Origin of the sequence: Terribacillus saccharophilus, from assembly GCF_002272075.1 — a bacterium.
GTDB lineage: Bacteria > Bacillota > Bacilli > Bacillales > Amphibacillaceae > Terribacillus > Terribacillus saccharophilus_A.
Genome location: NZ_NPBJ01000012.1, coordinates 1 through 57,270, shown reverse-complemented (window position 1 = coordinate 57,270; position 57,270 = coordinate 1). Strand labels below are relative to the sequence as shown.

General features: G+C 43.5%; 64 protein-coding genes and 1 other annotated feature (1 of these 65 only partly in view). Of the genes, 47 read left to right on the top strand and 17 right to left on the bottom strand.

The window, feature by feature from the left end:
* The 16 genes from citZ to thrS all read left to right on the top strand — a co-directional run.
* Positions 1–794 carry the 3' portion of a citrate synthase gene (gene citZ, locus CHH48_RS06065; RefSeq protein WP_095220158.1) on the top strand. 325 nt of this gene lie to the left of the window's left edge, so 794 of the gene's 1,119 nt are visible here — the last part of the coding sequence; its start codon lies off the left edge, out of view; its stop codon occupies positions 792–794.
* Between the two features lie 73 nt (positions 795–867).
* Positions 868–2,139 carry an NADP-dependent isocitrate dehydrogenase gene (gene icd, locus CHH48_RS06060; RefSeq protein ID WP_095220159.1) on the top strand — a complete coding sequence of 424 codons (1,272 nt, stop codon included), beginning with the start codon at positions 868–870 and terminating at the stop codon, positions 2,137–2,139.
* A gap of 21 nt (positions 2,140–2,160) precedes the next feature.
* Entirely contained in the window at positions 2,161–3,099 is a 939-nt protein-coding gene (gene mdh, locus CHH48_RS06055; RefSeq protein WP_095220160.1) for a malate dehydrogenase, read from the top strand.
* A 503-nt stretch (positions 3,100–3,602) separates the two neighbouring features.
* Positions 3,603–4,298 (top strand): response regulator transcription factor, encoded by a 696-nt coding sequence (locus CHH48_RS06050; protein WP_038562167.1) that lies wholly within the window; start codon positions 3,603–3,605, stop codon positions 4,296–4,298.
* Complete coding sequence (pnpS, locus tag CHH48_RS06045) at positions 4,298–5,671, top strand: two-component system histidine kinase PnpS (protein WP_095220161.1); 1,374 nt, start codon at positions 4,298–4,300, stop codon at positions 5,669–5,671. Before CHH48_RS06050 ends, pnpS begins: the two co-directional genes overlap by 1 nt.
* Before the next feature lie 92 nt (positions 5,672–5,763).
* Positions 5,764–8,400 (top strand): DNA polymerase I, encoded by a 2,637-nt coding sequence (gene polA, locus CHH48_RS06040; protein ID WP_095220162.1) that lies wholly within the window; start codon positions 5,764–5,766, stop codon positions 8,398–8,400.
* A 21-nt stretch (positions 8,401–8,421) separates the two neighbouring features.
* Positions 8,422–9,246, top strand: coding sequence for a DNA-formamidopyrimidine glycosylase (mutM, locus tag CHH48_RS06035; RefSeq protein WP_095220163.1), 825 nt, complete (start codon positions 8,422–8,424; stop codon positions 9,244–9,246).
* Positions 9,247–9,257: 11 nt separating this feature from the next.
* Positions 9,258–9,866, top strand: a complete 609-nt coding sequence (coaE, locus tag CHH48_RS06030) for a dephospho-CoA kinase (RefSeq protein WP_428848896.1) — start codon at positions 9,258–9,260, stop codon at positions 9,864–9,866.
* Positions 9,867–9,964: 98 nt separating this feature from the next.
* Positions 9,965–10,996, top strand: coding sequence for a glyceraldehyde-3-phosphate dehydrogenase (locus CHH48_RS06025; RefSeq protein ID WP_095220164.1), 1,032 nt, complete (start codon positions 9,965–9,967; stop codon positions 10,994–10,996).
* Positions 10,997–11,234: 238 nt separating this feature from the next.
* Positions 11,235–11,609 carry an adenosylmethionine decarboxylase gene (speD, locus tag CHH48_RS06020; protein ID WP_038562156.1) on the top strand — a complete coding sequence of 125 codons (375 nt, stop codon included), beginning with the start codon at positions 11,235–11,237 and terminating at the stop codon, positions 11,607–11,609.
* A gap of 172 nt (positions 11,610–11,781) precedes the next feature.
* A complete protein-coding gene (gene fabF, locus CHH48_RS06015; protein WP_095220165.1) occupies positions 11,782–13,017 on the top strand; it encodes a beta-ketoacyl-ACP synthase II in 1,236 nt (411 codons plus the stop codon).
* A 142-nt stretch (positions 13,018–13,159) separates the two neighbouring features.
* Positions 13,160–13,624 carry a transcriptional regulator NrdR gene (gene nrdR, locus CHH48_RS06010; RefSeq protein WP_095220166.1) on the top strand — a complete coding sequence of 155 codons (465 nt, stop codon included), beginning with the start codon at positions 13,160–13,162 and terminating at the stop codon, positions 13,622–13,624.
* Positions 13,625–13,653: 29 nt separating this feature from the next.
* Positions 13,654–15,018 (top strand): replication initiation and membrane attachment family protein, encoded by a 1,365-nt coding sequence (locus CHH48_RS06005; protein ID WP_095220167.1) that lies wholly within the window; start codon positions 13,654–13,656, stop codon positions 15,016–15,018.
* A gap of 25 nt (positions 15,019–15,043) precedes the next feature.
* A complete protein-coding gene (gene dnaI / locus CHH48_RS06000; RefSeq protein WP_095220168.1) occupies positions 15,044–15,979 on the top strand; it encodes a primosomal protein DnaI in 936 nt (311 codons plus the stop codon).
* A 109-nt stretch (positions 15,980–16,088) separates the two neighbouring features.
* Positions 16,089–16,898, top strand: a complete 810-nt coding sequence (ytxC, locus tag CHH48_RS05995) for a sporulation protein YtxC (protein WP_245840442.1) — start codon at positions 16,089–16,091, stop codon at positions 16,896–16,898.
* 319 nt (positions 16,899–17,217) lie between these two features.
* Entirely contained in the window at positions 17,218–19,164 is a 1,947-nt protein-coding gene (gene thrS / locus CHH48_RS05990) for a threonine--tRNA ligase (RefSeq protein ID WP_095220170.1), read from the top strand.
* Between the two features lie 160 nt (positions 19,165–19,324).
* Here thrS and CHH48_RS05985 read toward each other — a convergent pair whose 3' ends face one another.
* On the bottom strand, positions 19,325–19,816 hold the full coding sequence (locus CHH48_RS05985; protein ID WP_095220171.1) for a DUF1648 domain-containing protein: 492 nt from the start codon (positions 19,814–19,816) through the stop codon (positions 19,325–19,327).
* A gap of 363 nt (positions 19,817–20,179) precedes the next feature.
* Here CHH48_RS05985 and CHH48_RS05980 point away from each other — a divergent pair, with 363 nt between their 5' ends.
* The 7 genes from CHH48_RS05980 (at position 20,180) to CHH48_RS05950 (ending at position 23,455) form a co-directional block, all read left to right on the top strand.
* A complete protein-coding gene (locus tag CHH48_RS05980) occupies positions 20,180–20,521 on the top strand; it encodes a PadR family transcriptional regulator (protein ID WP_095220172.1) in 342 nt (113 codons plus the stop codon).
* On the top strand, positions 20,518–20,856 hold the full coding sequence (locus CHH48_RS05975) for a DUF1048 domain-containing protein (RefSeq protein ID WP_095220173.1): 339 nt from the start codon (positions 20,518–20,520) through the stop codon (positions 20,854–20,856). The genes CHH48_RS05980 and CHH48_RS05975 overlap by 4 nt, the downstream gene beginning before the upstream one ends.
* Before the next feature lie 290 nt (positions 20,857–21,146).
* Positions 21,147–21,267: a sequence feature (ribosomal protein L20 leader region), on the top strand.
* A 79-nt stretch (positions 21,268–21,346) separates the two neighbouring features.
* Complete coding sequence (infC, locus tag CHH48_RS05970; protein ID WP_038562130.1) at positions 21,347–21,871, top strand: translation initiation factor IF-3; 525 nt, start codon at positions 21,347–21,349, stop codon at positions 21,869–21,871.
* A gap of 26 nt (positions 21,872–21,897) precedes the next feature.
* A complete protein-coding gene (gene rpmI, locus CHH48_RS05965) occupies positions 21,898–22,092 on the top strand; it encodes a 50S ribosomal protein L35 (protein ID WP_095220174.1) in 195 nt (64 codons plus the stop codon).
* Positions 22,093–22,131: 39 nt separating this feature from the next.
* Positions 22,132–22,488 (top strand): 50S ribosomal protein L20, encoded by a 357-nt coding sequence (rplT, locus tag CHH48_RS05960; protein ID WP_038562125.1) that lies wholly within the window; start codon positions 22,132–22,134, stop codon positions 22,486–22,488.
* A 55-nt stretch (positions 22,489–22,543) separates the two neighbouring features.
* A complete protein-coding gene (locus tag CHH48_RS05955; protein WP_095220175.1) occupies positions 22,544–22,804 on the top strand; it encodes a DUF1294 domain-containing protein in 261 nt (86 codons plus the stop codon).
* A 78-nt stretch (positions 22,805–22,882) separates the two neighbouring features.
* Positions 22,883–23,455 (top strand): TVP38/TMEM64 family protein, encoded by a 573-nt coding sequence (locus CHH48_RS05950; protein ID WP_095220176.1) that lies wholly within the window; start codon positions 22,883–22,885, stop codon positions 23,453–23,455.
* Between the two features lie 33 nt (positions 23,456–23,488).
* Here CHH48_RS05950 and CHH48_RS05945 read toward each other — a convergent pair whose 3' ends face one another.
* On the bottom strand, positions 23,489–23,863 hold the full coding sequence (locus CHH48_RS05945; protein ID WP_095220177.1) for a hypothetical protein: 375 nt from the start codon (positions 23,861–23,863) through the stop codon (positions 23,489–23,491).
* 113 nt (positions 23,864–23,976) lie between these two features.
* On the opposite strand from CHH48_RS05945, the gene CHH48_RS05940 reads away from it, so the two are divergent.
* Positions 23,977–24,468 carry a dUTP diphosphatase gene (locus CHH48_RS05940; RefSeq protein ID WP_095220178.1) on the top strand — a complete coding sequence of 164 codons (492 nt, stop codon included), beginning with the start codon at positions 23,977–23,979 and terminating at the stop codon, positions 24,466–24,468.
* A gap of 19 nt (positions 24,469–24,487) precedes the next feature.
* Positions 24,488–25,567, top strand: a complete 1,080-nt coding sequence (locus CHH48_RS05935; protein ID WP_095220179.1) for a M42 family metallopeptidase — start codon at positions 24,488–24,490, stop codon at positions 25,565–25,567.
* 34 nt (positions 25,568–25,601) lie between these two features.
* Here CHH48_RS05935 and CHH48_RS05930 read toward each other — a convergent pair whose 3' ends face one another.
* Both CHH48_RS05930 and sspI read right to left on the bottom strand, forming a co-directional pair.
* Positions 25,602–26,219, bottom strand: coding sequence for a lytic transglycosylase domain-containing protein (locus tag CHH48_RS05930; protein ID WP_245840441.1), 618 nt, complete (start codon positions 26,217–26,219; stop codon positions 25,602–25,604).
* Positions 26,220–26,300: 81 nt separating this feature from the next.
* Positions 26,301–26,513, bottom strand: a complete 213-nt coding sequence (sspI, locus tag CHH48_RS05925; RefSeq protein WP_095220180.1) for a small acid-soluble spore protein SspI — start codon at positions 26,511–26,513, stop codon at positions 26,301–26,303.
* Positions 26,514–26,607: 94 nt separating this feature from the next.
* Here sspI and CHH48_RS05920 point away from each other — a divergent pair, with 94 nt between their 5' ends.
* The 5 genes from CHH48_RS05920 to CHH48_RS05900 all read left to right on the top strand — a co-directional run bounded on the left by CHH48_RS05920 (position 26,608) and on the right by CHH48_RS05900 (position 32,408).
* The gene (locus tag CHH48_RS05920) at positions 26,608–27,348 is read left to right on the top strand and encodes a TrmH family RNA methyltransferase (RefSeq protein ID WP_095220181.1); all 741 of its coding nucleotides are present in this window, start codon (positions 26,608–26,610) and stop codon (positions 27,346–27,348) included.
* 338 nt (positions 27,349–27,686) lie between these two features.
* The gene (gene pheS / locus CHH48_RS05915; RefSeq protein WP_095220182.1) at positions 27,687–28,721 is read left to right on the top strand and encodes a phenylalanine--tRNA ligase subunit alpha; all 1,035 of its coding nucleotides are present in this window, start codon (positions 27,687–27,689) and stop codon (positions 28,719–28,721) included.
* A gap of 15 nt (positions 28,722–28,736) precedes the next feature.
* Entirely contained in the window at positions 28,737–31,163 is a 2,427-nt protein-coding gene (gene pheT / locus CHH48_RS05910; protein ID WP_095220183.1) for a phenylalanine--tRNA ligase subunit beta, read from the top strand.
* A 264-nt stretch (positions 31,164–31,427) separates the two neighbouring features.
* Positions 31,428–31,769, top strand: coding sequence for a hypothetical protein (locus tag CHH48_RS05905; RefSeq protein WP_095220184.1), 342 nt, complete (start codon positions 31,428–31,430; stop codon positions 31,767–31,769).
* 333 nt (positions 31,770–32,102) lie between these two features.
* Positions 32,103–32,408, top strand: coding sequence for a hypothetical protein (locus CHH48_RS05900; RefSeq protein ID WP_095220185.1), 306 nt, complete (start codon positions 32,103–32,105; stop codon positions 32,406–32,408).
* On the opposite strand, the gene rnhC is transcribed toward CHH48_RS05900, so the two are convergent.
* Positions 32,405–33,376: a ribonuclease HIII gene (rnhC, locus tag CHH48_RS05895; RefSeq protein ID WP_095220186.1), complete on the bottom strand. Its 972-nt coding sequence runs from the start codon at positions 33,374–33,376 to the stop codon at positions 32,405–32,407. The two genes, CHH48_RS05900 and rnhC, sit on opposite strands and share 4 nt — an antisense overlap.
* A 123-nt stretch (positions 33,377–33,499) precedes the next feature.
* On the opposite strand from rnhC, the gene zapA reads away from it, so the two are divergent.
* From zapA to CHH48_RS05850, 8 genes are all read left to right on the top strand, one after another.
* Positions 33,500–33,775, top strand: coding sequence for a cell division protein ZapA (zapA, locus tag CHH48_RS05890; RefSeq protein ID WP_038562093.1), 276 nt, complete (start codon positions 33,500–33,502; stop codon positions 33,773–33,775).
* Complete coding sequence (locus tag CHH48_RS05885; protein ID WP_095220187.1) at positions 33,768–34,334, top strand: CvpA family protein; 567 nt, start codon at positions 33,768–33,770, stop codon at positions 34,332–34,334. The genes zapA and CHH48_RS05885 overlap by 8 nt, the downstream gene beginning before the upstream one ends.
* A gap of 64 nt (positions 34,335–34,398) precedes the next feature.
* On the top strand, positions 34,399–36,114 hold the full coding sequence (gene polX, locus CHH48_RS05880; protein ID WP_095220188.1) for a DNA polymerase/3'-5' exonuclease PolX: 1,716 nt from the start codon (positions 34,399–34,401) through the stop codon (positions 36,112–36,114).
* Between the two features lie 24 nt (positions 36,115–36,138).
* Positions 36,139–38,481 (top strand): endonuclease MutS2, encoded by a 2,343-nt coding sequence (locus tag CHH48_RS05875; protein ID WP_095220189.1) that lies wholly within the window; start codon positions 36,139–36,141, stop codon positions 38,479–38,481.
* A gap of 20 nt (positions 38,482–38,501) precedes the next feature.
* On the top strand, positions 38,502–38,906 hold the full coding sequence (locus tag CHH48_RS05870; RefSeq protein ID WP_095220190.1) for a DUF350 domain-containing protein: 405 nt from the start codon (positions 38,502–38,504) through the stop codon (positions 38,904–38,906).
* A 99-nt stretch (positions 38,907–39,005) separates the two neighbouring features.
* Positions 39,006–39,320, top strand: a complete 315-nt coding sequence (gene trxA / locus CHH48_RS05865; protein WP_095220191.1) for a thioredoxin — start codon at positions 39,006–39,008, stop codon at positions 39,318–39,320.
* A gap of 79 nt (positions 39,321–39,399) precedes the next feature.
* The gene (gene uvrC, locus CHH48_RS05860) at positions 39,400–41,214 is read left to right on the top strand and encodes an excinuclease ABC subunit UvrC (protein ID WP_095220192.1); all 1,815 of its coding nucleotides are present in this window, start codon (positions 39,400–39,402) and stop codon (positions 41,212–41,214) included.
* A 467-nt stretch (positions 41,215–41,681) separates the two neighbouring features.
* Positions 41,682–41,990 (top strand): hypothetical protein, encoded by a 309-nt coding sequence (locus CHH48_RS05850; protein WP_095220194.1) that lies wholly within the window; start codon positions 41,682–41,684, stop codon positions 41,988–41,990.
* Positions 41,991–42,059: 69 nt separating this feature from the next.
* Here CHH48_RS05850 and CHH48_RS05845 read toward each other — a convergent pair whose 3' ends face one another.
* Positions 42,060–42,503, bottom strand: a complete 444-nt coding sequence (locus CHH48_RS05845) for a YslB family protein (RefSeq protein ID WP_095220195.1) — start codon at positions 42,501–42,503, stop codon at positions 42,060–42,062.
* Between the two features lie 318 nt (positions 42,504–42,821).
* Here CHH48_RS05845 and CHH48_RS05840 point away from each other — a divergent pair, with 318 nt between their 5' ends.
* From CHH48_RS05840 to CHH48_RS05825, 4 genes are all read left to right on the top strand, one after another.
* Positions 42,822–43,442 (top strand): succinate dehydrogenase cytochrome b558 subunit, encoded by a 621-nt coding sequence (locus CHH48_RS05840; RefSeq protein ID WP_095220196.1) that lies wholly within the window; start codon positions 42,822–42,824, stop codon positions 43,440–43,442.
* Between the two features lie 32 nt (positions 43,443–43,474).
* The gene (gene sdhA, locus CHH48_RS05835; RefSeq protein ID WP_095220197.1) at positions 43,475–45,244 is read left to right on the top strand and encodes a succinate dehydrogenase flavoprotein subunit; all 1,770 of its coding nucleotides are present in this window, start codon (positions 43,475–43,477) and stop codon (positions 45,242–45,244) included.
* Complete coding sequence (sdhB, locus tag CHH48_RS05830) at positions 45,244–46,020, top strand: succinate dehydrogenase iron-sulfur subunit (protein WP_095220198.1); 777 nt, start codon at positions 45,244–45,246, stop codon at positions 46,018–46,020. The genes sdhA and sdhB overlap by 1 nt, the downstream gene beginning before the upstream one ends.
* 132 nt (positions 46,021–46,152) lie before the next feature.
* Complete coding sequence (locus CHH48_RS05825) at positions 46,153–46,401, top strand: hypothetical protein (RefSeq protein WP_095220199.1); 249 nt, start codon at positions 46,153–46,155, stop codon at positions 46,399–46,401.
* Between the two features lie 111 nt (positions 46,402–46,512).
* On the opposite strand, the gene CHH48_RS05820 is transcribed toward CHH48_RS05825, so the two are convergent.
* Together CHH48_RS05820 and CHH48_RS05815 are read right to left on the bottom strand one after the other, a co-directional pair.
* Positions 46,513–47,043, bottom strand: coding sequence for a TetR/AcrR family transcriptional regulator (locus tag CHH48_RS05820; protein WP_095220200.1), 531 nt, complete (start codon positions 47,041–47,043; stop codon positions 46,513–46,515).
* A 1-nt stretch (position 47,044) separates the two neighbouring features.
* Positions 47,045–47,743, bottom strand: a complete 699-nt coding sequence (locus CHH48_RS05815) for an MBL fold metallo-hydrolase (RefSeq protein WP_095220201.1) — start codon at positions 47,741–47,743, stop codon at positions 47,045–47,047.
* Positions 47,744–48,142: 399 nt separating this feature from the next.
* Here CHH48_RS05815 and CHH48_RS05810 point away from each other — a divergent pair, with 399 nt between their 5' ends.
* On the top strand, positions 48,143–48,610 hold the full coding sequence (locus tag CHH48_RS05810; RefSeq protein WP_095220202.1) for a hypothetical protein: 468 nt from the start codon (positions 48,143–48,145) through the stop codon (positions 48,608–48,610).
* A complete protein-coding gene (locus CHH48_RS05805; RefSeq protein WP_245840440.1) occupies positions 48,610–49,308 on the top strand; it encodes a peptidase E in 699 nt (232 codons plus the stop codon). The genes CHH48_RS05810 and CHH48_RS05805 overlap by 1 nt, the downstream gene beginning before the upstream one ends.
* Before the next feature lie 8 nt (positions 49,309–49,316).
* Here the strand turns inward: CHH48_RS05805 and CHH48_RS19450 are convergent, their stop codons facing one another.
* The 3 genes from CHH48_RS19450 to CHH48_RS05795 form a co-directional block, all read right to left on the bottom strand.
* On the bottom strand, positions 49,317–49,484 hold the full coding sequence (locus tag CHH48_RS19450) for a hypothetical protein (protein WP_175072816.1): 168 nt from the start codon (positions 49,482–49,484) through the stop codon (positions 49,317–49,319).
* 164 nt (positions 49,485–49,648) lie between these two features.
* Positions 49,649–50,101, bottom strand: coding sequence for a DinB family protein (locus tag CHH48_RS05800; RefSeq protein ID WP_095220204.1), 453 nt, complete (start codon positions 50,099–50,101; stop codon positions 49,649–49,651).
* Between the two features lie 111 nt (positions 50,102–50,212).
* On the bottom strand, positions 50,213–50,956 hold the full coding sequence (locus CHH48_RS05795) for a thermonuclease family protein (RefSeq protein ID WP_095220205.1): 744 nt from the start codon (positions 50,954–50,956) through the stop codon (positions 50,213–50,215).
* Positions 50,957–51,156: 200 nt separating this feature from the next.
* On the opposite strand from CHH48_RS05795, the gene CHH48_RS05790 reads away from it, so the two are divergent.
* On the top strand, positions 51,157–51,909 hold the full coding sequence (locus CHH48_RS05790; RefSeq protein WP_095220206.1) for an SDR family oxidoreductase: 753 nt from the start codon (positions 51,157–51,159) through the stop codon (positions 51,907–51,909).
* A 25-nt stretch (positions 51,910–51,934) separates the two neighbouring features.
* Here the strand turns inward: CHH48_RS05790 and CHH48_RS05785 are convergent, their stop codons facing one another.
* From CHH48_RS05785 to CHH48_RS19770, 5 genes are all read right to left on the bottom strand, one after another.
* The gene (locus CHH48_RS05785; protein ID WP_095220207.1) at positions 51,935–52,795 is read right to left on the bottom strand and encodes an STAS domain-containing protein; all 861 of its coding nucleotides are present in this window, start codon (positions 52,793–52,795) and stop codon (positions 51,935–51,937) included.
* Positions 52,796–53,041: 246 nt separating this feature from the next.
* The gene (locus tag CHH48_RS05780; RefSeq protein WP_095220208.1) at positions 53,042–53,650 is read right to left on the bottom strand and encodes an ABC-2 transporter permease; all 609 of its coding nucleotides are present in this window, start codon (positions 53,648–53,650) and stop codon (positions 53,042–53,044) included.
* Positions 53,643–54,509: an ABC transporter ATP-binding protein gene (locus tag CHH48_RS05775; RefSeq protein WP_095220209.1), complete on the bottom strand. Its 867-nt coding sequence runs from the start codon at positions 54,507–54,509 to the stop codon at positions 53,643–53,645. Before CHH48_RS05775 ends, CHH48_RS05780 begins: the two co-directional genes overlap by 8 nt.
* A gap of 5 nt (positions 54,510–54,514) precedes the next feature.
* Complete coding sequence (locus CHH48_RS05770; protein WP_095220210.1) at positions 54,515–54,886, bottom strand: GntR family transcriptional regulator; 372 nt, start codon at positions 54,884–54,886, stop codon at positions 54,515–54,517.
* Positions 54,887–54,901: 15 nt separating this feature from the next.
* On the bottom strand, positions 54,902–55,159 hold the full coding sequence (locus CHH48_RS19770; RefSeq protein WP_255212164.1) for a YfzA family protein: 258 nt from the start codon (positions 55,157–55,159) through the stop codon (positions 54,902–54,904).
* A gap of 535 nt (positions 55,160–55,694) precedes the next feature.
* On the opposite strand from CHH48_RS19770, the gene CHH48_RS19920 reads away from it, so the two are divergent.
* Positions 55,695–55,961, top strand: coding sequence for a phosphotransferase (locus tag CHH48_RS19920; protein WP_369679275.1), 267 nt, complete (start codon positions 55,695–55,697; stop codon positions 55,959–55,961).
* Between the two features lie 106 nt (positions 55,962–56,067).
* On the opposite strand, the gene CHH48_RS05755 is transcribed toward CHH48_RS19920, so the two are convergent.
* Positions 56,068–56,481 carry a DUF5412 family protein gene (locus CHH48_RS05755; RefSeq protein ID WP_095220212.1) on the bottom strand — a complete coding sequence of 138 codons (414 nt, stop codon included), beginning with the start codon at positions 56,479–56,481 and terminating at the stop codon, positions 56,068–56,070.
* A 642-nt stretch (positions 56,482–57,123) separates the two neighbouring features.
* On the opposite strand from CHH48_RS05755, the gene CHH48_RS05750 reads away from it, so the two are divergent.
* Positions 57,124–57,270 (top strand): helix-turn-helix domain-containing protein (locus CHH48_RS05750; protein WP_095267099.1); only part of this gene is annotated, 147 nt, incomplete at its 3' end.

Below are 57,270 nucleotides of genomic sequence, written 5' to 3'. Positions count from 1 at the left end.
AAGTGAATACACCAGAAGCGAATGCTAAGAAGGCAATCCGTCTTCAAGCACAGATTGCAACGCTAGTTGCAACTTTTTCTCGTATCCGTTCCGGTCAGGAACCAGTGACACCACGGGAAGATTACAGCTATGCTGCGAATTTCCTGTATATGTTCAACGAGAAAGAACCAAGTGACATTGAGATTGAAGCGATGAATAAGGCACTTGTGCTTCACGCTGACCATGAATTGAATGCATCTACATTTACTGCACGTGTCTGTGTCGGTACATTGTCTGATATGTATTCAGGTCTTACAGCAGCAATTGGTGCATTAAAAGGCCCGCTTCATGGAGGCGCAAACGAAGCAGTTATGGAGATGTTGTTCGACATTGGTGAGATTGACAATGTAGAACCGTATCTTGAAAAGAAATTTGCAAACAAAGAGAAGATCATGGGTATGGGACACCGTGTCTATAAATCTGGTGATCCGCGTGCAAAATTCTTAAAAGAAATGTCTCGTGAACTGACAGAGATATCCGGTCAGACAAAATGGTATGAAATGAGCGTAAAAGTAGAAGACATCGTCAAGCGCGAGAAAAACCTTCCGGCAAACGTCGATTTCTATTCCGCTACATGCTATTACAGCTTAGGGATCGATCATGATCTTTATACACCGATCTTTACAGTGAGCCGTTTCTCAGGATGGATTGCACATATCCTGGAACAATACTCAGACAACCGTCTGATTCGTCCACGAGCAGAATATGTCGGGGAAACACATCGTACGTTTACAGCATTAGAAGAAAGAGTCTAATATTTTTACAACCACAAAGGAAAATATTTGCTAAACTGATAGAGTATCAGATTTTATTTAGGAGGAATCGAACATGGCTGAAGCAAACAAAATCACAGTAACAAACGGAGCGCTGCAAGTACCAGACCGTCCGGTCATCCCTTTCATCGAAGGAGATGGAACAGGTCCTGATATTTGGGCTGCCGCAAGCCGTGTACTCGAGGCTGCTGTAGATAAGGCTTACAAAGGCGAGAAGTCAATTGAATGGAAAGAAGTTTATGCAGGTCAGAAAGCATTCGATAAGACAGGCGAATGGCTCCCGGAAGAAACACTTGATGTTATCCGCGAATACAAGATTGCAATCAAAGGTCCATTGACAACGCCGGTTGGCGGCGGTATTCGTTCATTGAACGTAGCGCTAAGACAAGAGCTTGATTTGTTTACTTGCTTACGTCCGGTCCGCTACTTCAGAGGTGTTCCTTCACCAGTGAAGAAACCAGAGGATACGGATATGGTGATTTTCCGTGAGAATACGGAAGATATCTATGCTGGTATCGAATGGCAAAAGGGCTCACCGGAAGTGAAAAAAGTCATCGATTTCCTTGAGAATGAAATGGGAGTACATAACATTCGCTTCCCGGAAACATCTGGTATCGGCATCAAGCCTGTATCGGAAGAAGGAACACAGCGATTGGTGCGCGCAGCAATTGACTACGCAATCCAAGAAAATAGAAAAAGCGTAACACTGGTTCATAAAGGCAACATCATGAAATTCACCGAAGGAGCCTTCAAAAACTGGGGTTACGAACTTGCTGAAGCTGAATATGGCGACAAAGTATTCACATGGCAGCAGTATGATAAGATTGCTGAAGATCAAGGCCGTGAAGCTGCTGACAAAGCACAGCAGGAAGCGGAAGCAGCTGGCAAGATTGTCATTAAAGATGCCATTGCAGATATCTTCCTTCAGCAGATCCTGACTCGTCCTGCAGAGTTTGACGTAGTGGCGACGATGAACTTGAATGGAGATTACATTTCCGATGCACTTGCTGCACAAGTCGGTGGTATCGGTATCGCACCAGGAGCGAATATCAACTATGAAACAGGTCATGCCATCTTTGAAGCTACTCATGGTACAGCGCCAAAGTATGCTGGCTTGGATAAAGTGAATCCATCTTCTGTAATCCTTTCCGGAGTGCTTCTTCTTGAGCACCTTGGCTGGAGAGAAGCAGCAGATTTAATCACAAAAGCTATGGACAAGACGATTGCTTCCAAAGTTGTCACATATGATTTTGCCCGCTTGATGGACGGTGCTACAGAAGTGAAGGCGTCCGAATTCGGTGATGAACTGATCAAAAATATGGACTAATGTGTCGAAGGAGGAAACATCATGGCAATCAAACGCAGAAAAGTATCCGTAATCGGTAGTGGTTTTACAGGGGCTACAACAGCATTCCTGATCGCGCAAAAAGAGCTTGCGGATGTCGTGCTAGTCGACATTCCAGACATGGAGAACCCAACCAAGGGTAAAGCCTTGGATATGCTGGAGGCATCTCCGGTTCAGGGGTTCGATGCACATGTGAAAGGTACGTCAGACTATGCTGACACGAAGGATTCCGATGTGGTTGTCATCACTGCAGGTATCGCTCGTAAGCCTGGAATGAGCCGCGATGATCTTGTGAATACAAACAGCAAGATCATGAAATCTGTTACTGAACAGGTGGTGAAGTATTCTCCGGATAGCATCATTGTTGTATTGACCAACCCGGTTGATGCAATGACATATACAGTGCATAAAACATCCGGATTCCCGCGTAACCGTGTAATCGGTCAGTCCGGTGTTCTTGATACAGCTCGTTTCCGTACATTCGTAGCGGAAGAGCTTAACCTATCCATCAAGGATATCACTGGCTTCGTTCTTGGTGGACATGGAGACGACATGGTACCGCTTATCCGTTACTCCTATGCAGGCGGAATTCCGCTCGAGACATTGATTCCGGAAGATCGCCTCAATACGATTGTGGAACGTACACGTAAAGGCGGCGGTGAAATCGTCAACCTTCTAGGAAACGGAAGTGCGTATTACGCACCGGCAGCATCCTTGCTCGTGATGGTAGAAGCTATCCTGAAGGATCAGCGCCGTGTTCTTCCAGCTATTGCTTATCTGGAAGGTGAATATGGCTACAACGATCTATTCTTAGGTGTACCGACAATAATCGGTGGCAGCGGCCTGGAGGATATCATCCAGCTTGAGCTTACAGATGACGAAAAATCGCAGCTTGATAAATCCGTCGATTCTGTACGTAAAGTCATGACTGTGCTTCAATAATATAACGAATAGACTGGGCAAATATTGCCTGACAAAGAAAATCCGAACTATGTTGCAAATTCTTTTATAAAGAATTTGGACAAGTTCGGATTTTTCTATCTATTTATTTTTGGTGTAAGGTTAAGTCATACAATTATAAAAAAAGTAAAAAAAGAACAAGAGAACGTTCCAGAGAAATACCAGAAATGGAGGCGAACCGAACACCAGTACTACATCATATTATGGAAATATTATATTAAATGTCTCCGAGTTACTTAGTATTTTATAAGTGCTAAAGTGGTTTTCGTGTTTTAACGAAGTGTTACGACTAACTAGCGAAGGAAATACATGGAGACTCCTACGCCCATGGAAAGCGGAGTGTATTTCCGTAGCGGTGATGCAAATTGATAGCTATTGGTCACTGTTTTCTTATATTTACAAACTCTTAACAGAGAAAGCGAATTAGTATGGTTCACTTTACAGTTGGAAAACGGTATGATGTTGCATAGAGGGGGCTAGTATCCATGGCACAAAAAGTACTTATTGTTGATGATGAAGAATCCATCGTAACATTGCTGCAATACAATATAGAAAGAGCTGGGTTCGAAACGGAAACAGCCTTCGATGGCTTGTCTGGACTGCAGAAGGCTTTGCAGAATACATATGATATGATCGTTCTTGATCTAATGCTTCCGGAACTGGATGGAACAGAAGTGTGCAAGCAGCTGCGACAGAAGCAGATTGATACGCCAATTCTCATGCTGACTGCTCGGGATGAGGAACTGGACAAGGTACTCGGTCTCGAGCTTGGTGCAGATGATTATCTGACGAAGCCTTTCAGCCCGAAAGAAGTTGTTGCGCGGATCAAAGCTATTTTGCGACGCACGAATAAAAGTGACAATTATATGGAAAGCGGCGAAATCAAGATTGCAGGCTTGTCCATTTTCCCTGATCAATATGAAGCATCTATTAATGGAGAATCCTTGAGCTTCACTCGCAAAGAATTTGAACTCTTACTGTATTTATCAAAAAACAAAGGACGCGTCATGTCACGAGATCAGCTGCTTAGCTCAGTCTGGAACTATGACTTCGTCGGAGATACGCGTATTGTGGATGTACACATCAGTCATTTACGTGAAAAAATCGAACCGGATTCTAAACATCCTGTCTATATTAAGACGATCCGCGGCTTGGGCTATAAAATGGAGGAGCCGCAATAATGCGTCGCAGTTCTTATGGGATTGCCGTCTATGGATCGCTCATCCTGCTGATCTTTGCGGCAATCGGTTTTATCCTCATGCAAATCACTTCCGAGTGGTTTATTCTTTGGAGTGCCCTGCTGATCGGTGCAGCACTGATCATTTCGGTCTTATACCGACTGCAGGAACGCTATATCAAGCCTGTTTCCATGACTGCCGAAGTGGCAGAGGAACTGGTGAAAGGGAACTATAAGGCAAGGAATTACGAAAACTTTTATGGAGATGCCGGCCGCCTGATCCGCGCAGTAAATCAGATTGCGCGAAATCTGCACGAACTAGAGCTCTTAGAGAAGATGCAGGAAGATCAGCTGGAAACGGTGATTGATAATATGGAAAGTGGCTTGATGCTTGTCGATGAACGGGGATATGTGCACCTGGTCAACAGGAAGTTCCTTTCCGTATTCGGAGGCAGGGACAAGGATTATATCGGTCATGTATATCATGATACGATTTCACAAACCAATATCCATCATGTTGTTTCCGAGGCCTTCCTTTACGAAGAGAAGGTACGTGATGCTTTCACATTGCAGCGGGAGAAAGAGAAGCGCTTTTTCGAAATTGTCGCTGCACCTATTTTCAATGACTCCTATGATTTGAAGGGTGCTGTTCTCGTTTTCTACGAGATTACAGATCTGAAGCGTGTGGAGGAGATGCGGAAGGATTTTGTGGCCAATGTGTCGCATGAACTGAAAACGCCGCTTACTTCCATACGTGGTTTTTCCGAAACATTGCTGGAAGAAGGGGCATTGGATGATAAGGAGCTCACGGAGCGCTTTATTACGATTATTAATAATGAAAGTCAGCGCCTTCAAGCATTGGTGAAGGATTTACTAGAACTTTCCCGTTTAGAGAAAGATGAACTTCAAGTGAGGATGGAGCGGCTTGATTTTCGCTATATGGTCGACGCGATTATGCCGATGATAGAGCAGCATGCAGCTAACAAGCAAATCGAGGTGGAGCTGGAGCTGCCTGACAGTGTCATCATGCGCGGAGATGAGGACAGGTTAAAGCAGCTTGTTATCAACTTGATGAATAATGCCGTCAACTATTCACCGCCAAGCGGGAAGGTGAAGTTGAAAGTAACACAATCGAATGATGCAGTGTTTGCCGAGATATCGGATACTGGTATGGGAATTCCGGAAGATTCACTCGATCGTATTTTCGAGCGTTTTTACCGTGTTGATAAGGCTCGCAGCCGTAATACCGGCGGAACGGGACTGGGTCTTGCTATTGTCAAGCACGTGGTGGAGGCGCATGGCGGAACGATCACGGTAAGCAGCGAAGTGAATAAAGGATCCACGTTTTCTATCCGATTGCCAAAGGCTCTTGGCTAAGATCGTCCAGCTGGACGATCTTTTTTGTTTCGGCAAGGAAACATGGTAAACTAATTAAAAGAGACAGGAACGATGATAAAGGAGTTTGATGTATGACGAAAAAATTGGTATTGATCGATGGGAACAGTATCGCGTATCGTGCGTTTTTTGCACTTCCGCTGCTGAATAATGATAAAGGAATCCACACAAATGCTATCTATGGATTCACTACAATGCTATTCCGTATATTAGATAATGAGAAACCGACACATTTGCTAGTCGCCTTTGATGCAGGGAAGACGACTTTCCGTCATGAAACGTATAAAGAATACAAAGGTGGCCGTCAGAAAACACCATCCGAATTATCGGAACAATTCCCGCTGCTGCGCGAATTGCTGGATGCATTCTCAATTAGGCATTATCAGCTTAATCAATATGAAGCGGATGATATTATCGGCACATTGACGAAACAAGCAGAAGCGGATGATTTCGAGGTTAAAGTCATTTCCGGGGACAAGGATTTATTGCAGCTTGTCAGTGAGAAGACGACTATTCAGCTTACGAGAAAAGGTATCAGCGAGATTGATTCTTATACACCGGACTTTCTATTGGAAAACATGGAAGTTACACCTGATCAGATTATCGATATGAAAGCACTCATGGGCGATAGCTCCGATAATATACCAGGAGTTCCTGGTGTCGGCCAAAAGACTGCTGTCAAATTGCTAAAGCAGTTCCAAACGCTGGATCGTATTTACGAACAGCTGGATGACGTATCAGGAAAAAGCATCAAGCAGAAGCTGACCGATAATAAAGAATCGGCGTTCATGAGCCGGGAGTTGGCGACAATAGAAACAAAAGCGCCAATCGAAGTAAGTCTTGAAGAAATTAATTATGATGGCTTTCAGCCTGCAGCTGTGAGTACGATATTCAAAGATCTTGGATTCCAGTCGCTGCTTGGCAGGCTTGGTGAAGAAGGTGCACCAGAAGAAGTATCTCAAGAGCTTACACCGCTGGATGTAACAATCGTGGATAACATCACAGATGATCTGTTCACCGGTGAAGATGCACTTGTTGTCGAGATGCTGACTGATAACTACCATACAGCTCAAATTGAAGGGTTTGGCCTCGCCAATGCAAACGGAGCATATTTCATACCCTCAGATGTCGCGTACGAATCAGATGTGTTCAAAGCGTGGGCAGAAGATAGTACAAAAGCAAAATGGGTTTTTGATGTAAAACGATCTGTCGTAGCATTGCTGCATCACGGAATTACGATGGAGAATGCTGATTTTGATCTACTATTGGCGTCTTACTTGATCAATCCATCTGAGAATCATCATGACATCCCGGCAATTGGGCATCGATTAGGTAAAAACAATGTCTTATATGATGAAGAAGTATACGGAAAAGGCGCAAAAATGAAGGTGCCGGATTTGGAAGCCTTCAGTGACCATCTTGCCAGAAAAGCGATGGTCATCTACCAGCTTAAGCCAGAAGCAGAAGCCAAGCTTTCGGAAAACGAGCAGCTTGATTTATTCCGTAACCTGGAAATGCCGCTTGCCAGCATCCTTGGAGAAATGGAGTATCTAGGTGTCCAGGTTGATGTGGAACGTATCAAGGAAATGAAGGAAGAGCTTGGCGGAAGATTATCGGAAATCGAGCAGAAGGTGTACGAACTTGCGGGCGAAGAATTCAATCTTAACTCACCAAAACAGCTTGGACCGATCCTTTTCGAAAAGCTGGGTTTACCGGTCATCAAGAAAACAAAAACAGGCTATTCCACATCAGCAGATATATTGGAACAGCTTGCTGATCAGCATGAGATCATTCAGCAGCTTCTTTTATACCGTCAATTAGGGAAACTGCAGTCCACTTATATAGAAGGACTTTTGAAAGTGGTGGATAAGGACACGAATAAAATCCATACACGATTCAATCAGGCATTAACACAAACAGGTCGATTGAGCTCTACTGAGCCGAATTTGCAGAACATCCCGATCCGACTTGAAGAAGGTCGTAAAATCAGACAAGCCTTTGTACCGTCAAAAGAGAATTCCGTTATCTTTGCTGCTGACTATTCTCAAATTGAGCTTCGAGTTTTAGCGCATATCGCTAAGGATGAAAAATTGATTGAGGCATTCAATGAAGATATGGATATTCACAGCCGGACAGCAATGGACGTTTTTCATGTTGAAGAGAAGGATATTACCAGCAACATGCGCCGCCAAGCGAAGGCAGTTAACTTTGGTATCGTTTATGGAATTAGTGATTATGGATTATCTCAAAGTCTCGGTATCACACGTAAGGAAGCACAGCAGTTCATCGATCGTTATCTCAAGAGTTTCCCTGGTGTAAAAACATACATGGAAGATATCGTCCAGGATGCTAAGCAAAAAGGCTTTGTAACAACGCTCATGAATCGCAGACGCTATCTTCCGGATCTGACCAGCAGGAACTTTAATGTGCGAAGCTTTGCTGAACGGACAGCGATGAATACACCAATCCAAGGCAGTGCAGCCGACATCATCAAAAAAGCGATGATTGATTTGGCAGAACGTCTTGAAACAGAACAGATGGAAGCGAAGCTTTTGCTTTCGGTGCACGATGAACTGATTCTGGAAGCACCAGAATCTGAACTCGAGAAATTGAAAGAAATAGTACCCGATGTTATGGAACACGCTGTTGAGCTGAATGTACCGCTGAAAGTGGAATATGCATACGGCAAGACATGGTACGATGCGAAATAAGTAAGGAAAGAAGGACAAGGAATGCCGGAATTACCTGAGGTAGAAACAGCAAGAAGGACATTGGAGCAGCTTGTCGTCGGCAAGACGATTGAAGATGTCACTGTCCGCTGGCATAAAATTATTAAATTCGATGAAGGTGTGGAAGCCTTCATCAATCGGCTGAAAGGACAGACATTTCGTTCGATTGGCCGAAAAGGAAAGTTTCTTTTATTTTACTTGGATGGTGATGTACTTGTGTCTCATTTGCGTATGGAAGGAAAGTTCTCCGTCAAGCCGGAAACAGAACCATCGGACAAGCATACCCATGTCATCTTCAAGCTGACAAATGGTGAACAGCTCCGTTATAACGATGTCCGCAAGTTCGGTACGATGCACCTGTTCACTGAAGGCCAGGAAAATGATACACCGCCGCTTACCTTAGTTGGGCCAGAGCCTTTTGATGAAGCTTTTACTTTGGATTATTTCAAAGACAAGGTACAGCGAAGCAGCAGGATGATCAAAAATATCCTGCTGGATCAGACTGTGGTTGCAGGTTTGGGCAATATCTATGTTGATGAGACATTGTTTAAAGCCGGGGTACATCCGGAGCGTCGAGGCAGTTCGATGGAAGACATGGAATTGGTTCGTATTCAGCAAGCAGCGGCTGAGACATTGCTGGAAGCAGTCGAAAAGGGCGGCAGCACTATCCGTAGTTATGTGAACAGCCAAGGGAAGATCGGCACGTTCCAGCAGCAGCTGCTCGTATACGGTCAGAACGGAACACCATGTCCGAATTGCGGCAGGGAAATCATCAAAATCAAAGTAGGCGGAAGAGGCACACATATCTGTACTTCCTGTCAGAAGTAAAGGAGGACTCAATGGTGGGTATTGTAATTGGACTGACCGGCGGCATTGCATCCGGAAAAAGTACAGTGAGCGACTTGTTCAAAGAATATAATATCCCGGTTGTTGATGCGGATATCGTCGCCCGCGAGGTAGTCGAGCCTGGTGAGCCTGCTTTGGCTAGCATTGTTGATTCATTCGGCAGTGAGATATTGCTTCCTGACGGGTCGCTTGACAGGCAGAAGCTAGGCGGAATTATCTTTCGAAATCAAGAGAAACGCGAGATTTTGAATGGTATCGTCCATCCCGTTGTCAGGGAAAGGATGATAGCTGATCGCGATCGTCTTAAAACTGGTCATCCAGCAGTTGTTCTTGATATACCACTATTATTTGAAGGCAACCAATTGCATCTAGTTGATAAGGTTGTTGTTGTAAATGTGGACCCGCGAATTCAGCTGGAAAGACTGATGCAACGAAATGATCTTACTGAGCAGGCAGCATTGGACCGAATCAACAGCCAAATGCTATTGGCAGACAAAGCAGCCCGAGCGGATGCAATCATTGATAACAATGGCAGCAGGGATGAAACGAGAGCGCAGTTGAAGAAGCTTTTGCTAACTTGGAACATAAGAGAAGGAGCCTAACAAAAAGGGCTCCTTTTTTATTCGCATTTTTCTTTTAATATGTTATACTAATAACAATAAAACAATATATAGTGTGACACATTAGAGGAGGCAGAATTATGACAACACGTATCGCGATTAATGGATTTGGCAGAATTGGACGATTGGTTTGCAGACGAGCAATGGAAATGCCTGATTTGGAAATTGTGGCAGTGAATGCTTCTTATCCGGCAGAGACGCTGGCTCATCTTCTCCGCTATGATAGCGTGCATGGTAACTTGGATGCTGATATTTCCGCAGAAGCTGGCTCAATTGTTTACGCTGGGAAAAAGATCCGTGTCATAGGAGAAAGAAATCCAGCGCAGCTTCCATGGAAGGATCTAGAAGTTGATGTCGTCATCGAAGCTACCGGGAAGTTCTGTTCTCAGGAAACTGCATCCCTGCACTTGGATGCAGGCGCTAAGAAGGTTGTCATTACAGCTCCTGGAAAAAATGTGGACGCAACGATTGTAATGGGTGTAAATGATCGGATATATGAAAGTGATGTGCATCATATCGTTTCCAACGCTTCCTGTACGACAAACTGCCTGGCTCCTGTCGTTAAAATACTGGATGAACGGTTTGCGATTAAAAACGGACTGATGACAACTGTTCATAGCTTCACGAATGACCAGAAAAATATCGATAATCCGCATAAAGACCTACGCAGAGCCAGAGGATGTACACAATCTATCATTCCGACGACAACAGGGGCGGCCAAAGCACTTGCGGAAGTCCTGCCGCATCTGAAGGGAAAGCTACACGGCATGGCATTGCGTGTTCCGACTCCAAATGTATCGCTTGTTGATCTCGTAGTCGATGTGGAAGAATCCGTCACAGCTGAGCAAGTTAATGATGCGTTCCGAACAGCGGCAGAAACGGATATGCGTGGCATTGTATCTTATAGTGAAGAGCCATTGGTCAGCATTGATTATACGACTACTGCGCAATCGGCTACAATTGATGGGTTATCCACTATCGTTATGGAAGGTAAAAAGATAAAGGTTATTGCTTGGTACGATAATGAATGGGGGTACTCCTGCCGAGTCGTCGATTTGGCCCAGCTTGTCGGTAGCAGTCTTCTGAAAGTGGATAAAGCAGAAGTCGTCTAAGTGGAAAACCCCCTCTTTGTACTAATTTTGAACGTATGCTTGCCAAACAGGTACAAACACTATATACTACTTTTTGCATGCATTCTTTGCAGCATACAAGCATGATGTCAAAACTGTTTTCCTAAAGAATTTATGCAGCAAGTGACTGCTTAAAGGGTTAGGACCTCTTAGGACTAACTTTCCCCCGTGGCAATTCACGCATCTATTTTTTAGGTAAATATTCAAAGGGGGAAGTACATTGGATACAATGGGAAGACATGTTATAGCGGAACTATGGGATTGTAACACAGAAAAACTGAACGACATGCAGCTGATCGAGCAGATCTTCGTTGACGCGGCACTGAAATCAGGAGCTGAAGTACGGGAGGTTGCCTTCCACAAATTTGCGCCGCATGGCGTGAGCGGAGTGGTTATCATCTCTGAATCACATCTGACAATTCACAGTTTTCCGGAACATGGCTACGCCAGCATTGATGTATACACTTGCGGTAACATCATTGACCCGAACGTAGCAACCGATTATATCATTGACGCGCTTGAAGCTAAAACCTGTGAAAAAGCAGAGCTTCCGCGGGGCATGGGTCCTGTGGCAGTACAGCCGAAATCACATTAATACCTGGATAACCAACCCTGTACCTTTTAGGAACAGGGTTTTTTTATGTTGTATCTCAATTCAGGAAAATGGCAAGCCTACATAAGGGATAGATAGCTTATGGTCGCATTTTAGTTTTACTTCAGATATAATATCAGGTACTAATAGTTACTGCTAGAAAGAAGGTATGATTTTGAATAGACGTGTCGTAGTTACTGGATATGGTGCTGTTACGCCGCTTGGTTCGGATGTAGAGACATTCTGGAATAATATTAAAGCTGGAGAAACCGGCATCAAACAGCTGGATCCGGAGAAATTTGCCGGAATAGCTTCGCAAATCGGCGGAATTGCCAGCGGATTTGACCCGGAGAAGTATTTGGACAAAAAAGAAATTGAACGCTATGACTTGTATAGTCAATTTGCTTATGGTGCTTCTTTGCAGGCAATGGAGCAAGCCAATCTTTCAGTGGATACCGTAAATCCGGAACGTGTCGGAATTTATATCGGTTCCGGTATTGGCGGCGTAAATACAATATTGGACAATCATGCCACTATGCTCGAGAAAGGTCCTCGGCGCGTTTCACCATTTATGGTACCGATGATGATTAGCAACATGGCAGCAGGAATAGTTTCAATTAAGACGGGCTTTAGCGGTCCTAGCTTCGCACCTGTATCTGCTTGTGCAACTGGTAACCATGCGATTGGGGAAGCATTCCTGAATATTAAGCACGGGCTTGCAGATGCAATTCTTGCTGGTGGAGCGGAAGCATCGATTACGCCTTTCGCTTATGCTGGTTTTACAAAAATGCGCGCGATGAGTACGCAAAATGATACACCTCAAACTGCAAGCTCGCCATTCGATGCTAATCGAGATGGGTTTGTCATGTCAGAAGGTGCAGGTATTCTTGTGCTGGAAGAGCTGGAACATGCGCAAAAACGAGGCGCAAACATCCTTGGTGAAATTGTGGGATACGGGTCGACAACAGATGCGCACCACATTACATCGCCTAATTATCTTGGTCCTGCACGCGCAATGAAGCTGGCGATGCAAATGGCTGATTTAGACCTTGGGGACGTGGATTACATAAATGCGCACGCTACAAGCACCCCTGAAGGAGATAAAACGGAAACAAAAGCAATCAAGGAAGTATTTGGAGACAAAGCTAGTGACTTGCTAATCAGTTCAACGAAATCAATGACTGGTCATTTGTTTGGTGCTGCGGGAGCTGTAGAGGCAATTATCACACTGAAAGCCTTGCAAGATGGCATTGTACCTCCAACGATCAATTATCGTGATGCTGATCCTGAATGCGATCTGTCTTATGTACCGAACGAAGCAGTGGAAAAGGATTTGACAGTTGCTTTGTCGAATGGTTTCGGTTTCGGCGGACACAATGCAGTGCTCGCACTGCAAAAATGGAAAGGGTAGCCCTTGGCTGCCTTTTTTTGTTGGGTCTAAGAACGCTTCGATTTTTAGCTTGAATCATGGTAGAATAGGAAAAAGACGATGCAAAAGTGTCGCAAATGCGCGAAGCCTGTCGAGGTTCGCGAAAGTAATGGGGTGGATCGGCATGAGATGTCCAAACTGCCAATATAAAAGCACAAAAGTATTAGACTCCCGTCCCATCGAGGAAGGGCGTTCCATCCGGCGACGCAGGGAATGTGAAGACTGCGCTTTTCGCTTTACAACGTTCGAACGTATTGAAGCAACACCTTTGATTGTTGTTAAAAAAGAAGGAACGCGGGAAGAATTCAGTAAAGAGAAGCTTTTGCGCGGGTTGATCAAGGCGTGTGAGAAACGTCCGGTCGCGCTTGAGCAGATTGAACATATTGTAGCGGAAGTGGAGAAGGAACTGCGTAACAGCGGAACATCCGAAGTACAAAGCAATGATATCGGTGAGATGGTCATGGAACGTCTGTCGAAGGTGGATGAAGTGGCGTATGTACGTTTCGCATCTGTTTACCGGCAATTCAAGGATATCAGTGTCTTCTTAGAGGAATTGAAGGACTTGATTAAAACCGATAAGAAAGAGTAATAGTGTGCAAGAAGGGAAGGACAGATAGTATGAACAGTCAGCATATCGGGAAACTTCTGCCAGCTGATGGTTACCAGCTCCGAATGAGAGCAGTGCTTCCGGAAGCATATTCGGCAGCGCTGACGCATCTATATCAGCCGCTGGTCGGTATACGAGCAGTGACTTTATATCAAACGCTGGTCAATGATTATTTCCTGCATCATGGTACATGTGAACCGCAGACACATCATATGCTTATGACGCTACTGGACATTCCGATGGATCAATTGTATCAAGCGAGGCTGCAGCTGGAAGCGATAGGACTCATCCGGACATATCAAAATCTTGGGGAACAGAATGTGTACACATACGATTTGTATGCACCTTTTTCACCAGATGCATTCTTCCAAGATGATATGCTTTCCCAGCTGCTTTATCACCAATTAGGCGAAAGCAGATTCAAGCAGATGAAAGATCTCTTGATCAAAGAGGAGGATTTGCCTGAAACGATGGAGGAAGTTACAGCATCGTTTGAAGCTGTCTTTTCAACGGGTAATTTGACAAAGCACGCTGTTCAGCCGAGAAAGACAGCAGCTAGGCCGGTTGCAGATGTAAAGAGAGGACCTTCCATTGAAGCTGAGGTGGTCGATTTTGACTGGCTGCGTCAATCATTGAAACAGCGGATGCTCGATCCGGAAGTGATTCTTACACCTCGAAACCAAAAGTTGCTTGAGTCGATGACAGTTTTGTACAGCTTGACGTCAGCGGAAATTGATAAAGCACTGCTTTGGGCTGTCTCCGATGAACATGAGCTGAATCCGGCAGAATTCAAATCTGCTTGCCATGACCTATTTCTGGCACGTCCAAAAACTGCCGATACGAAGGTTACGGAGCTTGTCCAAAAGGAATCCAAACAGGAGACAGACAAACAAGCTACTACTAAGCAAGAGCAACTCATCCAGATTCTGGAGACAATATCGCCGAAACAGCTATTAGAGGATATTTCCGGAAACGGGACAGCAGCAGCTTCCGACTTGAAGGTCATCCGTGACGTTATGTCGGAGCAAGGCATGGCACCTGGTATTATGAATGTGCTAGTCTATTATGTTCTTCTCAAATCCGATATGAAGCTGTCGAAAGCATATATGGAGAAGATTGCAGCACATTGGGCTCGTAAAAAGATAAGTACAGTAAGAGAAGCTATGGAGCTTGCTAAAAGCAGCAACCAGCCGTGGAATGCAGCAACCAGCACGAATCAGTCCGCAGCAAGAAGAAAAACGTCAGGCCGCGCGGAGGTTGTCCCGGAATGGTTCGATCAAAAAGGCAAAGTGGAAGCTCCAAGTACTGCAGCTGTGCCTGATGCAGATGTAGCCGAATTGCTAAAACAGTTCAATGAAAATAAGCGGCACGTTTGACTGATAGCAGGAAGGGGGTGCACGTATGGAACCGATTCAAGCATCCTTGCGGAAATGGATGCAGGAAAATAATAATTTTAAAGAGAACTTTGAACGCATGCAGCAGCAAGTGAGGCAGAATCCAGAAGTCAAAGCGGTCTTGGAAGCAAATCCGCAGCTGACGGAACAGGATATCCAGCGAAATATGATGCGTCTATTCGAATATACAACACAATCAAAGCAATGCCGCGACTGCCCATCACTTGGAGAATGCCGGAATATCCTTAATGGCTATACTCCAACTATTGAGGTAGAAGGTAATGTCATTCGGCTTGCATATGATAAATGCCATACCCGACTTCAGCAGGAAGAACGGCAGAAGCAGGAATCACGAATCAACAGCCTGTACATGCCGAAGGATATACTGGAGGCGTCTACAGAAATGCTTGATCATGGCGATTCAGAACGCCAGCAAGCGATTTTGAAGACATTGCAGTTCCTGCAGCAGACAGGAGATACCATCCCAGAAAAAGGGCTATATTTCTATGGACCGTTCGGCGTTGGTAAAACGTATTTCCTCGGTGCCATTGCTAACTATTTGGCCGAGAGAAACATTTCCAGCATGCTTATCTATATGCCGGAATTTGTAAGAGAAATGAAAGCTTCTATGAAAGATGACTCGGTCAATGAAAAAGTGGAGCTGTTCAAGAAGACACCAGTACTCATGCTCGACGATATGGGCGCCGAATCCCAATCGGCATGGTTCAGAGATGAGATACTCGGTTCCATCCTTCATTATCGTATGATGGAAAGGCTGCCGGTCTTCTTTACATCCAACTATTCAATTGCCCAGCTGGAGCAGCAGATTGCCACGACCAATCGCGGTGATGTGGAACGAGTGAAAGCAGGCAGGATCATGGAGCGCATTAAGCGTGTCGCCAATGAGGTGCCGTTGTTCGGGAAAAATAGAAGAAACGATTAAGAAAAGACAAGCTGAAAATCGGCTTGTCTTTTTTTTAGGCTCATAATTCCATTCTCCGCCCATATAATGTAACAGTTGATAGTGGCGAGGGTGGTTGATATTGCGTAAAGTGTTTATCAAATCAAAAAAAGAGATGGATACATTCTGTTCGTGCCTGGCTTTACTGGATGGAACAAAACAGGTGTATGTAGATGAAGATGATCGCTGGGGCTATGAAGCGACGATTCATGATGGCTATCACCGGCGGATTGCAATCGCCTTAGTAGAAACATTTCTTCATCACCGAGAGACAGAATGGATCGAGCAAATCGTTAAAGAAGTCTATTATTATAAGGATGAGGAAGCGATAAAGCGTATAGCAGAATTGACGCATACGATTCTCGTCGGAGATATGTATGAAGAAGAAAAAGAACCGAGTTTGCCCCGACAGCAAATTACACAAATTTTTCAAGAGATTGCTGCCAAGCACATCAGGATTTTCTACGATGCCGTCATCCAATTTCGCAGTACTGCATACAGGGAAGCATTGATGGATGTAGTCGGTCATGCGTTAGATGAATATAAGCATGAAGAAGAATATCAGCTGTATGTGGAATCTCTGCGAGAATACGTTGGTAAAAAGCCGATGGGAACTGACGAAATCCATGTTATACAAGGGCGTGACTTCTCCTTTTACAAAGAAGACGGAACATGCTATTCCGCTGAGGAGATTACGAAGCTTGCTGATGAAGAACCGCTTTTTTTGGCTGGTATAGGGAAACAGGAGAAAAATCTGACGCCTTTGATTGCCATGTCGCCACGGCGAATTTACTTGTATGGTGACTACCCATCTGAACCGAAGACGCTGACTGTCATTAATGTTTTTCAGGAAAGAGCCGCATACCTTCCCTTACATCAATTTCCTTTCTCCCGTTATTAGCATGTCCTTGCATTTTCCCGAATCAGCGCTTATACTTACCTTATATGAAGAAGCGACAATAAAGGACATGATAGTGAAATCCGTTTGCATGTAAGAGAGGGGAGCCTAGGCTGGAAGCTTCCTGCATACGCTTTGCTGTTACCACCTTTTACAGCTCTGTCGGGGGACGAAAGAAAACCGGCGGCGTTTAATCGACGTTACTGATTCTTGAGCCGGTATATTTACCGGGAATTAGGGTGGAACCACGAGACTAACGCTCGTCCCTTTGCACAAACTTTGTGCAAAGGGACGGGCTTTTTATATTTAGGAGGAAAGAACAATGGCAGAAGTATTAGAAATCATTTTCCCAGATGGAGCAAAAAAAGAGTTTCCTGCTGGAACAACTGGCGAGGATATTGCTGGTTCCATTTCATCAGGTTTGAAAAAGCAGGCAATCGCAGTTAATATTGACGGCGTTGCATATGATCTGCGCACACCGCTTCCAAATGGCGGTGCAATCGAAATAGTCACACTTAAGCAGGAACAAGGCGTGGAAATTATGCGTCACTCTGCTGCACATTTGCTTGCACAAGCAGTAAAACGTCTGTATGGCAATGTGCAGTTCGGAGTAGGTCCAGTAATCGAGAATGGCTTCTACTATGATATGGATCTTGAGGCTAGCATCACACCAGAGGATCTGCCGAAGATCGAAAAAGAGATGCAGCGAATCGTTGATGCCAACCTTCCGATTGTCCGTAAGGTTGTCAGCCGTGATGAAGCGAAAGCGATGTTCTCTGAAATTGGTGATAAGTTGAAATTGGAATTGATCGATGCGATTCCGGAAGACCAAGATGTAACAATCTATGAGCAAGGGGAATTCTTCGACCTTTGCCGCGGTATCCACGTACCATCTACAGGCAAAATTAAAGTGTTTAAGCTGCTTAGCATTTCCGGAGCCTACTGGAGAGGCGATAGCAAAAACCAAATGCTTCAGCGTATTTACGGTACTGCTTTCGAGAAAAAAGGCGAGCTGGATCACCACTTGAAAATGCTCGAGGAAGCAAAAGAGCGTGACCACCGTAAATTAGGAAAAGAGCTGGAATTGTTCACAGTTTCTCAGAAGGTCGGACAAGGTCTGCCGCTTTGGCTACCAAAAGGTGCAACTATCCGTCGTACAATCGAACGCTACATCGTCGACTTGGAAGAAAGACTTGGCTATGATCACGTTTATACTCCAGTATTAGGCAGTGTAGACCTTTATAAAACTAGCGGACACTGGGACCATTATAAAGATGATATGTTCCCGCCGATGGAAATGGACAATGAAGACCTTGTGCTTCGTCCGATGAACTGTCCGCACCATATGATGGTGTACAAAAATGAATTGCATAGCTACCGCAGCCTGCCTATCCGTATTGCAGAGCTTGGTACGATGCACCGTCATGAAATGTCTGGTGCCCTTGCTGGCTTGCAGCGGGTTCGCGCGATGACATTGAATGATGCACATATTTTCGCACGTCCAGATCAATTGAAAGATGAGTTCATCCGTGTTGTCCAACTTGTACAAGCTGTTTACAAAGACTTCGGTATCGACGACTATTCTTTCCGTCTTTCTTACCGTGATCCTGAAGACAAAGAAAAATATGTTGATAATGATGCAATGTGGGACAAAGCACAAGCGATGCTGAAAGAAACAATGGAAGATCTTGAACTTGATTATGTAGAGGCAGAAGGCGAAGCAGCATTCTACGGTCCGAAGCTAGACGTTCAGGTGAAAACTGCTCTTGGTAAAGATGAGACATTGTCCACTGTTCAATTGGACTTCCACTTGCCAGAACGCTTTGACCTGACTTACATTGGCGAAGATGGTAAAGAACATCGTCCAGTCGTTATCCACCGTGGTGTAGTATCGACAATGGAACGTTTCGTTGCCTTCTTGATCGAAGAATACAAAGGTGCCTTCCCAACATGGCTTGCACCAGTCCAAGCAAAAATCATTCCGGTTTCTCCTGAAGCACATATGGATTATGCACGCCAAGTGGAAGATACACTTCGTATGGAAGGTATTCGTGTACAAGTGGACGAGCGCGAAGAGAAGATCGGCTATAAAATTCGTGAAGCACAAGTACAGAAGATTCCGTTCCAGATTGTTGTAGGGGATCAGGAAGTGAGCGACCAAGCCGTAAACATCCGCCGTTACGGAGAAAAACAATCCGAAACGAAAGATCTGAAAGCTTTCGTTGCAGAAATTAAAGAAGAAGTAGCGAAGCGCGTATTGCGTAAATAACATAAAAATCCTTTCATCACTAAAGTGGTGAAAGGATTTTTTGTTTGCTGAGGTAGATGAAGAGACATAAAGCAAAAGGATTTATGTTTTCAAGAACGCTGTGGTTACAAGGGATGGCTTTTCATTTGGCCAAGACACTTCCCGACATGCCAGAAAGAGATCATTTTATTTTACGCTGCTTCATCATACCCTCCACAATAGGATAAAACACAGCGAGCAATATAACTATCAATGTCCAGCCCTGACCATCATTTATCCAGCCTAAAGCGATCATACTGAATTCCAATTCAATGAAGCAAAAGATCAGTACACAAATATTCTTCACCTTATTAAGCATTTTTCGGCTAAGTTGATAAAATGCTGCCGCGTTTTCGTCATTCAGTCGTTTCGGGTAATTGTGTATATGAGGATATTTGCCCAATAGGTGCATGATTGTGAACATAGGTATACTGAGAGCCGGAAGGAGAAGCATGCTTTCTTTTGCTGCCCAGTCATCGACGTGTCCGGTCAGCCCCATGTGGAGAGGCACTTGTTCGGGAAGGTGCCGCCAGATTATGATCAAAAAAACGACTGTAGCAATATAGCCGCCGATTCCGATGATATCCCAGACTTTTTCGCTGCGAGTTTTTGGTATGTTGAGCTGTTTTGGCATTTGTTTATCACGTCCCTTTGTTTACATACGATTCTGATGGAGTAAACGTTTCGTCTGAATTATTCTTTTAATAAAGGATAGAAACTGATGAAATAACTTCATTGCAAATACACAGCGACATGTATCCTGCATAAATAATAAGAATAAAACCTGTCATCCACTAGAGTTTGAGAGGTTTATTTTTTGTAAGACGAGATCCTTATATCGACCGTCTTGAATTTTGTATCTTTTAAACTGTTTATGTTTGATCGTTAATTGTATTGTTGACAATCAACACTAATATGTATTACTATATACCGGTAGTTAGTATTACTGAATACCGGTTATTTCACATTAAACAGTATATATATGGGAGAGAGATTATTGGAAAATATAACTGAAATGCTGAAAGGGGTGCTTGAGGGTTGCGTGCTTGAGATTATCAGTCGCGGAGAAACATACGGTTATGAAATCACGCAGCAGCTGCGACAGCTTGGCTTCACTGATGTAGTTGAAGGCACAGTTTACACCATTACAATGAGGCTTGAGAAAAATGATCTCGTGGACATTGAGAAAAAGTCATCGACTAAAGGACCGCCGAGAAAGTTTTATACGCTTAACGCTGCAGGGGAAGAACATCTGAGAGTTTTTTGGGATAAATGGGAATTTGTCTCAAGCAAAATCAATGAACTCAAAACTAATCATAATAAAGGAGAGATAACATGAGTATTATTGAAAAAATCATTGGAAATATAGCTGATAAGCGGGAATGGAAAGAGATGGAGATGCGAGCAAAGGCGCTTCCAAGTGAATACCACACTGCTTACAATGCTATGAAAGAATATATGTGGGTTTCTTATGGTCTTTCTGATTGGAATGAAATCAATCGTATTTTTCGAGGTGTTCTCGACCTTTTTGAAGAGGGTGCAGCAGAAGGCAAGAAAGTCACAGATCTTACCGGAAAGGATACGGCTGCGTTCTGCGACGAATTAGTTAAAGACTCTCCAACTTGGAGAGATAAGTATCGCATAAAGTTAAACAATAAAGTGAATCGTGGTTAGATGCGTATCTCTTTATTTACTCTAACGGGGCTAACCGGAAAATATGGTGCGGGTTCGCTCCCGTTAGTCAGTTTTGAGTGTATCAAGCTGTATTGGTAAATATTTATCACCATTGGTTTACATGCGATTCATTTGGGGAATAACTATTCTCTATGTATTATTTTAATTCGAGAGGTTGTCAGCATAGAAAGAATATGTTACATTAATTGAGCAGGATTACTGGGCTTCAATATGATTGACAGCATTAATCAGCTATGATAAGATTGTAAAAGTGAAATAAATATGTGATCTGAGACAAGCAGAAGTACCCACTTCTCACCTGATTGACGCCGCTTGGCAGTTGGCAGGTACGAAAACAGTGTTCTAGGACAAATGTGGGTGCCGTATGCGTACCGGCATTTTTTTTATGCTTTTTTACAACCATGTTTAACTGATAAGCGGCGGATATCTTGTCCCCGATCATAAGTTTCCCAAAATATCCTGGAGGTGGATGATTATTAGCAAAGATACGAATATCAATGAGAAAATTCGCGCACGTGAGGTTCGACTCATTGATTCAAACGGTGACCAGCTTGGCGTAAAATCCCGTCAAGAAGCATTAGAAATCGCACAAACAAGAAATCTTGATTTGGTGCTTGTGGCTGCAAACGCAAAACCACCCGTGTGCCGGATTATGGATTATGGTAAATTCCGCTTCGAGCAACAGAAGAAAGAAAAAGAAGCGCGTAAGAACCAGAAAATAATCAACGTAAAAGAAGTTCGTTTGAGCCCGGGTATCGAGGATCATGACTTCCATACGAAGCTTCGCAACGCGCGTAAGTTTCTTGAAAAAGGCGATAAAGTAAAGGCTTCTGTTCGTTTCCGCGGACGTGCCATTACGCATAAAGAATTAGGCCAAGAAGTTCTCGAAAAGCTAGCTGGAGAGTGCAAGGATGTTGCAACGGTTGAAATGAAACCGAAAATGGAAGGCCGCAGCATGTTCCTAATGCTTGCTCCTATAGCTGAGAAACAGTAAGCCGAAGGATATAAGGAGGAAATACGATGCCAAAAATGAAAACCCACAAAGGGTCCGCTAAACGTTTTAAGAAAACAGGTACTGGAAAAGTAGTTCGTAACCACGGTTACACAAGCCACTTGGCTGCTAATAAATCTACTAAACAGAAACGTAAACTTCGTAAAGATTCACTTGTTTCTGCTGGTGATCTTAAACGTATCAAACAAATGCTACCTAAATAATAAAATTAAAGATTTTTTTGTCCTATAGGAGGGAATACTATGCCACGTGTAAAAGGTGGAACAGTAACGCGTCAGCGTCGTAAACGCGTTCTTAAGTTAGCTAAAGGTTATTATGGTGCGAAACACGCACTATTCAAAGTTGCAAAACAACAAGTAATCAAATCCGGTCAGTATGCATACCGTGACCGCAGACAGAAAAAACGTGACTTCCGTAAACTTTGGATCGCACGTATCAATGCTGCTGCACGTATGAACGAACTTTCTTACAGCCGTTTGATGCACGGTCTTAAACTTGCTGGTATCGAAGTAAACCGCAAAATGCTTTCAGAGCTTGCAATCTCTGACGAAAAAGCATTCGCGCAACTTGCTACTAAAGCAAAAGACGCATTGAAATAAGCCAAAAAGCCGCTATCCTTTGATAGCGGCTTTTTGTATAGAAAGGGGTAGGAATATGGAGCTGCTCATTAGTCTGTATCTGCTGGTTGTCAATATCCTGCTGTTCAGCTGGATGGGAATAGATAAGCAAAGAGCAAAGGAGCACGCGTGGCGTATAAGTGAACGAAGGCTATGGATTACAGCAATCATTGGCGGCGCAATGGGCGGTTGGCTCGGGATGCAGGCATTCCGACATAAAACAAAGCATACCGCGTTTGTTATCGGCTTTCCATGCCTTGTCGTCATGCATGTCCTGCTGATTCTTTATTTGCTGTAAGATAAATGCTGTGTGCTTGTCATAAAGGCTCGTCTCCTGTCATATATATTAGAGACATCTAAGAGGGAGTGAGCAGCAATGGACCAGGTTGGCGTGAGTATGTTGACGGTCGTCGCAACAGGGGGATTGTTTGCCCCGCTTTTGTTCGTCCTCCTGTACCTGCTTCGACCAGCTTTATTTCTGCCTGTCGTTTTCTTATGTATTTCAGGTGGAATCCTATTCGGTGCTGTAGCTGGTACGATTTTGTCCATTATCGGTATTACCGCATCCAGTATGCTGTTCTATGGTATCGCCCAGCGTTTTCCTCGGTCGGCTAACAGGATTCTCATGCTGAAACAAAAGCTGATTGGCAGGCACACGAGCTTTACAACGGGGCAAGTCGCCTTGATGCGGCTAGTACCTTTTATTCACTTCCACATCTTAAGCGTCTGCTTGATGGAAAATAACCGCAGTTGGAGATCATATGGGAAGGCCTCGATTCTATCGAGTATCCCGCTTGCTGCAGCCTATTCTTTTGCTGGAACATGGCTGCGCTACTTGCCGCCAGCAGCGATAGCGGGTGTATTAGTAGTCCTGCTGGTCTGTATATATCTGATGCGGAAAAAGGAATTTACGATCAAATGGGAAGAATTTTTTAAAGAAAGTGCATAAAACACTGGCGCTTCTATAAGCTCCAGTGCTTTATCATATTTCTGTGAGGACAAGCTCTTTTATCGGATGCTTCCATTCAATAGAAGCATAAGGGAAATGGCTTAAAATGCATTCTTCCATCTTATATAAATCATTTCTGGAAAATCCGGATAATCGATCCGGCTGTACAGCATTCATAACAACTTTGGTTACTTCAAAGCGGTCTTCCCTTGGCTGCAAATACTTCTTACCAATCATCCGATAGCCGCGATAGCTTAATGAAAAATGGTGATCGTACTGCTCACGGTATTCTACTTCCTCTGCATCGAGGAGTGACGGATTATTGGCTTGGTTCTTCCTTGCTTTCATGACGGTGTAGAACAAAAGAATCGCCGCACCTGCAAGCAAAAGGAGAAAAAGAATCTTCATAGCGAGCAGGCCTCCTTTACTTTTTGTATAGATACGATTACGCTAAAGAAGAAGTTTCATCCGTTTTACTATACCCTCACTACATAGGAATAACGCAAGAAGGAGTCTTATATATGGATTACGAATATCTATTCAATAAACAGCGCGAGCTGGATACCTACATCGAAGACAATCTTGAATCAGCAGCAAATCGTGATGATCTTTTCCGTAAAAAAATATTAGCACTTCAGGTCGAAATAGGTGAATTGGCTAATGAGACCCGCTGTTTTAAATTCTGGAGCAGAAAAGGCCCGAGTGAAAAAAGTGTCATACTAGAGGAATATGTGGACGGCCTGCATTTCATTCTGTCAGTCGGACTTGATAAAGGTCTTACATATACGTCTAGTCCGCTAACGCATAACGGAATCGATCAAACCGATTCATTTTTGGAACTGTACCGCAGCATCGGAGCTTTTTATAACGAACCAGTACAGGAAACGTATGTCACGCTTTTCCAAAGCTTCCTGCAGCTAGGTCAACAGCTTGGCTTCAATGAAGCCTCGATTCTAAAGGCCTATCAGCAGAAAAACGAAGTGAATCATACAAGACAGGATGAAGGCTATTAAACGGAGGAGGAATACATATATGAATGACAAATTAAAAATGCTGAAAAGTTTGACTGATGCACCAGGTGTTTCAGGAGATGAAGCTGGTGTCCGCAAGGTAATGCACGAGTATATCTCTCCATTTGCTGATGAGATAACGACTGATAATCTCGGCAGTTTAATTGCCATGCAAAAAGGCAGTAAGAAAGATGGTCCGAAAGTGATGGTTGCCGGTCACCTTGATGAAATTGGCTTTATGGTTACACGTATCGATGCGAATGGCTATCTGTATTTCCAGACACTCGGCGGCTGGTGGAGTCAAGTCATGCTGGCGCAGCGTGTAACTGTCCATACAAGGAAGGGCGAGCTTGTCGGCATCATCGGTTCCAAACCGCCGCATCTATTATCACTTGAGAAAAGGAAAAAACCTGCTTCTATCGAAGAAATGTTCATCGATATTGGTGCAAGCAGCAAGGAAGAAGCGGAAGAATTCGGCGTTCGTCCAGGTGATTCGGTTGTACCTTATTTCGAATTCACGAAGATGAAGAACGAAAAACTTCTTCTGGCAAAAGCATGGGATAATCGCATTGGCTGTGCAGTAGCAATCGATATTTTGAAGAACTTGCATGATACCGACAAAGAAGCAACAGTATATGGTGTTGGTACTGTCCAGGAAGAAGTAAGAAGACGGGGTGCTACTACTTCTGCCAATAAAATTGGACCGGACATCGCTTTTGCAGTTGATACAGGTATCGCAGGTGATACACCTGGCATCAGTGACAGAGAAGCAACAGGCAAGCTAGGTGCTGGACCGCAGATTGTTTTATATGATGCTGCGCATATCGCCCATAAAGGCTTGCGTGATCTTGTAATCGAAACAGCAGAGGAACTAAACATTCCTTATCAGTACGATACGATCAAAGGCGGAGCGACGGATGCGGGCAGCATTCATCTGACTGGCGATGGTGTCCCTGCTTTGACAATTGGAATTCCGACGCGCTATATCCATACACATGCGGCCATGCTGCATGAAGATGATTATGATAATACAGTAAAACTATTGACTGCAGTTATTCAGAAATTGGATAAAGAAACAGTCGAGAAAATTACGTATAGCTAAATAAAAAACCAGCTTCCAAGCGGAAGCTGGTTTTTTATGCTAGGTAGCTGCCCATTATCTTTTGGACATAATTCGTCGTTTCATTGAATGGGGGGATGCCGTTATATTTATCGACATTACCCGGGCCAGCATTGTATGCTGCCAAAGCCAGGCTGGTGTTGCCATTGTAGCGGTCCAGCATCTGTTTCAAGTATTTCGTGCCTGCCATCACGTTTTGCTCCGGATCAAAGCTGTTCGTCACGCCGAGTCCAGCTGCTGTAGCTGGCATAAGCTGCATAAGACCTTGTGCACCTACACCACTTTCAGCTAATGGATCAAAGTTCGATTCCATCTGAATAACAGAACGAATGAGCTTTTCGTCGACACTGTATCTAGAAGCAGCATCAGAAATGATACCATCAATTGTCTTATTACCAGAACTTTCGGGAGTGCTATCTGTAACAGACGGAACCAAAGGAACGCTTTGAGTTTGTGTCATGGAACTGAGCGCTACATAAGGGTTGAGTCTAACCGAAGAACCGGTATTCATTGTCTGCTGGAGCAGATTGCTGAAAGACTGACTGGAATTTGTGGTCGCTGAAAAGGCTGCCCGTTGCTGATAAGTAGCGAGCATCGTCGGACTAAGTGTGGAAAGTAGATAAGATGTATCCAAAAAACATATCTCCTGTCACATATTGTTAGTCCAATTGTAGCTCAAAAGAACCAGGGGTACAAGACCTATTTCAGCGGTGTTTTACCCTTGTGTTTGGACGCCCTTAGCTAATGTATCGACCATTTCATGTTTCTCCTGATCGCTGGCGTTTTTCCAAATCAGTTCGAATAACACTCCCAATCCAGGCAGAAGAACTTCTCTACCATCGATGGAATCTGTAATCGTTGCTTGCAGCTGTTCTTCATTATTGTCCTTAATGTTGGCCAAGATGGCACGGCGGATATCTAAATCCATGCATGAGCACCTCTTTTCTTTTTTATAGTTTGACCGCTGTTCGTAAAACTATGTATGATAGAGGATATGTCAAGAAAGAGGAAGTGAACGTGCGTTGATCACATCAACTCAAAATGCCCAAGTGAAACAGTGGCAGAAATTGAAACGAAAAAAGGAACGGACAAAATCGAATACCTTCCTGGTAGAAGGATTCCATCTTGTAGAAGAAGCGATTAAAGCTGGCTGGACGATTGACCAGCTCATATTGCGCGAGGAAACAGAACATCCGGAATGGGCGTCGGAATTGGAGCCGATACGTGTATCGGACCATGTTTTTAAAGCCATCACAGAGACGGAAACACCGCAAGGAATTGCGGCGGTTGTACAGATGCAGGACAAGAAGCTTAAGCGTCACAATCGTATCCTCATGCTGGATGCTGTCCAGGATCCAGGTAATTTAGGTACAATCATCCGCACGGCAGATGCAGCCGGTTACGATGCTGTCTACTTAGGGGAGGGATCTGCGGATCGGTTTAATGACAAGGTTATCCGCGCGACACAAGGCTCTATCTTCCATTTACCTGTTTTAACTGCCGATTTGGAGCTTCTATTGCCGGAACTGCAAGAAAACGGATATACCGTATGGGCAGCAGCATTAGAAGGTGCTGTCGATTATCGGGATTTGACTGCACCGAAAAAAACAGCACTGCTTGTCGGCAATGAAGGAGCAGGAATCGACAAACGGCTGATTGCCCAGAGCGATATGGCCGTAAAAATCCCTATTTTCGGGAAAGCAGAATCACTGAATGTGAGTATTGCTACAGGTATTTTGCTGTATCACACGGTAAATAGGTAAAAGCGGGTTGCAAGAAGTGCCGGGATTTTCTATAATGAAACAAGATTAATATTGAGATGCGTGGAAAGAGTCAGTAATCCCTGCGGATCGCAACAACAGGAAGGCATGCCTATAGACTGAGAGCATGCCGGTTGCGGCAGCGGATGAACCTTCACTCTGGAGCAGGCACCGGGACCTTGTCGATGACAAGTAAAGGTGTATCCGGATTGCTAAATCCGTTATCAAGCTTCAAGTTGGGTATACATGTATACCAACAAGGGTGGTACCGCGAATGAAAGCTCGTCCCTTTTCGGAGGGAGGGGCTTTTTTTATGCTCAAAAATCATAGGAGGCAAAAGCATGAGAGAAAAGCTCGAAGCATTACAAGCAGAAGCCATCGAGAAAGTACAGTCATCAGACAATCTGCAGAGTTTGCAGGATGTGCGCGTCGCTTATTTAGGGAAAAAAGGTCCAATCACTGAAGTACTTCGCGGCATGGGAAAACTTTCTCCAGAAGAACGTCCGGTTATCGGTGAATTGGCAAACAAAGTCCGTGAGGCAATCGCGACTGCTTTGGATAACAAAAAGAATTTGCTGGAAGAAGCAGCACTGAATGAACAGCTGCAAAAAGAGGCGATCGATGTCACATTGCCAGGGCGCCCAGTTAAAGCAGGCGGTCCGCATCTTTTGACTAGTATCATTGAAGAAGTGGAAGATCTTTTCCTCGGCATGGGATTTGAAATTAAAGAAGGTCCAGAAGTGGAAACTGATTATTTCAACTTTGAAGCACTTAACTTGCCGCAGGACCACCCTGCACGAGATATGCAGGACAGCTTCTATGTTACAGATCACTTGCTTTTGCGCACACAGACTTCTCCAGTTCAAGCTCGTACAATGCGTGAATACGACGGTAATAAGGCTATTAAAATGATCTGCCCAGGTATTGTGTACCGCCGTGATACAGATGACGCAACACATTCGCATCAGTTCACCCAAATTGAGGGTCTGCTAGTCGACAAAAATGTTCGCATGAGTGACTTAAAAGGTGTTCTGCTTGAATTCTCTCGCAAGCTGTTCGGAGCCGACCGTGAGATCCGTCTGCGTCCAAGCTTCTTCCCGTTCACAGAGCCATCTGTTGAGGTCGATGTAACATGTAAGGTTTGTGACGGTAAAGGCTGTAACGTATGTAAGCATACTGGCTGGATCGAAATCCTCGGTGCTGGTATGGTGCATTCCAACGTCCTTCGTATGAGCGGCTATGATCCGGAAGAATATTCTGGTTTCGCATTCGGTATGGGTGTTGAACGGATTGCGATGCTCAAGTACGGTGTCGATGATATCCGTCACTTCTATACAAATGATGTACGATTCCTATCGCAATACCATAAGGCATAACGGGAGGCAAAAACGATGTATGTATCTTTGAATTGGCTGAAGCAATATGTAGACATAGATAATATTACGCCGGAGGAGCTGGCAGAAAAAATCACACGCTCCGGAATTGAAGTAGAAAGTATCGAACGCGTAGCACCAGAAAGCACAAATGTTGTCGTCGGCTATGTGGAGAGCTGTGAACAGCATCCGAATGCAGACAAATTGAATCTTTGCCAAATCAATGTTGGCACAGAAACATATCAAATTATCTGCGGTGCACCGAATATCGCCCAAGGGCAAAAGATTGCTGCGGCACTTCCAGGAGCGCGTCTTCCAGGCGGCGTGAAAATCAAAAAAGCAAAACTGCGCGGCGTGGAATCGCATGGCATGGTCTGCTCGTTGCAAGAACTGGGTATCGATGAAAAATTCGTGCCGAAGGATGTTACAGATGGTATTTTCGTTTTCCCGGAAGACACGGAAGTGGGTACTCCAGTAGCAGAATTGCTTAACTTGGATGATGTTATTTTAGAGCTTGGTTTAACGCCAAACCGTGCTGATGCAATGAGCATGCTTGGAGTTGCTTATGAAGTAGCAGCCATCCTTGGCAAAGAAGTCAATCAGCCCGAAGAAACGTATCAGACAAGTGACAGCAAGGCAGCTGATCTTGTATCAGTAAAAGTGGAAGACGCTGAGCTTAACCCGTATTACGGTGCGTTTGTCATTGAAGATGTAACAATTGCACCATCACCGCTTTGGATGCGTAATTACTTGATGGCAGCTGGCATTCGTCCAATCAACAACGTTGTTGACATTACGAACTATGTGCTTCTCGTTTACGGACAACCGCTGCACGCGTTTGATTATGATAAAGTGGCAACGAAGGAAATTGTCGTCCGTTCTGCTAAGCAGGGCGAGAAAATCCAAACATTGGACGATCAGGAGCGCACATTAAAAGGCGATGAAATTGTCATTACGAACGGTAATGAGCCAATTGCTCTTGCAGGTGTGATGGGCGGAGCTAACTCAGAGGTTTCCGATGATACGAAGAATGTATTGCTAGAAGCTGCTTTCTTCGATGCACGTGCCATCCGTCGTTCCAGTAAGCACCATAACTTGCGCAGTGAAGCAAGCGCACGCTATGAAAAAGGCATCGATCCGAATCGTGTGCAGCGAGCTGGAGCATATGCAGCGCGTCTTCTAGCCGAGTATGCTGGAGGTAAGGTTGCACAAGGTATTGCGGCATTCGACGAGCTGGATCGTGAAGAGAAGCAAGTCAAGATTGATACAGCAAGTGTGAATAACCGTTTAGGTACAACAATTTCTGATGAAGAAATCGCGTCCATCCTGACAAAATTGCAGTTCGGCTTCGAACAAGATAACAGTCAGTTCACTGTCTTTGTTCCAACAAGACGCGGAGACATCAGTTTGTTCGAAGATATGCTGGAAGAAATCGCTCGTATTTACGGCTATGATAATATTCCTTATACATTGCCTGAAGGAGAAGCTTTCGCTGGTAAATTGACGACAAAGCAGTATTTGAAACGTCAGCTGAAGCAGTACTTGCAAGGTGCTGGACTGATGGAAACCATCACATACTCGCTAACAAGCAAAAAGCGCACAGAAATGCTTGTAAGTCCAGATGTGTCGGAGCAGGCAGTATTCCCGGTTAAATTAAAAATGCCGATGAGTGAAGAACACAGCCATTTGCGCCTTAGCATCATTCCAGAACTAGTTAACACACTTTCTTATAATGTGGCTCGTAAGCAAGAGAATCTGGGCTACTTCGAATTCGGCCGTGTTTTCCTGTCCAATGAAGAACAAATTACAGAGCAGCCGAACGAAACAGCACGTCTAGCTGGTGCTTTGACTGGTACTTGGATGGAACAGCCATGGCAGCAAGAGAAGAAGCCAGTCGATTTTTATGTAGCTAAAGGAATCGTGGAGGGAATCTTTGCCCAGCTAGATCTTGGACCTGTATTCCAGCAGGCACAAGTCGACGGCTACCACCCAGGACGTACAGCAACTGTTTCCCTTAACGGCAAAGTTGTCGGCGTAGTTGGTCAACTTCACCCGACAGTTCAAAAAGCATTCGATCTTAAGGAAACATATGTGTTTGATTTAGATATCGCTTATTTGATGGATCAATATGAGGAAGTGCCAAGCTTCCGTACTATTCCGCGTCATCCTTCTGTTACGAGAGATATTGCGCTAGCTGTAGATGAAGCTGCACACGCAGGTGACATCCAGCGTACAATCCAAGAAGCAGGCGGAGAACTTGTTCAGCAGGTTCAGATCTTTGATGTGTACCAAGGCGAGCACATGGAAGCAGGCAAGAAGTCAATCGCCTACACAGTGCTTTACCAGGATCCAACACGCACACTGACAGATGAAGAAGTGGAAGCATCATATAACAATATCATTGAAAATGTGAAAGCAAAGCATGATGCAGAATTAAGAAGTTAAGTTGAAAGGGTAGCAGAGTCATTAAGACTCTAGCTATCCTTTTTTTATGGAGAGTAATTACACACTACTTGCTTCAAGTGTAAGAGAGCATACCTCATTAGCGAAATGAGGTCACAATGTAAGACTTATGACAAAAGGAAAATTAATACCAAGTTTAATTGCGTATGATAAACTTAATTATATAAGTATAGAGTATAAAATATTACTTTTAATCAGCCAACGGAGCAGTTTACATGAACCGATATTATATAAAGAGGTGATTTTTTGAGGAGTAATTTAAGTTTACTTTTCAGTTTGAGTCTTTTAGCGGGTAGTTTATTCGGTTGTTCAAATGACGAATTAAGCAATAAAGAAGATACAGGAAGTGATGTTACGCTTAGTGATAAGATTGCGGAAGAAAAAGGTGTTTTATCAAAAGATGATGCGGAAGTTCTTGTCTATAATCAACTCAGTTCTAAAGAAAAAAAGAAACTTACAATTGACTACATGAAAGAAGAGGGAACTAAGTATTTTCTTAGAGTTTATGAAAACGTAGACGGTACTATAAAAGTTAAAAAGGAATATACTGTTGACTTTAATACAGAAGAAGTTAAACAAATACAATAACAATAATTCAACCATAAATATAGAGATACCCTTGAGCATTTGGCGGAGCCATGACAGGCCCTGCGGCTCGTGTTGTATGGGACTAAACAGCATGTTATAAGGATGCTGGATGCATTTACATAAGAGCAAAAGCAGCAAGGCGCATCGGTAGAAGGGGCATCTGTTCAAGAAGATAATAAATTAGGTATCCTTTTTTATGAAGAAAGAGTTTCCGTATACAGAGAAAGAAAAGTCAGTTCACAGAAACACAAGTGTCGCTGCGCTATTATCGGGAATTATAACGTTAAAAGGCATAAATCCTGTCTATACTGGTAATAAGCGAGGGGATAAGAGATGGCGAGACACCAAACAGGAAGATGTGAGCTCTGTGGCAGGGACGAGGTCACCTTGACAGAGCATCATCTAATCCCGAAGGAAATGGGCGGCACATTTCTGGATACAGCCATGGTATGTATACCATGCCATAAGCAAATTCATGCCTTATATACAAATGAGGAGCTCGCTGCAAGGCTGCCTAGTATTGAAGCCTTACGGACGGACGAGAAATTGTCTAAATACATCAAATGGATCCGTAAACAACCTGCGGGCAGGCTTGTTCGGACAAGAAAGTCAAACAGCCGCCGCGGATACGGGCGTTAGACGAACTTCTCCGCTTTTGCGCTATTGGCGAAGTGCATCTTTGTAAACACAGGCAGTGCTTGTCTGCCGTGTGTGCGGATAAGGCGACCGGCTGCTTGATCGACAGCAGCGCTTGCACCTTTTGGTATTGTGAAGCCGGCTTGTTTGGACAGTTTATCCATCTCCCTTACAAAGCTTGCCCTGGAAATGATCGAAGCAGCTGCAACGGCAAGTGAATGGCTTTCCGCCTTCGTCATAAAGCTCACGTTTTGCTGAAGCTTCTCACCTTCTGTAGCAAGGTGTTTGATATACGTTGATGGCAGCTGGAACTGGTCAATTAAGATTCCATCGGGCTTGGTCGGGGCAATTTTGGCCAGCAGTTTCTGGATGGCGTGATGATGCAGCATCGTTTTCATCTTCCCTTGGGACCAGCCACGCTGCTGGAGCTGATTGTACCTTTCATTACGCATCACGAGCAGGGAGTAAGGAAGCTCCACGTGCATTAGGTCCTTAGCAATACGCTGAATGGCATCATCCTTCAATAGCTTGGAGTCTTTGACGCCGAGCTCTTTCAAAAGAGCGAACTGGCTTTGATCTACATATACACTCGCTACCGTAATTGGACCGAAGAAGTCACCGGTGCCGGCTTCATCCGATCCGATGTGAGAAGAAGTGAATAAAGCCGGAGCAGGGGCGTACCTGTGATCATTAACACTTGGTTTTAACCCTGCAGGTCCTTTATGACCAGGATGAGTGTGATCTTTGACACCTGCTTTCTGTCCAGCTGGTGCAGTTCCCCATTTATTTGCTTCTGTTTCCGGCGATTTACCTTGGAAAAGTACTTTTCCGGATTTGTATGCTGTGATGGAACAGCTAGGTGTCTTTGCTGAAAAGATAGCTCCCGGAGGGGCAGGTTTCTCAGCACGGCTGTATGTTGCTTTCATCTGCTGGATTGTGTCCAGCGGCAATTGCAAAACGATTTGTCCCACGTTCATCTCTCCAATCTGACAATTAGTATAGCACGCCGTCCGTCTATACAGAATAGTTTCCTAAATCGACACCTTCATGTTAATATAAAGACTAGTATTATAAGAGAAGTGAGGGGAGATAACGTGTCCCAATCTGATAAAACACGTGTTACGGTGGAAATACATAACCGGTCCTATACAATTGTCGGACAAGAGCCAGCTCATCGCATGCGGATGGTGGCAAGCCTTGTCGACCAGAAGATGTCGGAGATCCATCAAGCGAATCCGAATCTTGATACCGCGAAACTGGCCGTATTGACGGCTGTGAATACAACTAACGATTATTTAAAACTGAAAGAAGAGTATGCACAATTGCTAGGCTCTATTACAAGGAAAGAGGCTAGAAAGGATAATGATTGATTTACTTATTATCGCCATGCTCCTGTTCGGCGTTCTCGTCGGCCTAAAGCGCGGCTTCATCATGCAGCTGTTTCATTTAGCAAGCTTTATCGTATCATTCATTGTAGCAGCGATATATTATGATCAGCTCGCACCGAAGCTTGAACTTTGGATTCCGTATCCGGATATATCTTCCGATAGCGCTTGGTCTGATATATTCGGAGCAGTACCGCTCGATCAGGTTTTCTACAATGCAATCGCGTTCGCAATTTTGTTCTTTGCGACGAAAATCATTCTGCATATCATCGGATCCATGCTTGATTTCATAGCAGACTTGCCGATATTGCGCTCAGTAAATAAGTTACTCGGCGGCGTACTCGGCTTTGTTGAAATCTATCTGCTTGTATTCGTGATATTGTATCTATCGGTATTGCTGCCGATCACACCAGTGCAGGAAGCGCTGGACAGGTCAATACTCGCAGCATGGATCGTGGAACATACACCATATATTTCTGGTGAGATCAAGGATCTATGGCTGAATCATGTTGCAAATAAATTACCCACAGAATTGATGGGATGAAATGCTTAACCCTTGCGGCATCGTGCGCAAGGGTTTTCTACCTTGTTTTGAAAGGATGAGAGGTATGGCTATCAATAAAAAGGACGTAGTCAAACTGCTTGAGACAATCGCAATTTATCTTGAGCTAAAAGGGGAAAATACATTCAAGGTGTCCGCTTATCGGAAAGCTGCAGCGGCACTGGAAGCAAATGACCAATCCATAGATGAAATAGAGGACTTTACGAAACTGAACGGTATCGGTAAGGGAACGGCAGCGGTTATCGAGGAATACATCAAAGACGAACAGTCTGATACTTTACGTCAGCTGCAGGAGGAAGTACCAGAAGGATTAGTCCCTTTGCTTGATTTACCTGGCTTAGGCGGGAAAAAGCTGGCCAAGCTGTATCAGGAGCTAGGCGTAATCGATGCAGCTAGCTTGAAAGAAGCAGTCGAATCAGGTAAAGTCGCATCGTTAAGCGGGTTCGGTAAGAAATCTGCAGAAAAAATTCTCGATGGCCTTGCGAATGTTGGATCTAGACCAGAACGCATTCCAATCGCAATGATGCTGCCCTTGGCGGAACGAATCGAGTCCTTCCTGGAATCATTGGAAGGTATCGAGCAGTATGCCCGTGCAGGGAGTCTGCGGCGGATGCAGGAAACGGTGAAGGATTTGGATTTCATCATTGCAACCAATGATCCGAAAAGTGTCCAGGAGCAGCTGCTTACAATCGATAACTTAAAAGAAGTCATCGCTAAGGGCGATACGAAAGTGTCTGTCACGTTAGAAGAAGGCTATGACATCAACGTAGACTTCCGATTGATCGAACCAGCAGCATTCGCAACAACGCTCCACCATTTCACTGGTTCTGCAGACCATAATGTGGCTCTGCGTCAGCTGGCGAAAAAACGTGGTGAGCGTATTAGTGAATACGGTGTTGAAAATGTAGAGACAGGGGAATTAACAACCTTCCAATCTGAAAAGGAATTTTTCGGACACTTTGGTTTGTCATTCATTCCGCCTGAAGTAAGAGAAGCGCAGGGTGAGCTGGATAGCTTCAAGCAGGAAATGCCGCTCGTTCAGCTATCGGATATCCAAGGCGATTTGCATATGCACTCAACTTGGAGTGATGGTGCCCAGTCGATTGAGCAGATGGCCAAACAGGCGATAGAGCTTGGCTACTCTTATATAGCGATCACGGACCACTCTAAGTATCTTAAAGTGGCTAATGGACTGGATGAGAAACGACTTCGGAAACAACGGGAAGAAATAGAGCGCATCAATGCGTTATATCCGGACTTTCATATATTCGCCGGTGTCGAAATGGATATCCTGCCAGATGCTCGTTTGGATTTTGACGATGACTTCCTGCAAGAAATGGATTATGTCATTGGTGCAATTCATTCCAGCTTCTCGCAATCAGCTGACCAAATCAAAGAACGTCTGACTGCGGCGCTCGAGCATCCAAACGTCAATGTCATCGCTCATCCAACTGGCCGCCTTATCGGAAGAAGAGCCGGCTATGCGGCTGATCCTGACTGGCTCCTCGAAAAGGCTGCTGAGACAGGTACGGTCATCGAGCTGAACGCCAACCCTAACCGACTGGATCTGTCATGGACATATTTGAAGAAAGCCCAAGAGCTCGGAGTGAAAATTGCTGTTAATACCGATGCGCATAGCTATGCAACGCTATCATTCATGGAAGTCGGTGTGGCGATGGCACGAAAAGGCTGGCTAAAACCAGAGACGGTTATCAACACATGGTCTAAGCAACAATTAATGGAGCTTTTTCAGCGCAGCTAACAGCTTGAAAAGTGGGGGGAAAACATGAATAAACGAATATTCCGTGTACTGGAATTCGATAAAATCATACAGAAGCTAAGTGAACAAGCAGCATCATCACTTGGTAAAAAAAGAGCTATGAAAATTCAGCCAGCAACAGAGCTGGCTGAAGTAGAACAGCTTCAGGCAGAAACAGATGAAGCTGCTTCTGTCATCCGTCTTCGCGGTGGTATACCGCTTGGCGGCATCTATGACATTCATGCAAGCGTCAAGCGTGCAGTTATCGGAGGTATTCTCAACGCAAACGAATGTCTTGATATTGCAAGTACAATTTATGGCGGCAAAAACTTGAAGCATTTCATCGAAGAGTTGGAAGAACCGGCGATGCCGATTATCCGTAGTCTTGTTGATCAACTTGTATCACTGAGTGATTTGGAGCGTCATATTAAGAGTGCTATTGATGATCATGGTCGAGTGATGGATGGAGCTTCAGAAAGACTCCGTGGTATCCGTTCTCGCATCCGTACGAATGAAAGCAGAGTGCGGGAAAAGCTTGATTCCTATACCAGGTCTAAAAGCAAGATGTTGTCAGATTCCATCATAACAATTCGGAATGACCGCTATGTGCTGCCAGTAAAACAAGAATACCGTGGGGCCATCGGCGGTATCGTCCATGATCAGTCTTCCTCTGGTCAAACTTTATTTATGGAACCGCAGGCGGTTGTAGATCTGAACAACCAGCTGCAGGAAGCAAGAGCACAGGAAAAAGCGGAGATTGAACGTATCCTGAAGGAAATCAGTATACGAGTTGCGGAAGATGAAGCAATTTTGCTTGCAAATATCGAGATTCTTGGTCAAATTGATTTCATTTCAGCACGTGCCAAGCTAGGTGCAGTTATGCGCTGCTCTATGCCGAAAATGAATGACAAAGGTATTATTCATTTGAAACAGGCTAGACATCCGCTGATTGATCAAGAGCAGGTAGTAGCAAATGATATCGATCTTGGAGAAGATTACTCTACCATCGTAATTACTGGTCCGAATACCGGCGGTAAAACCGTTACAATCAAGACAATCGGCTTGTTTACGCTTATGGCCCAGTCAGGCCTTCAGGTACCCGCGCTCGATGGCGGTGAAATGGCAGTCTTTACGGAAGTGTTCGCAGACATCGGTGATGAACAATCCATTGAACAGAGTCTGAGTACCTTCAGCTCGCACATGGTTAATATTGTAGATATTCTGAAGCAAGTTGATCATGAATCGCTCGTACTATTTGATGAGCTTGGTGCCGGAACAGATCCCCAGGAAGGTGCAGCGCTGGCGATGAGCATACTTGATGAAACGATAAAACGCGGTGCAACTGTTGTAGCGACGACGCATTATCCTGAGCTGAAGGCATATGGCTATAACCGCGACCGTGTCGTGAATGCAAGCGTGGAGTTTGATGTGGAAACACTCAGACCGACATATCGTTTGCTGATCGGAGTACCAGGCCGTAGTAATGCATTCGAGATTTCCAGACGTCTTGGTTTGAAGGAATCCATCATTGATAGTGCCAAGGAATTGATCGGAACGGATTCGAAGAGTGTCGAAAACATGATCGCATCTCTGGAAACATCGCGCAGAGAAGCAGAACATGATTATGAAACAGCTCGAGCACAGCTTGAAGAAGCTGAAACACTGAAACGCGATTTGGAGAAGCGTTGGCAGGAATTCGATAGCAAGCGTGAGCGTTTGTATCAAAAGGCTGAAGAAAAGGCTGCCAAGGCTGTTGAGCAGGCTAGGGAAGAAGCAGAAGAAATTGTTGCTTCTCTTCGTACTATGAAAAATCAAGCCAGTGTCAAAGAGCATGAAATCATCGAAGCTCGTAAACGACTGGAAGATGCTTCACCGGAGCTTGCAAAAAAAGGCTCAAACGCAGTGCCGCAGACGAAGGAAAACAAGCAGCTCATGCCTGGAGACGAAGTTCTTCTTTTAACTTTGGGACAAAAAGGAACAGTTGTCGAGAAGGTCAGTGACAAAGAATATTTGCTCCAAATTGGAATTATGAAAATAAAAGCGAAACGAAAAGACATCGAATTCGTAAAGAGACAGGACGTATTAAAAGAAAAGCCGGTTGCAACAGTTAAAGGCTCCGCCTATCATGTGAGCACAGAACTGGATTTACGCGGGGAACGCTATGAGGATGCACTGCGCCGCGTCGAGAAATATGTAGACGATGCGCTGCTAGCTGGATATCCGCACGTATCGATCATCCATGGTAAAGGGACGGGGGCCCTGCGTACAGGCGTGCAGGAATTTGCCAAACGCCACCGAGCAGTGAAGAATTATCGTTCTGGAGGCATGAATGAAGGCGGAACCGGTGTAACCGTGCTTGAATTTCAGTAAACAGCGGGGAGTACGGGGATATGGAGTCATTTTGGGAAAATACGATTGTCCTGACAGCCGCGCGTTATAGCGTGGCGGTACTGAGTATCATCGTGTTTATGGCTATTTTTGAGCTGGTGACTTCCTATAAGAACTGGGAAGAAATCCGCCGGGGAAATTTGTCTGTTGCGATGGCGACAGGCGGTAAGATGTTCGGAGTAGCGAACGTGCTTCGTTTCTCCTATGAACATAATGATGGCATTCTCCAGAGCATCATGTGGAGCTCCATTGGTTTTGTGTTGCTGTTGATCGGCTATTTTATTTTCGAATTCCTGACGCCGACTTACAAAATCGACACGGAGATCGCTAATGATAACCGGGCAGTTGGATTTATTTCGCTTGTTATTTCAGTGGGATTATCTTATGTTATAGGAGCAAGTATCTAGTGCAATGTTTAGGAATGAACGCTTCTAAGCAAACTAGTAGCGTTACGGACTTCAGCAGTGCTATACTCGATGAAAGCTTTTATTTAGGAGGAATTTAATATGGCAATTGTAAATGCTACTGATTCAAACTTTAATACAGAAACAAGCCAAGGACTTGTCCTTGCTGACTTTTGGGCAACTTGGTGCGGACCTTGTAAAATGATCGCACCAGTATTGGAAGAAATCGACGGCGAAATGAGCGATAAAGTTAAAATCGTAAAACTTGACGTTGATGAAAACCAAGAAACTGCTGGAAAATTCGGCGTAATGAGCATCCCGACATTGCTTCTTTTCAAAGATGGCGAAGTTGTAGATCAAGTGATTGGCTACCAGCCAAAAGAAGCACTTGTTGAGCTTGTTAACAAACACGCGTAAGCAATAGACATGAGATCCCTTGTTACATTTTTGTAGCAAGGGTTCCTTTATGTAAAGCACAAGTAAAAGGGGAAAGCGAATGAACAAGACGATAACTGATAAACTCGCTGTTCTGCCGCCGCAGCCTGGCTGTTATTTGATGAAGGATAAAAACGGGACGGTCATTTATGTCGGAAAGTCCAAGCTCCTCCGCAACCGGGTCAGGTCCTATTTCACCGGTGCGCACGACCGCAAGACACAGCGGCTCGTCGCGGAAATCGTGGATTTCGAATATATTGTTACCTCCTCCGAAATTGAAGCACTCATCCTTGAAATGAACCTAATCAAAAAATATGATCCGAAATATAACATCCTCCTGAAGGATGATAAAACATATCCATATTTGAAAATCACAGCAGAAGAACAGCCGCGTTTGCTGGTGACACGAAAAGTGAAAAAAGATAAAGGCAAATACTTCGGACCATATCCGAACGTAATCGCAGCCAGGGAGACAAAGAAACTGCTGGACAGACTTTACCCGCTGCGAAAATGTAATACGATGCCGGACCGTGTCTGCTTGTATTACCACATGCACCAATGTCTTGGTCCTTGTGTCTATCCTGTCTCGCAGGAGACGAACCGGAATATCGTACAGAATATCACGACATTCTTAAACGGCGGACACCATCAGATCAAGAAGGATTTACGCCAGAAGATGCAGGAAGCTTCTGAAGAGCTCGATTTCGAGCGTGCGAAGGAGTTGCGCGACCAAATCCAGCATATTGAATCTGTTATGGAGCAGCAGAAGATGACATTGACGGATCAGACAGACCGCGATGTATTCGGCTTCGCCTATGATAAAGGCTGGATGTGTGTACAAGTATTCTTCATCCGCCAAGGTAAGCTGATCGAACGTGATGTAAGTATGTTCCCGTTCTTCGATGAACCAGAAGAAACATTCCTTACTTTTGTCGGGCGTTTCTATCTGCACCAAAACCATTTGCTGCCTAAGCAAGTGCTCGTCCCAATCGGTACGAATGTGGAGGGGTTGCAGCAGCTCTTGGAAACGGATGTAGCCATTCCATATCGCGGCCGAAAGAAAGAGCTTGTCGAGCTTGCTGGAAAGAATGCCAAAATCGCTATTAAAGAGAAATTCTCACTTATTGAGCGTGATGAGGACCGGACAATTAAGGCGGTCGAATCGCTTGGAGAGAAGCTAAATATAGCGACACCACACCGCATTGAGGCATTTGATAACTCTAACATCCAAGGTAGCGATCCGGTATCTGCAATGATCGTCTTTACCGATGGCCGTCCGGATAAGAAGGAGTATCGGAAATACAAGATACGTGATGTGAAAGGTCCCGATGATTACGATACAATGCGAGAAGTCATTCGCAGACGATATAAACGGGTGCTGCAGGACAATTTGCCACTACCGGACCTGATTGTCATTGACGGCGCAAAAGGGCAGATGAGCGCAGCAATAGAAGTACTGGAAGACGAACTGGGGCTTGATATACCGGTTTGCGGCCTTGCTAAGGATGATAAGCACCGTACAAGTGAATTGCTGTACGGGACACCGCCGCAAGTTGTTGATTTCGAACGGAATGCCCAAGATTTTTATTTGGTGCAGCGTATCCAGGATGAAGTACACCGATTCGCCATCAGCTTCCACCGCCAGCTGCGCGGTAAGAGCGCAATTAAATCGAAGCTGGACGATATTCCGGGTGTCGGTGAAAAGCGCAGAAGATTGCTCATGCGTCACTTTAAATCAGTGACAGCTATCCAAGAAGCAAGTGTTGAAGAAATCGCTAAGCTAGGTATCCCTGCACCAACTGCACAAATTATTTTGAACCATTTGAATAATCCAGAGGAAGTTATAGAAGAACAGGAAGAAGGAGACCAGGCCTAAGATAGGCCTGGTTTTTTTATGTGCCTAATTTAGAGAACACAGTTGAATATGTGTGTAATAAATGTTGTTTTACTCTTCGTGATCTATGATATACTTTAAATTAACATTAATTACCAAAAAATCTCTAGGAGAGGTGAAATAATGGGGTTTTAAGGCTTGCTTTTTTTAGGAGTAGCTGTAGGAGCTATAGTCTGTGCTATAGCTCGGATATTTAATAAAAAAACCAAGTTTCATATTCCACTAGTATTTCCAAGTATTTGTGTCGGTATCGTAACTATAGCTGCAGGACTGATGGTGGGGGCTTGGGATGGTATGGCTATTTCCATTATCGGACTTGGGACACTGGCTTTTACTATTCTGCCGGTGGGAGGCATAGTGGTTAACCGATATCAAAGTAAGAAGGGTTAAGGAACGAAGATAGTAATGCTAGCACAAAGTAATGTATATTTGGTATGAAGTGGATGAAAGTGAGCGTGGCATTATTGAGTTATAAGAACTTTTTCAAAGGTCCTGCTGCTATTAGCACCTTGTGTGCATTATTGTCGTTAACACTCGGTACCCTAAATCTGCTGCTTATCATGGTCACTCCCGAATTATGGAAACAACTAAACTTCCTAGAAGGCTTTGTTATTAATACCGTAGTATTCAGCACCCTGATTAGTTTTGTTTTTGCCTTCTTTGCGCCTGATAAAGAGGTGAGGATAACACTTATCCTATTTACTTTAGTTATGGGCCTTACATTATGCCCCATAACTGTTGGGACAGGTATTTTTTAAGATGAAACAATTAAGAAATGACGTGTAAGATACACACGTCATTTCTTCCGTTTTTATAGGTTGACTCCATCAATCTTCCTTTGCAAAATAAACATTAAACTGAACATGTTCCTTTTTCGGCACATTTTCGTCCACGCATTCACAAGCGAGCTCCTTGATCTGCTCGATGCTTGCAGCGAGGAAGCCTGCTTCCATTCTGTACTCTTTTCCGACTCCGACGTTCCATCTATGTATGACTGGTGCTCCCGAGAGTTCGAATGTCATTTCATGCCGTTTTTGTTTGACTAAGCTCAGGTTCCCCCAGCCCATTTGGATAAAAAAGTCCTCGACTTGTTCCATGGATGCTGGGTTTACTCTCCGTGCCAGTTTTTTACCCAGCACGTAAAGGATGGAAGAAGCGTCCTCACCTAATAAGTCTGGTAAACTGACAAAACGCAATATATCATGGCCGGCTCCATGAGTGATGAGCTGTTCCATATAATCCTTGTCGAATTCTTGCATTTTCTTTTGCATGCATGTCTTCCTTTCCCGCCTTGTTGCAATTACAAAGTATCTTTATTCACTTTACCATGAAAACCGGGTATACTGCCAATGTCTTTTGGCTGAATTGACAATGTTTATGAAACTGACAATATTCGTCGATATTCTCGTGAATTATATAAAATAAAAAAATAGATTAGTAAATTTTTTAAAGCGTTTTCTTGACGCCTAAATTTGATAGTTATACAATAATATTGTTAATAAGGATTCGGTTTTCATTCGGTTTTATTTTTAATCGAATATGAAAACGCAATCATTCTGTTAATTCAGAGAGCTATTGAGGGGGTACGTATGAACGAGAATCGAGAGTTTTTCTACCGCAGGCTTCATTCATTGTTAGGAGTGCTTCCAATCGGAATCTTCCTTATCCAGCATTTGGTCATTAACCACTTTGCTGCGTACGGAAGCGGCAGCTTCAATACTGCTGCTGGTTTCATGCACAATCTTCCATTCCGCTTTGTGCTTGAATGGATCGTCATCTACATACCGATCCTGTATCATGCCATTCTCGGTGTGTACATTGTACTGACAGGTAAGAACAATACAAGAAGATATGGATACTTCCGGAACCTGATGTTTCTGCTGCAGCGGATCACTGGTATCGTGACACTGATTTTCATCGCATGGCATGTCTATCAGACTCGTGTTATTACAATCTTCACGCAGGAAACAATTGATTTTGATTTTATGGAAGCTATTCTGACCCAGCCATTTTTCTTCTGGTTCTACTTGATTGGCGTCATTTCCACAACGTTCCACTTCGCGAACGGACTATGGAGCTTCCTGGTTACTTGGGGAATCACAGTATCTCCGCGTTCCCAGCGAATCGCGACATATGCGACGCTGCTTGTGTTCCTTGGCGTAACGTATTTAGGGGTACGCTCTTTGCTGGCATTCGGCATGGGTGTATAAGATAGCGGCTTTAAGAGAGGGGACTTAAAGATATGAGTAAACGTAATATAGTTGTTGTCGGCGGGGGACTGGCAGGTTTGATGGCTACCATCAAAGCAGCAGAAGCCGGCGTTCATGTAGATTTGTTATCCATTGTTCCGGTAAAACGCTCCCACTCCGTTTGTGCACAGGGAGGCATCAACGGAGCTGTTAATACAAAGGGTGAGGGTGACTCCACCTGGGAGCATTTCGACGATACGGTTTACGGAGGGGACTTCCTTGCCAATCAAGGGCCCGTAAAAGGAATGTGCGATGCAGCACCGAGTATCATCCATATGCTCGACCGAATGGGTGTCATGTTCAACCGGACACCAGAGGGTCTGCTTGACTTCCGCCGTTTCGGCGGTACGCAGTATCACCGGACAGCTTATGCTGGTGCGACGACTGGTCAGCAGCTGCTTTATGCACTTGATGAGCAAGTGCGGCGCTACGAGACTGCAGGTCTGGTAACAAAATATGAGGGCTGGGAATTTGTTCATGCCATCATTGATGATGAAGGTGTCGGACGCGGTATCCTGACACAGAACATCCAATCCCATGAATTGCGCGCGTTGCGGGCAGATGCTGTCATCATGGCGACAGGCGGACCTGGTATCATCTTCGGAAAATCGACGAACTCGATCATCAACACAGGTTCTGCTGCTGGAGCTTTGTATGAGCAAGGTGCAATTTATGCGAATGGAGAGTTCATTCAGATTCATCCTACGGCTATACCTGGTGACGATAAGCTCCGCCTTATGAGTGAATCAGCACGCGGAGAAGGCGGCCGTGTATGGACGTACAAAGATGGAGAGCCTTGGTACTTCCTTGAAGAAAAATACCCGGCGTACGGAAACCTTGTGCCGCGTGATATTGCGACACGGGAGATCTTCGATGTGTGTGTTAATCAGAAGCTCGGCATCAATGGCGAAAACATGGTCTATCTTGATTTGTCCCATAAGGATCCAAAAGAGCTGGATGTTAAACTGGGCGGTATCATTGAGATTTATGAAAAATTCGCAGGTGACGATCCACGTAAGGTTCCAATGAAAATCTTCCCGGCAGTCCATTACTCTATGGGCGGTCTTTGGATCAGTGATGATCAAATGACAAATATTCCAGGAATCTTTGCAGCTGGGGAATGCGATTACTCTCAGCATGGTGCAAACCGTCTTGGTGCGAATTCCCTACTGTCAGCAATTTACGGCGGAATGGTTGCCGGACCGAATGCGATCAAATATATCGACGGACTGGATAAGCATGCCGATGACATCTCCAGCAAGCTATTCGATGATGCGCTTGCCAAAGAGCAAGCCAACTTCGATAAGATGATTAAAATGGACGGGAATGAGAATGCGTACAAGCTGCACCGTGAGTTAGGCGAATGGATGACGGATAACGTGACAGTTGTTCGTGAAAACAGCAAATTGCTCAAGACGGATGACAAATTGCAGGAGCTTCAAGAACGCTGGAACAATATCAACATTCATGATACATCCCTATGGAGCAACCAGGGTGTCATGTTCACCCGCCAGCTGAAGAACATGCTGCATTTGGCTCGTGTCATGACAATTGGTGCATACATGCGGAATGAAAGCCGCGGTGCCCATTACAAACCTGAATTCCCAGAACGGAACGATGCGGAATTCCTGAAGACTACTATGGCTAGATATGATGAAACATCCAACTCGCCAGATATCTATTACGAAGAAGTCGACACTTCCTATATCAAGCCGAGAAAACGTGACTACAGCGCCGCGAAAGCGAAGGAGGCAAAAGCATAATGGAAGCGACGAAAACGAAGCAAGAGACGATTACAATCATTGTGACACGTCAGAACGATCCGAGTAGCGCCCCTTATGAAGAAACCTTTCATGTACCATACCGGGAGAATATGAACGTCATCTCTGCTTTGATGGAGATACGGAGAAACCCGGTGAATGCGGAAGGCAAGGAAACGACACCTATCTATTGGGATATGAACTGTCTGGAAGAGGTTTGCGGAGCATGTTCCATGGTCATCAATGGTACGCCAAGGCAGTCCTGTGCAGCACTTATCGATAAACTGGAACAGCCAATCCGTCTTGAGCCGATGGCCACGTTCCCGATTATTCGTGACTTGGCAGTGGACCGCTCCCAAATGTTCGACAGCCTGAAAAAAGTTAAAGCTTGGGTGCCGATTGATGGTACGTATGATCTAGGACCTGGTCCGCGTATGCCAGAGAAGAAAAGACAATGGGCATATGAGCTTTCCAAATGCATGACTTGCGGCGTGTGCTTGGAAGCATGCCCGAATGTGAACGATAAATCTGATTTCATCGGTCCAGCACCGATTTCCCAAGTACGTTTGTTCAACTCCCATCCAACTGGTGCAATGAATAAAGGGGAACGTTTGGAAGCATTGATGGGAGAAGGCGGCATCGGCAGCTGCGGTAACTCACAGAACTGCGTACAGGTTTGCCCGAAAGGTATTCCGTTGACAACGTCAATCGCCGAAATGAACCGTGCAACGAATATCCAGTCGTTCAAGAACTTCTTTGGAAGTGACACGAATTACTAAGATAGTTAATTTCTGAAGCAAAAAACGGAACTCCACATAGAGAGTTCCGTTTTTTTGTTAAGCTATCTTTAGAAAACTTGCTGCTGTACAATAGAGAAAATATTTATGATATTAGCCGAGGAGATGTTATTCATGAAAAAGAAAGCATTCTGGTTGCCTATACTCTCTTCCTTTCTTGTAATGGTGCTTTTATACACAATCGGTAACATATTCGAGATTTCATATCTTAGCTGGACTTTCTATAAGGAAAATCCAGCAGAAGGGGTTGTATTTGAAGCTGGAGGATCTCTTATTCCAGTTCTTATTGGTTTAATAATTGGTTTCGTTTTAGAAGGAATTTTGAAAAATAAACAGAAAGACGATATTGACTTATCGCGATAGCATCTCCACTTATTAACGAATACCTTGTAACTCCTAATCTATTCTTCAGTTATAGCTAAACAGACACGCTTATACGTTTTTTTACCTTCCAAAGCTGCAGGCTCGTAAGACTTAAGATTGTAAACCTCGTACATATATTCCAACCATCTGTTCAAGTGATTTCTCCAGATCAACATCAAGTTTAAATCCTGCGTGCTTATTTAAATCAATGAAGCCGTGCAGCATACTTCGGAACCCACGGATAGCATGGATCTTATCTGTTTCATCTAATGGGAATGATGTTAAACCATCAGCTATAAGCTGCACAAGTGCTTCACTAACTTCCCAGCTTCCACCAGGAAGGGAAGAGGCATACAGACCAGGATGAGAAGAGCCAAAATGCACATAGGCCTTTGCTAGTGACAGTAGCGGCTGTGCGCCCTGTTCGGTATCTCTCAGAGCTTCATAAAGTTGTATTTGTGCAGCTTCGGCCATTGCGTGCTTGATTTCCTCTAAGTTTTTGAAATGGTTATACAAAGAGGGCGGCTTAATTGATAGGGAGCGAGCAATATTTGCCATCGTGACTGCTTCGTATCCTTGCTGTTCAGCTAATGAAAGAGCAGTTTCGATGATCATCGTTTTGGTAAGCTGCATTCTAGGCATGTTACCTGGCTCCTTTTTCGGCACGCAGGATGGCTTGCTTCATAGACGTCAATGGTTCATGAAGCAAATCTCCATGTCCAACAGCCAAGATTGTAGGCTCTAAGTCTGCTAGCTTTTTGGCCGATTGAATCGAGATTTCTTTATTCCATGTGGCCCAGCTAGGGAATGGGAACTGCCACCTTAAATCTCCGGATACCGCTATTCCGCCTCGAAGCTGGAAAGCATCTCCGACAAGGAGTGCACCATCTCGATGGTCGAACAATGCCAGCATACCTGGTGTGTGCCCAGGCGCTGCTATCACTTCGAGTGATCCGACATGGTCACCTTCGCTCAAGAACCTTTCTGGTCTCGTCTTGATATTCTTCGGATATCCGCCCTTGATTGGGAGTCCAGCTTCCATTTTCGTTTCGTTTTGAAGTATATCCCACTCCATCTGCGATAACATGACCTCTGCATCGGGTAAAGCTTCTTTTAAGTTGTCTAGAGCCCCAATATGATCTGAATGGGCATGTGTTAATACGATTTTAGTTATTGGTTTACCAATCGTACGGGCTGCTGAAAGAATAGAAGATGCTGAGGATGCTAGCGCTGCATCGACCAATGTTAATCCATCTTCTTCTTCGACCAGATAACAATTCACCGGAAACAGTCGTGGCATAAATGATAGCTGATATAAGTTGTTTTGTTTGTGAATACGCATAAAAATCCCCTCCAAACTAATGGTATTAGTTAAACTATAAACTAATAGGATTAGTTTTACAAGGGATTATTTTCCATAATGCAGAATATATGATACGGTTTAACTAAGAAGGTCGCAAAGGAGGGGGAAGGATGTTTGGTTCTAAACTTCAGCGCTGGGGTGTAGGGTTGCTTTTATTGGCCTCTCATTGCTTTTGTTGGGAACAGTCACACAGAAGCCTATTTTGTTTATTCTAGGTTTTATATTACAGGTGGTTTCTCTTGTTTTACTTGCCATGCATATTGGAGATAATCACACTTTAAGAAAAAGCCGTTAATCAATCTATCTTACCTAATTTAAAATCATTTCCATTTGAAATGGGCTGGAAGAGAAGGAAGTTCAAGGAAGGAGCTGACCAATATGCGGACAGTAAGCTGGAAAGTATTCTGTTTTACTCTGCTTCTTAGTATCACTTGTTTCTTTTTCATTAATATCTTTACAATTAAGACCAATCATGTAAGTGGGAATGGAAATTTGGGATTGCCTCTTTATCCATTAGCATGTTTCTTTCTTTTGGCAGTCATGTATTGTCTGTTTGCAACCTATTTCAATAAGCTGAATGGCCGTCCAAGGATGCTGCACGTATTAACCATTGTACTTACTTGTATAGGTATTGCTGTTTGCTTTTCATTTGCCAGAGAAAAGTACGTACTTCGGATCGCAGAACTGGAGCAGACAATGGCTGTGAGTACAACGTTTATGCAGGATTATGGCTGGCAGGATATCCATTTGAATAACTTATACTTCAATGTATACACCTACATAGCTGCCGTTTCTCTTGCCTTTCTGCTGGCCGGGTTGTATTGCGTGGTAAGGAGACGAGTATGATGAAAAGACAGATTATCGCACTTGGCGGCGGAGGTTTCTCTATGGAAACGGACAACTTGGCTCTCGATCGGTATATACTTTCTCAAAGCGGCAAGATTGAACCACATGTTTGTTTCATTCCAACGGCTAGCGGAGATAAGCTGGATTATATTCGGCGCTTTTATGAAGCTTTTCATCAGCTTCCATGCAAGCCTAGTCATCTGTCGCTGTTTGAACCTAATTTCAAAGATTTGCGCACATTTGTATTGGAGCAGGATATCCTCTATGTCGGAGGAGGAAGTACCCGAAACATGCTGGTGCTGTGGCGTGAATGGAAGCTGGATAACATACTAGCTGAAGCTTACCAGAGTGGTGTTATCTTGGCGGGACTAAGCGCTGGGGCCAATTGCTGGTTTGAGGAGGGGCTGACGGACCCTTTGAACGGGCCACTGTATGCAATAGATGGTCTTGGTTTTTTACCAGGAAGTGTTTGTCCTCACTTTGATGGAGAGGCGAAACGTAGACCAGCTTATGTGAAGGCTGTAGGAGAAGGTAGTATGAAAGAAGGCTATGGGGTTGATGATAGTGCTGCTTTACATTTCGTAGATGAACAGTTGGATCAGGCTGTATGCTCTCGGAAGAATGCTGCTGTGTATAACATAAAAAGGCAAGAAGACGGCGCTTATGAAGAAGCGATTCCGGCTGCTTACCTGAATTAAATCGGCCATTACATTTCAACAATAAACCAGTGAATATGCGAAGCAGTTTCGGAAACCAGCTGCTTTTTCATCAATTCGGCATCTTCCATCGTATCGAATAGCTTACACATCGTACTGCCTGTTTCTTTCAGGCAGCGAATGTCTTCCTTCTCTTCACGCATGATCACATACGCCAATAGTCATCCCTCACTTATAGTTTTCTATCTAAGATGTGTTTAGAAGATTATATATCGAAGATGACCTGTTGTATAGCAGATTTATGTAAAAATTTGAAAATAACAAGGTAAATTATACCAGAAAAAATAACCTCACAGCTTCTATGCTGGAAGGTTATTTTTGTTTAGCGGAAAAATGGAAGATCTGTTGCTCCGACTAAACGGGCATAAATGAACAACTGACCTTTGTGATGCAATTCATGATCATACATAGCTTGAAGATAAAGTTCTTTCTTACCTTGCATACCTGGTAAATTTGCTTCGTTATCTAATGCTAGTTCTTCATCAGTAATTTTCTCAAAGTCTTTAATCGTTTGATCAGTAAAATGCTTTACTGCTTTTCTGAGGTCTTCCATCGTATGTACTTCAGGAAGATCTGGAGTTGTCATGGATTCCGTTTTCACCATATTTACGAACACACCGTTCCAGGCGGTTACGTGAAGGACCAGGTCACGAAGTGTCATCGCATCCTCCCATGGTTTAAAATCGAGATGACCATCTTCGATTTGATCGATGAGTTGAGTTAATACATTGCGGTGCTGCAGCCAGTTTTCTTTCCAATATGCTGTTTTACTCATGTAGCATTCTCCTTTTGGTAAGCTTCTTCTACACTATAAACAATAAGGCTAGGTATTGTCATTTGTGAAAGACTGAGTGAATTAGTTAAGGTGCTGCTGGATCATCGTGTATTATTCACAAGCATAATCATCCTTATCCCGGTCAAACTTGCGCTGATAGGCAGTATGAGTGCTTGGCACACCATCTGGGTATGTTTTTCTCAGTTCAGTGCAATTGGCAAATTGCGTTGATTCATTTGAAGTGCTGTCAACTGGTGTATCGGAAGTATCCTGGCTGGTAGCACAGCCGTTGAATCCACGATCTGTGACATATCCATTTTGCTGCCAAACTGCTTCATCATCGTTTTTAGCAGTTGCTTCCGCTTCCTCGAAAGTATCAAGATATCTTGTGTTTGGCGGGTACACATAAGCTACACGTGCTAATCCTTCTTCCAGCAATGTTTGCTGGACGCTCGCTCCGTCGGCATATACATAAGCAAGCAGTCGGCCGTACTTGTCCGTTCTACCACCTACATCAAATTCCAACTCCAATTTCTCCGCATCCGTTACCAGTTCTTCATTGCGTTTGCTGGCATCCTTTCCATAGGGCTGAACACACTTGTTCGGCGCCTTCGTCTCAGGAGTATCAACAAGCAAGTACCGGACCGTTTCTTCCTGGCCGTTGTAGTTCACTTTGATTGTGTCTCCATCGACAATTCGGATTAAAGAAACCTCGACCTTATCAGTCGTTCCTGAAGTTGTAGTAGCATTTCTATCTGAATCTGGCTGTTGATTTGTCGTGCTGACTGTTCCGCATGCACTGATCAGAAACAAGGCAATAATTAACCAAGTCGTACTATGTATTGTTTTTCTCATGCTGTTATAAGGCTCCTTCTAGCTGTTTCTATTTCCATAATAAAAGGGATGGACACAGCTTACAAGAGCAGAAAGCAGTACATCATGTGAGACGCACAGCTTGTAACCAGATAAAGAGAAAATACTAATCGTAAAAGTTATGGGATACAAAAGGAAGGGAATGATAAAAACGGGTGTTTTGACTATGTAGGAGGTTATGAGTGGAGCTGAAAGGGAACACGATTTTAATAACAGGTGGCGCATCTGGAATTGGCTTTGCATTTGCAGAGAGATTTTTGCAGGCAGGCAGTCAAGTCATTATTTGCGGAAGAAGAGAAAGCAAATTACAAGAGGCGAAAGACAAGCATCCGGAACTTATTACCCGTGTATGTGATGTATCAGTGGAGGCCGAACGGCTCACCTTGCTTGAATGGGTCAAAGAGGAGCATCCAGAGGTAAATGTGCTTGTTAATAATGCGGGAATACAGCAGCGTTTTGCCGTATTAGAAGCAGATCCAGTCAATAATTGGGCGTATTATAATAAAGAGATATCCGCAAATATTGAAGCACCGTTTCATCTATCGATGCTGTTTGCGCCTTACTTTTCTTCCAGTGGGAAGAAAGCGGCAATTATAAATGTCACATCAGGACTTGCATTTACACCAATGGCCATAGCACCAATCTATTCGGCAACAAAAGCAGCATTGCATTCCTTCACTATGAGTCTGCGTTTGCAGCTTGCTGAAACCAAAGTGAAAGTGATTGAAGTTGCTCCGCCTGCAGTCAACACAGATTTGGGAGGTGTGGGCATTCACACATTTGGTGAACCAGTGGATGAGTTTGCTGATGGTATATTCAAAGGGCTGGCAGAAGGTAAGGAAGAAATAGGCTATGGTTCATCAGCGAAGGCTTTACGAATGTCGCGTGATGAGATTGATGAAGCAGTAAAGAATATATACAGCAGAGTGAAGTAAAGAGGAAAAGAGCTGATCATAGTGATCAGCTCTTTTTGCTAGAGTCCAATTTACCGTATCCTAGTTGATGCAACGCAATCTTTAAATTCGATATGGTAGTAATTGTATTAAATTCTAAGCCGAGTGATACCATCGTCTGTGCAATTTCAGGACGGATACCAGTAATAATCGTCTCGATACCACTTATACGAAGTGATTGAACGATTTGAACAATCTGATTGGCTACCATCGTATCAATCATCAATACACCGGAAACATCCAAGACAAGATGATCTAACGCCAAAGCATTGCCTTGTGTCAATGCAGTCTCCATGATCAGTTTAGCCCGATGGGTATCTATCTCGCCAACAATAGGTATTACCGCCAATCCTTCATAAATCGGGACAACTGGCACGGACAGTTCCTCCAGCGCACTATAAGCTATACTAACCATCTCTTTATTATGCTTTTCAAACTGTCTTCCGATTTCAAAGCTGACTACTTCAAGCATTGGATCGATGATTTTCGATACATCCAGCATCGTAATAGCAGCAAAATGCCGCTCCTCAAGCTCTACCGTGAAGATGTCCCAAATAACACTGCGAAAGCTGGAAACGTATTGCAGTGTAGCAGTCAAGGAAATATTCATCTCCGTCGCAGCCTTTCCAGCCCATGAACCCCAAGCTAAGAAATTCTTTTCCACTTCTGCCTTGTTATCCTCAGCAAAAAGGATTGCCCCGATATTAGATACCAGTCTTGCATTGAATTTGGATAACTGATCTTTCGGGAGAGATAAGATACGAAGCTCTTTATTTAATGTCGAATCGAGGTTTAGAAGTACAGATTCGGCTATAATGTCTTGGTTCTTCTGTATCTTCTCCCCTATGTATCTCAATTCGTCTTTCATATCGATGTCCCCTTTTGTTGTGTATGCTACTTTAAGAATAATCTAAGAGAGAGCGTAATGGAAGTTTAAAGTGGTATATAAAATACTTCATTTTTAAAGGAAGATAAGATTTTTAAATAAATATTATTTAAAATTGACCATATTGTCCAACTTCGTACATCAATATTATTACTAATATGAGCGTATTTGAGTCACGTCTCAAATACGCTCGGATATTGTAATGAATAGACTCTAGATTAATACATACTAAAAAGCTTTCCGTCGATAAATGTAACTAGTAATACTCCAAGAAGCTCCGTAAATAGCTAAGCAAAGAAGTATGGCACTTGTATAGAAAATTGGCACGGACAGATTAAGAAGGAAATCTGTAAAGGATGTCAGCTTTTCACCTAAATAAGATACTATAGGAGGAACTATGCCTGCTAAAACCAAGAAACTGATTATTGCTACCGGGAAGGTATAACCTGGTTTTATGATATAAGACATGGGTAGGTAAAAAGATAACAGGAATAAGGCTAAACTGCTGCTTATTGCAATGTCTGTTATTGAGAAAGGTTTATTGAATACATACAATAAGATACTTGTAATCCCAGTTGCTAAGATTATAAAGACAATTGCTCCTATATATCGGGATGAAATAATTTCGATGCGTGTATAAGGAAGCGAATTCAATAGTATGTTAGTTTCTGTTTTTTCATCGTAAGCAAGCGTATTAATTGGAAGGATAACGCTGGCAAGTAGGAAGATAAAAGCTGGATGCTGCCTGTCCAATAGGACAAAGAATAATACTAATAGTATAAACACTAACAGCTGCCATTTTTGCAGAATAAAGTCGCGCTTGATTAAATTAAACATGCTGCACACCGCCTTTCAAATGAAACATAATATCTTCAAGTGTGGCCGGCTCAATAACAACGCTGTCTCCAAAAGTATTTTCTACATCATTAACTTTTTTTGTTAATGCTTCAAATCCAGTAGATAAGCGGTTTATATGCATGAAAGCCTTTTCCGTATCTCGATCCAGAAGCTCGGTTCTTCCTTTAACGAGAGCATAATTTTCCGTTATGTCATGAATGGAGTTATTAAAAACTAATTCCCCGCGGTTTATGAAGGCTATGTAATCTGCGATGCGATTCAAATCTGTTGTGATGTGGGTGGAGAAGAAAATGGTGCGGTTACCATCTAACATTAATTCCTGTAAGACCCCAAGCAGTTCCCGTCTGAAGATGGGGTCCAAGCCAGCTGTCGGCTCATCCATAATGATCAGTTCAGCATGATGAGACAAAGCAATCGCTAGGGAAGCCTTCATTTGCATACCTTTTGAAAATTTCTTAATTGATTTATTAAGCGGAAGCTCAAATTGTTCTACATATTGAGAGAATAGTGCATTATCCCAGTGTTTATAAGCTGGTGAGACAATACGTTTAATATCTTTTAAATTCAAATTCTCAAAGAAGACATTGCCATCGTAAACAAACCCAATTCGTTCCTTGATCGCTTTCTCATGTGTTTTGTAGTCCATGCCAAAAACACTTACTTCACCAGCATCAGGTTTTAACAGATTCATGATCATCTTTATCATTGTTGACTTACCGGCACCATTTGCACCGATAAAACCATGCACAAAGCCTCGCTTTACTTGTAAATCGATATTTTTAACAGAGAAATCTTTAAATCTCTTTGTCACGTTATTAAATTCGACTACATTCTCCATTCCTTTCACTCCTCATATAAGATCTTAATTAATTGCTGCAAATCAGCAAGAGATAAGCCGATTTCCCGGCTGTTCGTAATGACATCGCTTAGCTGCTCTTCAATCACTTTTAGTTTTTTCTCTTTGATAAACTCTACATCTTGTTCTGCAACAAATGAGCCTTTGCCAACAATGGAGTAAATAAATCCTGCCTTTTCCAGTTCTTCATAAGCACGTTTAGTCGTGATAACGCTGATTTGTAAATCCTGTGCGAGTTTGCGCATGGAAGGAATAGCGGCTCCCTCCGGCAGCTCACCCGATAAAATGGACGATTTAATTTGATTTGTAATCTGCTCATAAATCGGCTCCTTTGAATTGTTGGAAATAATAATTTGCATGTGATCCCTCTTATTCTATTTTTTGGAGAAAAGTAACGCGATAATATCTGCCACTGCCACAATAAGTAGTGCAATGATATGGACAACCATGACCATATTGAAGAATGGGTACGAGTATGGCGTAATCCATTCTGTAAAAAGTGATGAATCTAATATACTTCTGAACGTTCTGGGGATGAAGCTGTCACTATCGTTTATATTCGGTTCCAAGGAAGTCCCATCCACCAATACAAAGATTATTTGTACAAATAGGAAAACACCAAGGTAAGTTATTCAGCGCCGTATCGGAGTTAAAGTTGGGGCTTTTTCCGTGCTATTCACCTTAAGTAACCCTCCTTTTTTTGTATTGATACTGCTATATTGTATATGTTTTATGTATACAATATATACAAAGTTGAAGAAGTGCGCAACCATTTTTGTTAAATTAAGGAGATTAATGGTAGATTATACACTCAATTGGCTTGAGAAGAAGGGCTCAGAATATTTTAGATTATGTGATCCGGGCTTTTATAGGAATTGAACGATATGAAGCCACATCTAAAGAGCAGTGGCTGCACCTTATCAATGTAATATATTAGGAACCACTCATTGCTTACAAAGAAGAGGAAATTGATTTTATGTGGTCAAAAACTACAAAAAGAGCACTTTGATTGGTTGAGCAGTATCAACTGATTGGTCTGTTTCACTTCTTAGTGATCTATTGGAGGTCAGCAATGGATAAATACTTAATGGAGTCAATCTTGCACTTAAGTAACGCGAAAGAAATTGTGAATTAAAGAAAGGCTATTTCTATGATCAAAAGTATGTAATCGATCAAAAATATCTTTTAAGGATATTTCCTGTTGAAGAAGCAGCTAAAAGGGCAGATGAATTTTTATTTTTGAGTAAGATTCATGAGTTATCAAAATATGTCCCAAATGAGTTGGAGTTTAGAGCCATAGATGACTACCAGAAAGCTTATATGGTCTTACCATTTCTCCCAGGAGTTGATGCTGAGGAGGGATTAAGCAGACTTACGGAAGAGGAACAATATGCTGCGGGAGTCTCAGCAGGAAGTGAATTGAGCAATCTATGACGTATTGGATTAGGATAACAAATTAGTTATGTCCATCCGAAGCTTAGATAAAATCAAAGAGAGATGAAGAAATCACCAATCCCTGGTATGTTCATGTATGGCTTATTCAGTTCTCACTGTGATCTTGCCAGTCGTAATAAGTATCTTTATCAAGTACATCTATTATCTTACCGTTTACGTTAATAGTATCATCATCTAACCAGTTTACTTCAGGTGTCTCGCTATCAGAGTGTATTTCCCAATATACTGTCTCTTCTTTTAATTGGTTTTGATCTGAATCATTGGAGGAAATGCTAACTGCTTGCTGTATAGGGGTTGTTGCGTTACCGTTTTCGTCAATTAATCTTATCTCTGCAACATAGCTTTTATTAGGTGATTCAATAGTTGAAACAACTTGTCCTTTTCCATTTAGATCGTTTAAATTTACATCAATGAGGTTATATAAAATGATTCCACCGATAAGCAAAATAACAATAATCGGCAAAATGATAGCTAATAACCAGAATTTAAGTCTTCTCATAGTTTTCTCCTCTATTTTTATATTAACATATGGCTATTTTTTCATTATCGCTTAGTTCATTAGCACCTAAGCTGTCTAATTCTGAAAGTAGTTCCTCGTTAATCTCGTCGATCTTATCCGCAGCATCTAACGCAGTATCTTCACTTGAATATGTAGACGAATCACATCAGTTACAATTTAATGCTGGTAGTGATTAAGTTTTAACGTCATGATGTCCCCAATATTTTTCTGTTTTTACTTGTTAGTTGATCGATTCACACAATTTACCTGATAAGTGTGTTTTTGGTTTGTCCTGCATAAACAAAACATATATCTATAATTTATCGAAGAAATTATATTCGGATAAATAATATTGTTCTACAATGGATTTTCAAGCTAGGTTAAACGAAGAAACGACTACATTTAAATTACTGTGGCTTTTTCCTTAGAGAAGACGAGACAAGTGAAATTTTCCTAACTTCATTATTCAATTACGGTAATCTATAGAAGTGGGGGCACTTGTCACGCTAGGTAACACCTCCGCTAACAATCGTTAACAATTCGCGAATTCTGTTCACCCTCCGTCTCTGGTTTACATAAGCTAGATGGACTAAATAAATACCTGACGCAGCAACCCTGAAGATAGCAAGGAGGGGTTAACATTTGAAGGATAATGACTACAGGCCAAAACAATTACTCACCAAGCGAGAAAAAGAAGTCTTTGAACTATTGGTTCAGGATAAGACAACCAAGGAAATCGCCCAAGAACTGTTTATATCAGAAAAAACAGTGCGGAACCACATATCGAAT

What these genes read in the sequence shown, in the direction of transcription:
- icd (WP_095220159.1), top strand. Translation starts at nt 868, where the DNA reads ATGGCTGAAGCAAACAAAATCACAGTAACAAACGGAGCGCTGCAAGTA.
- mdh (WP_095220160.1), top strand. Translation starts at nt 2,161, where the DNA reads ATGGCAATCAAACGCAGAAAAGTATCCGTAATCGGTAGTGGTTTTACA.
- CHH48_RS06050 (WP_038562167.1), top strand. Translation starts at nt 3,603, where the DNA reads ATGGCACAAAAAGTACTTATTGTTGATGATGAAGAATCCATCGTAACA.
- pnpS (WP_095220161.1), top strand. Translation starts at nt 4,298, where the DNA reads ATGCGTCGCAGTTCTTATGGGATTGCCGTCTATGGATCGCTCATCCTG.
- polA (WP_095220162.1), top strand. Translation starts at nt 5,764, where the DNA reads ATGACGAAAAAATTGGTATTGATCGATGGGAACAGTATCGCGTATCGT.
- mutM (WP_095220163.1), top strand. Translation starts at nt 8,422, where the DNA reads ATGCCGGAATTACCTGAGGTAGAAACAGCAAGAAGGACATTGGAGCAG.
- coaE (WP_428848896.1), top strand. Translation starts at nt 9,258, where the DNA reads ATGGTGGGTATTGTAATTGGACTGACCGGCGGCATTGCATCCGGAAAA.
- CHH48_RS06025 (WP_095220164.1), top strand. Translation starts at nt 9,965, where the DNA reads ATGACAACACGTATCGCGATTAATGGATTTGGCAGAATTGGACGATTG.
- nrdR (WP_095220166.1), top strand. Translation starts at nt 13,160, where the DNA reads ATGAGATGTCCAAACTGCCAATATAAAAGCACAAAAGTATTAGACTCC.
- CHH48_RS06005 (WP_095220167.1), top strand. Translation starts at nt 13,654, where the DNA reads ATGAACAGTCAGCATATCGGGAAACTTCTGCCAGCTGATGGTTACCAG.
- dnaI (WP_095220168.1), top strand. Translation starts at nt 15,044, where the DNA reads ATGGAACCGATTCAAGCATCCTTGCGGAAATGGATGCAGGAAAATAAT.
- thrS (WP_095220170.1), top strand. Translation starts at nt 17,218, where the DNA reads ATGGCAGAAGTATTAGAAATCATTTTCCCAGATGGAGCAAAAAAAGAG.
- CHH48_RS05985 (WP_095220171.1), bottom strand. Translation starts at nt 19,816, where the DNA reads ATGCCAAAACAGCTCAACATACCAAAAACTCGCAGCGAAAAAGTCTGG.
- CHH48_RS05975 (WP_095220173.1), top strand. Translation starts at nt 20,518, where the DNA reads ATGAGTATTATTGAAAAAATCATTGGAAATATAGCTGATAAGCGGGAA.
- infC (WP_038562130.1), top strand. Translation starts at nt 21,347, where the DNA reads ATGATTATTAGCAAAGATACGAATATCAATGAGAAAATTCGCGCACGT.
- rpmI (WP_095220174.1), top strand. Translation starts at nt 21,898, where the DNA reads ATGCCAAAAATGAAAACCCACAAAGGGTCCGCTAAACGTTTTAAGAAA.
- rplT (WP_038562125.1), top strand. Translation starts at nt 22,132, where the DNA reads ATGCCACGTGTAAAAGGTGGAACAGTAACGCGTCAGCGTCGTAAACGC.
- CHH48_RS05955 (WP_095220175.1), top strand. Translation starts at nt 22,544, where the DNA reads ATGGAGCTGCTCATTAGTCTGTATCTGCTGGTTGTCAATATCCTGCTG.
- CHH48_RS05950 (WP_095220176.1), top strand. Translation starts at nt 22,883, where the DNA reads ATGGACCAGGTTGGCGTGAGTATGTTGACGGTCGTCGCAACAGGGGGA.
- CHH48_RS05945 (WP_095220177.1), bottom strand. Translation starts at nt 23,863, where the DNA reads ATGAAGATTCTTTTTCTCCTTTTGCTTGCAGGTGCGGCGATTCTTTTG.
- CHH48_RS05940 (WP_095220178.1), top strand. Translation starts at nt 23,977, where the DNA reads ATGGATTACGAATATCTATTCAATAAACAGCGCGAGCTGGATACCTAC.
- CHH48_RS05935 (WP_095220179.1), top strand. Translation starts at nt 24,488, where the DNA reads ATGAATGACAAATTAAAAATGCTGAAAAGTTTGACTGATGCACCAGGT.
- sspI (WP_095220180.1), bottom strand. Translation starts at nt 26,513, where the DNA reads ATGGATTTAGATATCCGCCGTGCCATCTTGGCCAACATTAAGGACAAT.
- pheS (WP_095220182.1), top strand. Translation starts at nt 27,687, where the DNA reads ATGAGAGAAAAGCTCGAAGCATTACAAGCAGAAGCCATCGAGAAAGTA.
- pheT (WP_095220183.1), top strand. Translation starts at nt 28,737, where the DNA reads ATGTATGTATCTTTGAATTGGCTGAAGCAATATGTAGACATAGATAAT.
- CHH48_RS05900 (WP_095220185.1), top strand. Translation starts at nt 32,103, where the DNA reads ATGGCGAGACACCAAACAGGAAGATGTGAGCTCTGTGGCAGGGACGAG.
- CHH48_RS05885 (WP_095220187.1), top strand. Translation starts at nt 33,768, where the DNA reads ATGATTGATTTACTTATTATCGCCATGCTCCTGTTCGGCGTTCTCGTC.
- polX (WP_095220188.1), top strand. Translation starts at nt 34,399, where the DNA reads ATGGCTATCAATAAAAAGGACGTAGTCAAACTGCTTGAGACAATCGCA.
- CHH48_RS05875 (WP_095220189.1), top strand. Translation starts at nt 36,139, where the DNA reads ATGAATAAACGAATATTCCGTGTACTGGAATTCGATAAAATCATACAG.
- CHH48_RS05870 (WP_095220190.1), top strand. Translation starts at nt 38,502, where the DNA reads ATGGAGTCATTTTGGGAAAATACGATTGTCCTGACAGCCGCGCGTTAT.
- trxA (WP_095220191.1), top strand. Translation starts at nt 39,006, where the DNA reads ATGGCAATTGTAAATGCTACTGATTCAAACTTTAATACAGAAACAAGC.
- uvrC (WP_095220192.1), top strand. Translation starts at nt 39,400, where the DNA reads ATGAACAAGACGATAACTGATAAACTCGCTGTTCTGCCGCCGCAGCCT.
- CHH48_RS05845 (WP_095220195.1), bottom strand. Translation starts at nt 42,503, where the DNA reads ATGCAAAAGAAAATGCAAGAATTCGACAAGGATTATATGGAACAGCTC.
- CHH48_RS05840 (WP_095220196.1), top strand. Translation starts at nt 42,822, where the DNA reads ATGAACGAGAATCGAGAGTTTTTCTACCGCAGGCTTCATTCATTGTTA.
- sdhA (WP_095220197.1), top strand. Translation starts at nt 43,475, where the DNA reads ATGAGTAAACGTAATATAGTTGTTGTCGGCGGGGGACTGGCAGGTTTG.
- sdhB (WP_095220198.1), top strand. Translation starts at nt 45,244, where the DNA reads ATGGAAGCGACGAAAACGAAGCAAGAGACGATTACAATCATTGTGACA.
- CHH48_RS05825 (WP_095220199.1), top strand. Translation starts at nt 46,153, where the DNA reads ATGAAAAAGAAAGCATTCTGGTTGCCTATACTCTCTTCCTTTCTTGTA.
- CHH48_RS05820 (WP_095220200.1), bottom strand. Translation starts at nt 47,043, where the DNA reads ATGCCTAGAATGCAGCTTACCAAAACGATGATCATCGAAACTGCTCTT.
- CHH48_RS05815 (WP_095220201.1), bottom strand. Translation starts at nt 47,743, where the DNA reads ATGCGTATTCACAAACAAAACAACTTATATCAGCTATCATTTATGCCA.
- CHH48_RS05810 (WP_095220202.1), top strand. Translation starts at nt 48,143, where the DNA reads ATGCGGACAGTAAGCTGGAAAGTATTCTGTTTTACTCTGCTTCTTAGT.
- CHH48_RS05805 (WP_245840440.1), top strand. Translation starts at nt 48,610, where the DNA reads ATGAAAAGACAGATTATCGCACTTGGCGGCGGAGGTTTCTCTATGGAA.
- CHH48_RS05800 (WP_095220204.1), bottom strand. Translation starts at nt 50,101, where the DNA reads ATGAGTAAAACAGCATATTGGAAAGAAAACTGGCTGCAGCACCGCAAT.
- CHH48_RS05795 (WP_095220205.1), bottom strand. Translation starts at nt 50,956, where the DNA reads ATGAGAAAAACAATACATAGTACGACTTGGTTAATTATTGCCTTGTTT.
- CHH48_RS05785 (WP_095220207.1), bottom strand. Translation starts at nt 52,795, where the DNA reads ATGAAAGACGAATTGAGATACATAGGGGAGAAGATACAGAAGAACCAA.
- CHH48_RS05780 (WP_095220208.1), bottom strand. Translation starts at nt 53,650, where the DNA reads ATGTTTAATTTAATCAAGCGCGACTTTATTCTGCAAAAATGGCAGCTG.
- CHH48_RS05775 (WP_095220209.1), bottom strand. Translation starts at nt 54,509, where the DNA reads ATGGAGAATGTAGTCGAATTTAATAACGTGACAAAGAGATTTAAAGAT.
- CHH48_RS05770 (WP_095220210.1), bottom strand. Translation starts at nt 54,886, where the DNA reads ATGCAAATTATTATTTCCAACAATTCAAAGGAGCCGATTTATGAGCAG.
- CHH48_RS05755 (WP_095220212.1), bottom strand. Translation starts at nt 56,481, where the DNA reads ATGAGAAGACTTAAATTCTGGTTATTAGCTATCATTTTGCCGATTATT.